At 46.0% G+C, this 57518-nt stretch carries 56 protein-coding genes and 1 tRNA gene (1 of these 57 cut by a window edge); 34 read left to right on the forward strand and 23 right to left on the reverse strand.

All coding sequences use genetic code 11. From position 1 onward, the window contains the following. The first annotated feature begins 117 nt into the window (after positions 1–117). Positions 118–966 carry a D-amino-acid transaminase gene (locus tag PEB0122_RS02270; RefSeq protein ID WP_075915385.1) on the forward strand — a complete coding sequence of 283 codons (849 nt, stop codon included), beginning with the start codon at positions 118–120 and terminating at the stop codon, positions 964–966. Positions 967–988: 22 nt separating this feature from the next. Here PEB0122_RS02270 and holA read toward each other — a convergent pair whose 3' ends face one another. From holA to PEB0122_RS02290, 4 genes are read right to left on the reverse strand one after another with little or no spacing between them, the layout of a single operon-like run. Further along, a complete protein-coding gene (holA, locus tag PEB0122_RS02275) occupies positions 989–2026 on the reverse strand; it encodes a DNA polymerase III subunit delta (protein WP_075915386.1) in 1038 nt (345 codons plus the stop codon). Between the two features lies 1 nt (position 2027). Continuing rightward, positions 2028–2822: an ABC transporter ATP-binding protein gene (locus PEB0122_RS02280; protein ID WP_075915387.1), complete on the reverse strand. Its 795-nt coding sequence runs from the start codon at positions 2820–2822 to the stop codon at positions 2028–2030. Beyond that, on the reverse strand, positions 2815–3711 hold the full coding sequence (locus PEB0122_RS02285; protein ID WP_075869454.1) for an ABC transporter permease: 897 nt from the start codon (positions 3709–3711) through the stop codon (positions 2815–2817). Before PEB0122_RS02285 ends, PEB0122_RS02280 begins: the two co-directional genes overlap by 8 nt. A 59-nt stretch (positions 3712–3770) precedes the next feature. Next, positions 3771–4730: an ABC transporter substrate-binding protein gene (locus PEB0122_RS02290; RefSeq protein WP_083650168.1), complete on the reverse strand. Its 960-nt coding sequence runs from the start codon at positions 4728–4730 to the stop codon at positions 3771–3773. A 181-nt stretch (positions 4731–4911) separates the two neighbouring features. Here PEB0122_RS02290 and PEB0122_RS02295 point away from each other — a divergent pair. The 5 genes from PEB0122_RS02295 (at position 4912) to PEB0122_RS02315 (ending at position 9156) form a co-directional block, all read left to right on the forward strand. Next, positions 4912–4986 (forward strand) — tRNA-Gly (locus tag PEB0122_RS02295). Positions 4987–5612: 626 nt separating this feature from the next. Beyond that, on the forward strand, positions 5613–6317 hold the full coding sequence (budA, locus tag PEB0122_RS02300) for an acetolactate decarboxylase (protein WP_075915388.1): 705 nt from the start codon (positions 5613–5615) through the stop codon (positions 6315–6317). A 400-nt stretch (positions 6318–6717) separates the two neighbouring features. Then, positions 6718–7179, forward strand: a complete 462-nt coding sequence (locus tag PEB0122_RS02305) for a DUF5655 domain-containing protein (protein ID WP_143238782.1) — start codon at positions 6718–6720, stop codon at positions 7177–7179. Between the two features lie 67 nt (positions 7180–7246). Beyond that, a complete protein-coding gene (locus PEB0122_RS11835; RefSeq protein WP_075915390.1) occupies positions 7247–7465 on the forward strand; it encodes a type I restriction-modification system subunit M N-terminal domain-containing protein in 219 nt (72 codons plus the stop codon). A gap of 188 nt (positions 7466–7653) precedes the next feature. After that, the gene (locus tag PEB0122_RS02315) at positions 7654–9156 is read left to right on the forward strand and encodes a DASS family sodium-coupled anion symporter (RefSeq protein ID WP_075869449.1); all 1503 of its coding nucleotides are present in this window, start codon (positions 7654–7656) and stop codon (positions 9154–9156) included. A 196-nt stretch (positions 9157–9352) separates the two neighbouring features. On the opposite strand, the gene PEB0122_RS02320 is transcribed toward PEB0122_RS02315, so the two are convergent. Next, positions 9353–10030 (reverse strand): DJ-1/PfpI family protein, encoded by a 678-nt coding sequence (locus tag PEB0122_RS02320; RefSeq protein WP_075915391.1) that lies wholly within the window; start codon positions 10028–10030, stop codon positions 9353–9355. A gap of 135 nt (positions 10031–10165) precedes the next feature. Between PEB0122_RS02320 and PEB0122_RS02325 the strand changes: the two genes are divergently transcribed. Then, positions 10166–11116, forward strand: a complete 951-nt coding sequence (locus PEB0122_RS02325) for a GlxA family transcriptional regulator (RefSeq protein WP_075915705.1) — start codon at positions 10166–10168, stop codon at positions 11114–11116. A gap of 4 nt (positions 11117–11120) precedes the next feature. Here PEB0122_RS02325 and thiD read toward each other — a convergent pair whose 3' ends face one another. Together thiD and PEB0122_RS02335 are read right to left on the reverse strand one after the other, a co-directional pair. Beyond that, positions 11121–11966 carry a bifunctional hydroxymethylpyrimidine kinase/phosphomethylpyrimidine kinase gene (gene thiD / locus PEB0122_RS02330; protein ID WP_075915392.1) on the reverse strand — a complete coding sequence of 282 codons (846 nt, stop codon included), beginning with the start codon at positions 11964–11966 and terminating at the stop codon, positions 11121–11123. Further along, on the reverse strand, positions 11950–12366 hold the full coding sequence (locus tag PEB0122_RS02335) for a hypothetical protein (protein WP_143238487.1): 417 nt from the start codon (positions 12364–12366) through the stop codon (positions 11950–11952). Before PEB0122_RS02335 ends, thiD begins: the two co-directional genes overlap by 17 nt. A gap of 199 nt (positions 12367–12565) precedes the next feature. Here PEB0122_RS02335 and PEB0122_RS02340 point away from each other — a divergent pair, with 199 nt between their 5' ends. From PEB0122_RS02340 to PEB0122_RS02370, 7 genes are all read left to right on the forward strand, one after another. Further along, on the forward strand, positions 12566–13282 hold the full coding sequence (locus PEB0122_RS02340; protein WP_075869444.1) for a gluconate 2-dehydrogenase subunit 3 family protein: 717 nt from the start codon (positions 12566–12568) through the stop codon (positions 13280–13282). 3 nt (positions 13283–13285) lie between these two features. Continuing rightward, positions 13286–15055, forward strand: coding sequence for a GMC family oxidoreductase (locus tag PEB0122_RS02345; RefSeq protein WP_075915393.1), 1770 nt, complete (start codon positions 13286–13288; stop codon positions 15053–15055). A gap of 12 nt (positions 15056–15067) precedes the next feature. Further along, entirely contained in the window at positions 15068–16363 is a 1296-nt protein-coding gene (locus tag PEB0122_RS02350) for a c-type cytochrome (RefSeq protein ID WP_075869442.1), read from the forward strand. A 123-nt stretch (positions 16364–16486) separates the two neighbouring features. Then, positions 16487–17293 (forward strand): lysophospholipid acyltransferase family protein, encoded by an 807-nt coding sequence (locus PEB0122_RS02355; protein WP_075915394.1) that lies wholly within the window; start codon positions 16487–16489, stop codon positions 17291–17293. Between the two features lie 79 nt (positions 17294–17372). Further along, a complete protein-coding gene (locus PEB0122_RS02360; RefSeq protein ID WP_404801499.1) occupies positions 17373–18053 on the forward strand; it encodes an energy-coupling factor ABC transporter ATP-binding protein in 681 nt (226 codons plus the stop codon). Then, positions 18050–18670 carry an energy-coupling factor transporter transmembrane component T family protein gene (locus tag PEB0122_RS02365; protein WP_075869439.1) on the forward strand — a complete coding sequence of 207 codons (621 nt, stop codon included), beginning with the start codon at positions 18050–18052 and terminating at the stop codon, positions 18668–18670. The genes PEB0122_RS02360 and PEB0122_RS02365 overlap by 4 nt, the downstream gene beginning before the upstream one ends. 12 nt (positions 18671–18682) lie before the next feature. Continuing rightward, the gene (locus PEB0122_RS02370; RefSeq protein WP_075915395.1) at positions 18683–19234 is read left to right on the forward strand and encodes a biotin transporter BioY; all 552 of its coding nucleotides are present in this window, start codon (positions 18683–18685) and stop codon (positions 19232–19234) included. A 65-nt stretch (positions 19235–19299) separates the two neighbouring features. Here PEB0122_RS02370 and PEB0122_RS02375 read toward each other — a convergent pair whose 3' ends face one another. Then, the gene (locus PEB0122_RS02375; RefSeq protein WP_075869437.1) at positions 19300–19749 is read right to left on the reverse strand and encodes a universal stress protein; all 450 of its coding nucleotides are present in this window, start codon (positions 19747–19749) and stop codon (positions 19300–19302) included. Between the two features lie 366 nt (positions 19750–20115). Here PEB0122_RS02375 and PEB0122_RS02380 point away from each other — a divergent pair, with 366 nt between their 5' ends. Both PEB0122_RS02380 and PEB0122_RS02385 read left to right on the forward strand, forming a co-directional pair. Beyond that, positions 20116–21201 carry a D-alanyl-D-alanine carboxypeptidase family protein gene (locus tag PEB0122_RS02380; RefSeq protein WP_075915396.1) on the forward strand — a complete coding sequence of 362 codons (1086 nt, stop codon included), beginning with the start codon at positions 20116–20118 and terminating at the stop codon, positions 21199–21201. Continuing rightward, the gene (locus PEB0122_RS02385; protein ID WP_075915397.1) at positions 21198–22289 is read left to right on the forward strand and encodes a CobW family GTP-binding protein; all 1092 of its coding nucleotides are present in this window, start codon (positions 21198–21200) and stop codon (positions 22287–22289) included. The genes PEB0122_RS02380 and PEB0122_RS02385 overlap by 4 nt, the downstream gene beginning before the upstream one ends. A 460-nt stretch (positions 22290–22749) precedes the next feature. On the opposite strand, the gene PEB0122_RS02390 is transcribed toward PEB0122_RS02385, so the two are convergent. The 7 genes from PEB0122_RS02390 to tsaD form a co-directional block, all read right to left on the reverse strand. Next, the gene (locus PEB0122_RS02390; protein ID WP_075913809.1) at positions 22750–22986 is read right to left on the reverse strand and encodes a sulfurtransferase TusA family protein; all 237 of its coding nucleotides are present in this window, start codon (positions 22984–22986) and stop codon (positions 22750–22752) included. Then, positions 22979–24172, reverse strand: a complete 1194-nt coding sequence (locus PEB0122_RS02395; RefSeq protein ID WP_075869433.1) for a L,D-transpeptidase family protein — start codon at positions 24170–24172, stop codon at positions 22979–22981. Before PEB0122_RS02395 ends, PEB0122_RS02390 begins: the two co-directional genes overlap by 8 nt. Positions 24173–24879: 707 nt before the next feature. Beyond that, the gene (locus PEB0122_RS02405; RefSeq protein ID WP_075915399.1) at positions 24880–25533 is read right to left on the reverse strand and encodes a class I SAM-dependent methyltransferase; all 654 of its coding nucleotides are present in this window, start codon (positions 25531–25533) and stop codon (positions 24880–24882) included. Between the two features lie 52 nt (positions 25534–25585). Continuing rightward, complete coding sequence (locus tag PEB0122_RS02410) at positions 25586–26011, reverse strand: EVE domain-containing protein (protein WP_075869430.1); 426 nt, start codon at positions 26009–26011, stop codon at positions 25586–25588. Between the two features lies 1 nt (position 26012). Further along, the gene (locus PEB0122_RS02415; protein WP_075869429.1) at positions 26013–26303 is read right to left on the reverse strand and encodes a YciI-like protein; all 291 of its coding nucleotides are present in this window, start codon (positions 26301–26303) and stop codon (positions 26013–26015) included. Between the two features lie 3 nt (positions 26304–26306). After that, positions 26307–27296: an NAD(P)H-dependent glycerol-3-phosphate dehydrogenase gene (locus PEB0122_RS02420; protein WP_263969860.1), complete on the reverse strand. Its 990-nt coding sequence runs from the start codon at positions 27294–27296 to the stop codon at positions 26307–26309. Continuing rightward, positions 27293–28369, reverse strand: a complete 1077-nt coding sequence (gene tsaD, locus PEB0122_RS02425) for a tRNA (adenosine(37)-N6)-threonylcarbamoyltransferase complex transferase subunit TsaD (protein WP_075915400.1) — start codon at positions 28367–28369, stop codon at positions 27293–27295. The genes PEB0122_RS02420 and tsaD overlap by 4 nt, the downstream gene beginning before the upstream one ends. Positions 28370–28618: 249 nt before the next feature. Here tsaD and PEB0122_RS02430 point away from each other — a divergent pair, with 249 nt between their 5' ends. The 5 genes from PEB0122_RS02430 (at position 28619) to PEB0122_RS02450 (ending at position 33914) form a co-directional block, all read left to right on the forward strand. After that, positions 28619–29305: a uroporphyrinogen-III synthase gene (locus PEB0122_RS02430; RefSeq protein ID WP_075915401.1), complete on the forward strand. Its 687-nt coding sequence runs from the start codon at positions 28619–28621 to the stop codon at positions 29303–29305. A gap of 88 nt (positions 29306–29393) precedes the next feature. Then, positions 29394–30851 carry a COG4223 family protein gene (locus tag PEB0122_RS02435; protein ID WP_075915402.1) on the forward strand — a complete coding sequence of 486 codons (1458 nt, stop codon included), beginning with the start codon at positions 29394–29396 and terminating at the stop codon, positions 30849–30851. Positions 30852–30867: 16 nt separating this feature from the next. After that, on the forward strand, positions 30868–32433 hold the full coding sequence (locus PEB0122_RS02440; protein ID WP_075915403.1) for a heme biosynthesis protein HemY: 1566 nt from the start codon (positions 30868–30870) through the stop codon (positions 32431–32433). A 246-nt stretch (positions 32434–32679) separates the two neighbouring features. Further along, positions 32680–33168: a tellurite resistance TerB family protein gene (locus PEB0122_RS02445; protein ID WP_075869424.1), complete on the forward strand. Its 489-nt coding sequence runs from the start codon at positions 32680–32682 to the stop codon at positions 33166–33168. Positions 33169–33182: 14 nt separating this feature from the next. After that, complete coding sequence (locus PEB0122_RS02450; protein ID WP_075915404.1) at positions 33183–33914, forward strand: glutamine amidotransferase; 732 nt, start codon at positions 33183–33185, stop codon at positions 33912–33914. A gap of 64 nt (positions 33915–33978) precedes the next feature. Here PEB0122_RS02450 and PEB0122_RS02455 read toward each other — a convergent pair whose 3' ends face one another. Next, a complete protein-coding gene (locus tag PEB0122_RS02455) occupies positions 33979–34497 on the reverse strand; it encodes a gamma-glutamylcyclotransferase (protein WP_075915707.1) in 519 nt (172 codons plus the stop codon). Positions 34498–34639: 142 nt separating this feature from the next. On the opposite strand from PEB0122_RS02455, the gene PEB0122_RS02460 reads away from it, so the two are divergent. The 3 genes from PEB0122_RS02460 to PEB0122_RS02470 all read left to right on the forward strand — a co-directional run bounded on the left by PEB0122_RS02460 (position 34640) and on the right by PEB0122_RS02470 (position 37588). Further along, positions 34640–35677 carry a DUF2125 domain-containing protein gene (locus tag PEB0122_RS02460; protein ID WP_075915405.1) on the forward strand — a complete coding sequence of 346 codons (1038 nt, stop codon included), beginning with the start codon at positions 34640–34642 and terminating at the stop codon, positions 35675–35677. Positions 35678–36037: 360 nt separating this feature from the next. Beyond that, positions 36038–36913, forward strand: coding sequence for a pyridoxal kinase (gene pdxY / locus PEB0122_RS02465; protein WP_075915406.1), 876 nt, complete (start codon positions 36038–36040; stop codon positions 36911–36913). Between the two features lie 36 nt (positions 36914–36949). Then, positions 36950–37588 carry a carbonic anhydrase gene (locus tag PEB0122_RS02470; protein WP_075869420.1) on the forward strand — a complete coding sequence of 213 codons (639 nt, stop codon included), beginning with the start codon at positions 36950–36952 and terminating at the stop codon, positions 37586–37588. 180 nt (positions 37589–37768) lie between these two features. Here PEB0122_RS02470 and PEB0122_RS02475 read toward each other — a convergent pair whose 3' ends face one another. Further along, entirely contained in the window at positions 37769–38587 is an 819-nt protein-coding gene (locus PEB0122_RS02475; RefSeq protein ID WP_075869419.1) for a lytic murein transglycosylase, read from the reverse strand. Between the two features lie 311 nt (positions 38588–38898). Here PEB0122_RS02475 and ffh point away from each other — a divergent pair, with 311 nt between their 5' ends. The 3 genes from ffh to rpsP all read left to right on the forward strand — a co-directional run bounded on the left by ffh (position 38899) and on the right by rpsP (position 41244). Continuing rightward, the gene (ffh, locus tag PEB0122_RS02480) at positions 38899–40443 is read left to right on the forward strand and encodes a signal recognition particle protein (RefSeq protein WP_075869418.1); all 1545 of its coding nucleotides are present in this window, start codon (positions 38899–38901) and stop codon (positions 40441–40443) included. Positions 40444–40466: 23 nt separating this feature from the next. After that, positions 40467–40772, forward strand: a complete 306-nt coding sequence (locus PEB0122_RS02485; protein WP_075869905.1) for a chorismate mutase — start codon at positions 40467–40469, stop codon at positions 40770–40772. A gap of 82 nt (positions 40773–40854) precedes the next feature. After that, positions 40855–41244 carry a 30S ribosomal protein S16 gene (gene rpsP, locus PEB0122_RS02490; RefSeq protein ID WP_075913820.1) on the forward strand — a complete coding sequence of 130 codons (390 nt, stop codon included), beginning with the start codon at positions 40855–40857 and terminating at the stop codon, positions 41242–41244. Positions 41245–41770: 526 nt separating this feature from the next. On the opposite strand, the gene PEB0122_RS02500 is transcribed toward rpsP, so the two are convergent. Next, a complete protein-coding gene (locus tag PEB0122_RS02500; RefSeq protein WP_075869416.1) occupies positions 41771–41983 on the reverse strand; it encodes a DUF1674 domain-containing protein in 213 nt (70 codons plus the stop codon). 83 nt (positions 41984–42066) lie between these two features. On the opposite strand from PEB0122_RS02500, the gene htpX reads away from it, so the two are divergent. From htpX to PEB0122_RS02525, 5 genes are all read left to right on the forward strand, one after another. Continuing rightward, positions 42067–43023 carry a zinc metalloprotease HtpX gene (gene htpX, locus PEB0122_RS02505; RefSeq protein WP_075915408.1) on the forward strand — a complete coding sequence of 319 codons (957 nt, stop codon included), beginning with the start codon at positions 42067–42069 and terminating at the stop codon, positions 43021–43023. Between the two features lie 10 nt (positions 43024–43033). Next, positions 43034–44404, forward strand: a complete 1371-nt coding sequence (locus PEB0122_RS02510; RefSeq protein WP_075915409.1) for an RsmB/NOP family class I SAM-dependent RNA methyltransferase — start codon at positions 43034–43036, stop codon at positions 44402–44404. 382 nt (positions 44405–44786) lie between these two features. After that, positions 44787–46424 (forward strand): heparinase II/III family protein, encoded by a 1638-nt coding sequence (locus tag PEB0122_RS02515; RefSeq protein ID WP_083650207.1) that lies wholly within the window; start codon positions 44787–44789, stop codon positions 46422–46424. 155 nt (positions 46425–46579) lie between these two features. Beyond that, on the forward strand, positions 46580–48196 hold the full coding sequence (purH, locus tag PEB0122_RS02520) for a bifunctional phosphoribosylaminoimidazolecarboxamide formyltransferase/IMP cyclohydrolase (protein ID WP_075915411.1): 1617 nt from the start codon (positions 46580–46582) through the stop codon (positions 48194–48196). A gap of 818 nt (positions 48197–49014) precedes the next feature. Beyond that, positions 49015–49158 (forward strand): DUF1127 domain-containing protein, encoded by a 144-nt coding sequence (locus PEB0122_RS02525; RefSeq protein ID WP_075915412.1) that lies wholly within the window; start codon positions 49015–49017, stop codon positions 49156–49158. A gap of 671 nt (positions 49159–49829) precedes the next feature. On the opposite strand, the gene PEB0122_RS02530 is transcribed toward PEB0122_RS02525, so the two are convergent. The 3 genes from PEB0122_RS02530 to PEB0122_RS02540 all read right to left on the reverse strand — a co-directional run bounded on the left by PEB0122_RS02530 (position 49830) and on the right by PEB0122_RS02540 (position 52895). Beyond that, positions 49830–50714, reverse strand: coding sequence for a DMT family transporter (locus tag PEB0122_RS02530; protein ID WP_083639784.1), 885 nt, complete (start codon positions 50712–50714; stop codon positions 49830–49832). 530 nt (positions 50715–51244) lie between these two features. Continuing rightward, complete coding sequence (gene yddG / locus PEB0122_RS02535; protein WP_075915414.1) at positions 51245–52132, reverse strand: aromatic amino acid exporter YddG; 888 nt, start codon at positions 52130–52132, stop codon at positions 51245–51247. Continuing rightward, a complete protein-coding gene (locus tag PEB0122_RS02540; protein ID WP_075915709.1) occupies positions 52125–52895 on the reverse strand; it encodes an SURF1 family protein in 771 nt (256 codons plus the stop codon). Before PEB0122_RS02540 ends, yddG begins: the two co-directional genes overlap by 8 nt. A gap of 209 nt (positions 52896–53104) precedes the next feature. On the opposite strand from PEB0122_RS02540, the gene rpmB reads away from it, so the two are divergent. Together rpmB and PEB0122_RS02550 are read left to right on the forward strand one after the other, a co-directional pair. Beyond that, a complete protein-coding gene (gene rpmB / locus PEB0122_RS02545) occupies positions 53105–53398 on the forward strand; it encodes a 50S ribosomal protein L28 (RefSeq protein WP_075869408.1) in 294 nt (97 codons plus the stop codon). 76 nt (positions 53399–53474) lie between these two features. Continuing rightward, positions 53475–54125, forward strand: a complete 651-nt coding sequence (locus PEB0122_RS02550; protein ID WP_075869407.1) for a queuosine precursor transporter — start codon at positions 53475–53477, stop codon at positions 54123–54125. Positions 54126–54742: 617 nt separating this feature from the next. Here the strand turns inward: PEB0122_RS02550 and cobT are convergent. Then, entirely contained in the window at positions 54743–56620 is a 1878-nt protein-coding gene (gene cobT / locus PEB0122_RS02555) for a cobaltochelatase subunit CobT (RefSeq protein WP_075915415.1), read from the reverse strand. An 11-nt stretch (positions 56621–56631) separates the two neighbouring features. Beyond that, positions 56632–57518 carry the 3' portion of a cobaltochelatase subunit CobS gene (gene cobS / locus PEB0122_RS02560; protein ID WP_075869903.1) on the reverse strand. Its footprint extends 100 nt past the window's final position, so the window shows 887 of its 987 coding nt (coding positions 101–987); the start codon falls outside the window, past its right edge — the gene reads right to left on this strand; its stop codon occupies positions 56632–56634.

A 57518-nucleotide genomic window follows, 5' to 3' on the forward strand; every position in this document is an offset into this window, starting at 1 on the left:
AAATGATCGTCCGGAAAGAGTTGAAGGCTTCCGGTTTCTAAAATCGGAATATCCGGATTCTCTCCGGCATGATAAATGTTTTTCGCTGGTGAATGATGTTGAAGAGGTAAAAATACAATGACACGCACCGTTTATGTCAACGGCGATTGGTTTGATGAAACAAATGCCCGGATTTCAATTTTTGACAGGTCTGTCATGTTTGCCGATTCCGTTTATGAAGTCACCTCTTTTCTTGACGGAAAGTTTCTCGACTTTGACGGACATATCAAAAGGCTTAAAAATTCTCTGAAAGCGCTGGAGATAGAATTCAACGTGGATAGGGATGAATTTCTCAATATTCATCGCGAGCTTATCAAGCGAAACGGTCTTGATAACGGCACTGTCTATCTTCAGGTTTCGCGTGGCGCCGGTGATCGTAATTTTGTTTACGACAATAGCGAATTGAAGCCCTGCCTTTTCATGTTCACGCAGACAGGCATTGTCAAAAATCTTCAAAAAATGCCGCAGTTGAAAATGATATCGGTGAAAGAGGGCCGCTGGTGCCGCCGCGACATCAAGACGACGCAGCTTCTTTATTCGTCTTTGACCAAGACTCACGCCCATGCCGAAGGCGTTGACGATGCTGTCTATGTCGAGGATGGCTATCTGACCGAAGCAACCTCGTCCAATTTCTTCATTGTCGATCGTCAGGGGACACTTGTCACCCGCCAGTTGGATCACTCCATTTTGCCCGGTATTACCCGCGGTACCATTCTGGAGCTTGCGCGCAAAAATGGCATTAATGTCGAAGAACGGCTTTTTACATTGGAAGAAACCTATGCCGCCAGTGAAGCGTTGATTACTTCGACAACCAATTTTGCAGCTCCTGTTTTGAGCGTAGACGGGCGTAAAATTGGCGATGGTAAGCCCGGAAAAGTAACATTGCGCTTACGCGAACTTTATATCGAACATGTCAAACGCAGTTAAGCTCACTGTTTAAAATCGAAAACTAGTTCTGGCGCTTCGATTGAACAGCAAGCGCCAGAAGTGCCTGTCGGATAATCGGTTCGGCAAGGGCCGTATTTTCGCGGCTTTCAAGAACGGCTTTTTGTAGCCGCTCCATTGCTTCCGCAATTCGCTTCAATGTCCAACGGGTGAGTGCCTGTTCAATGATTTTTTGTCGGCGAAAGAAAATAGGCGGGCGCGCCGAAGAAATGGCAGAAGAGGGCGTTTTCCCATCGATTTCCACTTGCTGGCGCAAAAGTTGCAATTGTTGGAATTGTCTCTCGGCAGCGCTTAATATCAAAAAAAGCGCATTGCCGGTTGCAACCTGACGGTCGAAACGGTTGTTGAAACCGACAAGATCTCCAATGAGAACAGCATCGATAATTTCATCGTAAGTGAGGCCGCTTACATCACTCACAGCAGCTTTTACATCATCAAGTGTGATCTCGTCCTTGCCCATTGCATAAAGGCAAAGCTTGTCCAATTCACTACGCGAGATAAGCCGGTCTCCCCCCAGACTCTCTTTGAGCCATTTTCTTGCTTCAAGCGAAATGGCAAGGTGATATTCACCAAGAACCTGATCAATCAGCCCTTCAAGCGAGTGTGCATCGTCGGCATAACAGGGAAGCGCCATGGCTGACGCTGCCGTTTCCACAGCCGAGCGTAGACCTGCACCTTTTTTAAGGTCTCCGGCTTCTATCATCAGATAAACATTTTCAAGGCCGGTTTTTGCAAGTTTTTTGACGACTTCGGTGAGATTTCGTCCATTGCCGGCGTTTTTTATCGAGATGAGCCGTTTTCCGCCAAACAGCGAGACCGTATGGGCTTCGTCAAGAAGGCGCGTAGGGTCGCGTTCAAGATCGGCCGCTTCAAGCCTGATATTGGAAAACGGGTCATCAAGTTTGACGCCGGTGAGCTTGGCAAATTTCGACGCCCGTTCGGAAACGAGCCCCTTATCGGGACCGTAAATCAGAACAATGGGGTATTGCGCTTGTAAACGTGAAAGGAAACCGTCGACCTCATGTGCTTTTTTCTGCGCCATGTTAATCCATCAGCAGCTTGTCATCGTCGAGCGCTTCACCTCTGACCTTCTGGAACATGCCGACAAGGTCGCTCACATCAAGACCTTTGCGTTCTTCTTCGTGCACATCAAGTATCACCTTTCCACCATGCAGCATAAAGGTACGATCACCATAATCAAGTGCCTGTCGCATAGAATGGGTAACCATCAAAGTGGTCAGATTGTTTTCCTTGATGACTTTTTCAGTCAGTTTCATAACAAATTCGGCCATTCCCGGATCAAGTGCGGCCGTATGTTCGTCAAGCAGCAAAACATCGGCATCCGACAGGGTAGCCATAATCAACGCCAAAGCCTGACGTTGCCCGCCGGAAAGACTGTCCATCCGGTTCTGGATGCGGTCTTCAAGTCCAAGACCGAGAGCGGCAATGCGGGCGCGGAATATTTCGCGATTTTCTTTGGTTAAAGCCGACCGTAACCCCCGCCGTTTTCCGCGACGGGCGGCAAGGGCGAGATTTTCTTCAATAGTGAGTGATCCGCAACTTCCCGCTAGCGGATCCTGAAAAACCCGTGCGATCATGCCTGCCCGTTCGGCTGTCGATTTTCCCGAAACATCAATATTGTTGATAATGACTTTGCCTTCATTGGGCAAAATATCTCCGGCGAGAACCCCAAGCATGGTCGATTTGCCAGCACCGTTGGAACCGATAATGGTTACAAAGCTGCCACGCTCAATTTTTAGGTTGAGATCAATAAGGGCCTGTTTTTCCAAAGGGGTTCCGGCTTTGAATGTAACGCCGATGTGTTGCAGTTCAATCATGCTTTTTTGCCCCCAGATAATGCGGCAAAACAAGAGTCAATACCACAATCAAAGCGGTAATAAGCTGCAAGTCTGTCGATGTATCAATGCCAAGACTGCTGCCTTCAAATGCGAATTGCACAGCAACACGATAGAGGACAGACCCGACAATGCAGCTTATGATAATCAGTAAAAGATTTCGGGTTCTGAACAATGTCTCGCCAATAATAACGGCAGCAAGCCCGAAGACGATGGTTCCTGCACCTCCTGTTATATCGGTGGCAATAGCGGTCTGGATATAAAGTGACCCGCCAAGAGCAACGAGACCATTTGATAATCCCATACCGGCATAGATGAGAAGCGCGGTTTTGATTCCCTGAGCTTTCGCCATACGTTGATTCGTTCCGGTTGCCCGCATGGCAAGGCCGATTTCACTTTCCAGAAAACGCCAGACAAGAAAAGCAACAATGATGACGAGAATACCGACGAAAAGCGGGCGGATAATCATATCGGGCAATCCGAACAGATTATAAAACGGTGTGAGTGCGGTATCTGCCAAACCGAGATTGACATTCGATACCCCCATAATTCCCATAATGCGAAGATTGATGGTGTAGAGCGCCGACATTGTCAAAATGGATGCAAGGAGGTTTAAAATGCCGAATTTCAAATTCAAAAGTGCGGTAACAAGTCCGGCAATCATTCCTGCAATCAAAGCCGAAAACATGCCAAACCACGGATTGAAACCGCATAGAATCATGACACCGCAGACGGTCGAGCCTAACAGAAACGAACCGTCCACCGTCAAATCCGGAAAATCGAGAATCCTGAACGATAAATAGACTCCGATAGCGACAAACGCATAAACAAGCCCGAGCTCGACAGCACCGGTAAAGGCAAACATACTCATGAGGCAATAGCCCCGCTTGCAATTATGTCAGTATCGAAAAATTCCACCGTCAGGATACCTTACTTGTTGATAATTTTTGCCGCCCGACCAAGGACCGGCTGCGGGATCGTAATTCCCATTTTTTCCGCAGCTTGAAGGTCAATCGCCACATTTTTCCCTTCCGGTGTGACAACATCAATGTCTCCGGGTTTTTCACCTTTTAAAATACGAACAACGAGTTTACCGGTCTCGAGCCCCGAATCATAATAATCGATTCCCTGGGCTGCAAAGGCACCATGCCCGATCGAACTCGGATCAGCCGTAAAAAGCGGTGTTTTTGATTCGGCTGCTACTTTCGTTGCACCTTCAAGCACCGAGATAATTGTATTGTCTGTCGGCACATAAATCATATCCACCTTGCCAATAAGGGCGCGGGTTGCTGCCTGTACGTCGGATGATTTCGGTGCAGCCGAGGGGATAATTTCGATGCCGTCTTTTTCTGCAAGCTTTTTCAAAACATTCAAGGTCGAAACCGAATTTGCCTCGGCAGCATTATAAAGGTAGCCGAGTTTTTTCAGATCAGGTTTGATTTCTTTCAAGAGTTTTATGTGTTCTTCAACCGGCGAGCGGTCGGATACGCCGGTAATGTTTCCACCGGGTTTCTTCATATCCGGTACGAGCTTTGCTTCAACAGGGTCTGAAACAGCCGAAAAAACAATCGGTATGTTTTTGGTTGCTGCAAGCATGGTTTGTGCCGAAGGCGTTGCAATGGAAACAATCACATCCGGCTTGTCTCCGACAAATTGGCGGGCAATCTGGGTTGCTGTGGAAATGTTTCCTTGCGCTGATTGGAAGTTGAGAACGAGATTCTCGCCATTCTTGTAACCCTCTTGTGCAAGGACATCCTCTACGCCTTTGCGCACGGCATCCAAAGCCGGATGGGCAACAATCTGTGTAATATCGACTTTCACTTTATCGGCTGCAAAAGAAAAATTTCCCAATGCCAGAATTGCTGCGGCTGCCAGAACCAAACGACGCATAATCACTTCTCCCTCTAAAACCTCTTAAAAGCTTTATTGGAGCCATAGTCGGAAATCAACATTTTCAACGATTTTTAAAGCATGAAAAACGAATATTGAAAGAATTTTATTTTTTATGTTGCAATCGTCGCAAGGTTGGGTCATATAGGCACGACCGAAGCGAAGCGCTTCCGGTTTGTGAGCGGGTGTAGCTCAGGGGTAGAGCACAACCTTGCCAAGGTTGGGGTCGTGGGTTCGAATCCCATCGCCCGCTCCAATTTTCCCGAAATTTGAATATAAAGATATTTTGCTTGCATGGGGCCTTGCCACAAGCTTGAAGAGCCCATTTCAATATGCGCGCTTTCGTGTTTTATCCAAGACAGCGTTTATCGAGATTTTCCGGCTTCCGCTTTAAAGCGTCAGATTGAAGCGGAAATTCGTCAGTCGACGAATCTTCATAGAAATTTTCATGCGAAACCGATCTAAAATGCTTTCCGATTCGATTGACATTGAAAAGACGTTTTATTTCTTGCTTGAATGAGAAATTTTGAAAACGAAATCGTTTTCGTAAAAGATGTAATTTCTCTGAAAAACCTGTTTGCGAATTTCATCCCCTCCTTCGAATTTTTTGTTAAGTGAAAGACGGTAAAACGACTTGTCAATCAATAATCAAGTCTGACAGTCCGATTTTTTCATAATAAACGAACTGTGTCGCACGATTAAAACTGTCGAAGAACACATGTTTTGTCTGACAGATCGCTTCTCTCCGTAAGATATTTGCAACTATCAAAACAACCTATTATTGAACTTTCGAGTGTGATTGCTATGTAGAAAGCAGCTACTTTCAGAGAATAAATTTTGCCGAAATAGCTTTGGCAGGTTGTAGAACAGGAACAATACGTAATGACAAAAAAGATAACCCAATTTTCAGGCGTTAATGCTCTTATGATGGGAGTTTTTGATGGTTTATTTCCGATATCGGAAATTAAAAAACATGGAAATTTCGGTTTGGGATGTTCGGAAGGTTTGACCGGAGAAGCTATTATTGATTGTTGTCATTTTTGGGATGCTAAAGGTAACAGACCATTACGAATAATGGATGACACTGAAAGAATGCCATTCGCGCAAATCACGACATTTGCCCCCGAGGCAAGTTTTGCAATTTCACACGTTTCGAAAGCGACATTATATGATGAACTTTCGAAACATCTGAAATTCGATAATGTGTTTCTTGCAATAAAATTGGAAGGCAAATTCGATCATTTGAAGGTGCGGAGACCGAGGGAACTTGATCAGCGTTTTAAAAACGCAATGGAAGTGGCCGAACACCAAATCGTTGAAGATATCAAAGACATTGAAGGAGAACTTATTGGGTTCTGGACACCGGAATTTTTTCAGAATGTTTCGGTTGCCGGATTTCATGTTCATTTTGTTGACAAAAACCGGACAACGGGTGGCCATGTGATCGATTTTTCGATTGAGAAAGGTACGCTGTCTTATGAAACCAAATATGGTTTGGATATCGAGCTATCCGATAAAAAGGCCTATCTCAATCATGATTTGAAAGTTGCCGATATGGACAAAATCATCAAGCAATTCGAAAATTGAGGCGTGTGCCATTCGTTTTATCAGAATGGTTGGAAAGCCTTAAATTTTGCTATGTGTTTTAATATCGGGTGAGTAAGTTGGAAGATATTTACTTACCCGAATTTTTATCGAAGTTTTCCCCTTCTGTTTTTCTTTGTCTCCAGTCACGACATACTAATAATGAAGTTGCCGAAAGACCGGTCAAGATTGCTTGGCAACTATCAGCATTGCATTCGGAAAACATAGTTACACGCTGCCGGCAATTTGACATGAACCGGATATGATTTTGAATATGGCAACCGTTCATTTGAAGACAAAGGCACTATGCGAAGCAGATTTTTTGAAACACCTCTTCTTATATAGACGGCTTGGTGAACTTTAAGAATGGACAGAAAAAACAATTATAGTGCGGGCGAAAAATTTGGCCGATCAGGCGGTCAATATCTGGTGTGCATCGGATATATCCGAAGAATCGCTTGATCGTTTCAAACCGGAAAAACCGGTTTTGAAATCATATACAATTGCAGATCATGCGTTTTTACGAAGTGGCATTACACGGGAATTGTTTGAGGCCTTTCGCAAAGAGATACTCAACCTTGATGATAATGTGCGAGAAGAATTCTTGAAGCACTATATCGCCTATAAAGCGGAAACGAATTTTGTCGATGTCGTGCCGCAATCAAAACAGTTAATTTTACATCTCAATATCGAGATAAACGAACTTGATGACCCACGTGGTCTTTGCCGTGATATCTCACAGATCGGTCATTTTGGAACCGGTTTTGTCGAAGCCAAATTCAGGTCGCTGGATCAGCTTCCTTATATGGTTGGCCTTGTCCGTCAGGCGCTTGAAAAACAATTGGGCGTTGATGGTTGGATTTGAGCGGGCTTGTTAGCTCCATCTGCTTTGCACTAGATCAAACACAACATTTTCTCGGAAAATTAAGAATATGACTTCAAGCCAACAACAGCGTCAAGCATTGCATCGCGAGATCTATCAAATCGCCAATGATGTGCGTGGTTCGGTTGATGGTTGGAATTTCAAGCTATATGTGCTGTGCACATTGTTTTATCGTTTTATGAGTGAGAATTTTTGCGATTACGTCCAAATGGCTATAAAAGTTTCAATTACGCGAGAATTGCTGATAACGACATTCCTATCGCTATGAGATTTCACCGTTTTTCGTTTCAAACTTGGATAATGTGGCAGGAAATATCATATTGTTGCCAGTTTTACTCGAAGTGATATGAAGAAGTAGCTACTTCGCGGGGGTGACAGTGCTTTTAACTGGTCAACAAACCGGGATATTCTATATAACACCCTTACTGGAGAAGCCTTCATAAAAGGATTATATTGATGCAATCCCTAAGCAAACTGAACCAGAAACTATCGGAATACGTACCTTTTCGTATTATCCCTGGTATTATTTGTGTGCTCATTTATTGGGCTTTATATATGACTCCGAAGCCGGCCGGTCTAACAGCCGAAGCTTGGCATTTTGTGGCCATTTTTGTGGCAGCAATCCTCGGAATTATTCTCAAAGTTATGCCGCTTGGTGTTATGTCGATGATCACAATTGCGGTGGTCATGTTGTCGAAAGTGACATCACCGACATCGCCGAAAGCTGTCGCCGATGCGCTTGGTTCCATGGACAATGCGCTGATCTGGCTTATCGTTATTTCGGTCATCGTTTCACGTGGCCTGATTAAAACAGGTTTGGGCGCGCGAATTGGCTATTATTTCATTCGACTTCTCGGTAAACGGACGATCGGTATCGGTTACGGGCTCGCACTTTGCGAATTATTGCTTGCTCCCTTTACCCCCAGCAACACTGCGCGCTGCGGTGGCATTATCCACCCGATCATGCGCTCGATTGCTCTTGCCTATGATTCTATTCCCCAGAAAGGAACGCAAAGCAAAGTCGGCACTTATCTTGCGCTAGTCAATTATCACGCAAATCCGATTAGTTCGGCAATGTTTATTACAGCGACAGCCCCGAATCCGCTAGTTGTCAATTATATTGCCGAAGCAACCCATCAAGGCTTTACCCTTTCGTGGAGTACCTGGGCACTGTGCATGTTGGTACCGGGCATTGTTGCCATGTTGCTTATGCCGTTTGTCATTTATCTCATCTCCCCGCCAGAACTGAAAATCACTCCGAATGCTGTTACTTTCGCCCATGACGAGTTGCAGAAATTGGGCAAGATCAAAGCCCCGGAAATTATTATGCTGCTCACATTCGTCATTATGCTTTTGTTGTGGGCAGGTCTTCCGGCAGCATTGTTCGGGCCTTCCTTTTCGGTTGATCCGACAGCCGTCGCATTCGTTGGTCTGGTAATTTTGTTGTTGTGCGGAACACTCACCTGGGATGATGTGCTTAAAGAAAAAAGCGCATGGGATACGCTTATCTGGTTCGGTGCTCTCGTTATGCTTGCCGGTCAGCTTAACAAACTTGGCGTTATTGCCTGGTTCTCTGACGGACTGCGCTTTGCTATCGAATCAAGTGGCATGAGCTGGCCCGCAGCGATGGCTATATTGATCCTGACATTCATGTATACCCACTACGTATTTGCAAGTACGACTGCTCACATCAGTGCAATGATGCTGGCTTTCCTGATGGTTGGTGTTCACCTCATTCCCGGTGATTACATTAACCTGTTCATGTTGCTGATGGCTGCTGCCTCGGCAATCATGATGTGCTTGACCCATTATGCCACTGGTACATCGCCGATCATTTTCGGTTCGGGTTACGTTACTCTGGGCCGCTGGTGGGGCGTGGGCTTTGTGATGAGTGTCGTCAATCTTCTGGTCTTCGCAATTGTTGGCGGTATCTGGTGGAAAATATTGGGCTATTGGTAAGCCTGTAAGATGACCGTCTCTCTATGGTTTTGTTGATCAGGGGAGACGACATCTCTTATGAAAAACAACACAATAGTGCAGCACGAAGGCTGTTTATGTTGAAATAAAATGCCGGTTTATACCGGCATTTTTTTTGAAAAAATATCCAAGAAAATCTATCTTACCGCGATTAAAAATTGTGGTTCGCAATAGTTTGTCAGGATTTCTGTTTTGCTTGCCATTCACGGATAAGTTTTCTCCGTTCGTCAGTACTATTTTCCTGTTGAAGTTGCTCTACCAGTGCCTTTGGAGCTTTCTCAGGTGTTCCACAATCAAACGGTGGCTCGGGATCATATTGCATGAGCAATTGCGTTTTTTTTGCGGTGTCCTCGCCTAAAAGTTTTGCAACAATGACCAAGCCGAAATCCATGCCCGCAGTGATTCCTCCGGCTGTTATGATATGACCGTCAACAACCACACGTTCCTCAACAGGAATTGCTCCGAAAAGTGGTAGAAATTCCATAGCGCTCCAATGGGTGGTGGCTTTCCGTCCTTTGAGTAGGCCGGTTGCACCCAGAATAAGCGAACCGGTACAAATCGATGTGAGAAAGCGCACCTCATTTGCTTCTTTACGGATAAAATCGAGAACCGGCTCGTTGTTTAGAAACCGGTTGACGCCATTTCCTCCGGGAATGCACAGGACATCAAGCGGAAGAAGTGTGCCGATATCATAATCGGGTGAAAAGGATAACCCGCCCATCGTCGTAATCGGCTTCAAGCTTTCGCCGATAAGAGATACTTCTATATCAGGAGTTGAACTAAACGCATCATAAGGTGCGGCAAAATCCAATAATTGCATTTCATCAAAAATAAAAAATCCGGCTTTTACAGTCATTGATCATCCCTTTTTTAAAATGTGCTTCAAAAAACTATAGATCACGCTAGATTGGCAGTTATGACAAAGACCCCACATTTGAAGCCAAATAAAAACGGTTCGATTGATTTTCCGGCAGCTATTGCGCCAAAAACTATTGCTATTGTCGGCTTTGACGATGCACAGTTGCTTGATATCACAGGGCCAATGCAGGTTTTTTCCAGCGCCAACGACCTTTATGAAGGTAGTGTGAAGCCTTATCGGCTTTTGACAATTGCCGAAAATGACAAGATCAGAACGACAAGCGGGCTGGAATTGGCAGTAGAACCTTTGTTCCGGGCTCCCGATCACCTCGATACGCTTATCATCAGCGGTGGCCCCGGCATCAACCGCTTTGCCGGAAACAAAGCCATGCTTCAATGGATTGATATGATGAACCGGAAAACGAGGCGCATTGCATCGGTCTGTAGTGGCTCTCTGGCTTTGGCGAAGCTCGGGTTGCTTGACGGGAAAAAAGCGGCAACGCATTGGAGCAGAATAAGCGAGTTCGAAAAAGATTGTCCGAATGTTTCATGGACGAATGATGCAATCTTTATTCGCAATGGCAAAATCTGGACATCTGCCGGTATCACGTCCGGTATAGATATGGCTTTGGCAATGGTAGAAGAAGACTTAGGCTTTGAAATTGCAAAATCCGTTGCTCGTGAACTTGTTGTCTATCTTCGTCGTCCGGGTGGACAAAGCCAGTTCAGCGAACTTCTTGATCTCTATTGCGAGGACGAACGATTCAATGCCCTCAATCAATGGATTATGGAAAATCTTTCCCGCCCCTTGTCGGTTGCCATGCTTGCCGAAAAATGTGGTATGAGTGAACGGAATTTTTCCCGCCTTTATACCCGTGATACCGGATCGTCACCGGGCAAAGCCATAGAGCTTTTACGACTTGAAGCCGCAAGACAATATCTTGAACAGAACTGGTCGATAAAAAAGATAGTTCGCCAATGTGGTTTCGGCAGCGAAGAAACGTTAAGACGCGTTTTTCAACGTCACCTTCATGTATCGCCGCAAAATTATCGTGACCGGTTTTCGAGACTGTCGGAGGAATGACAGTTTAATCGCCGGTCATCCCGTCTCGCCATAATTCATAAAAATGATGAACAGGCCCATGCCCGTGTCCGACTTCGAGTTTATTTGAAGCGGCAAGTGCACCGGTCAGATAGCGTTTTGCAAAACGTACCGCATCAACAAGTGGCGTTGTCGGTAATAAAGCGGCAATGGCTGCCGAAATTGTGCAACCGGTGCCATGGTCATTTTTCGTTGCAATGCGTGATGCTTCAAGTTCGATAACGCCGTGCCGGTCACAAAAAATATCAGGGCTCGTCGGGGTTTTGAGATGCCCACCTTTCAAGAGCACAGAACGACATTTGAGTTCAAGAATATCGGGTGCGCATTTGCGCATTTCTTCGAGTGACCATTCCGGTTTTGTTTTAAGAAGGACCCCTGCTTCCGGTAGATTGGGTGTGATAATGGCAGCCATTGGAACAAGCACATTGCGGATAATTTCTATGGCATCGTTTTCAAGCAATAAATCGCCGCTTTTGGCCACCATGACGGGATCAAGAACAATATTGCTTGCGCCATAATGGATAAGCTTATCGGCAATAACTTCAGCTATTGCAGCATTGGCCACCATGCCGATTTTCACCGCATCGACTTTGATGTCTTCAAAAACAGCATCAATCTGGTCGGCGACAAAATCGGCATCCATGGCTTTGAATGCCCGAACACCTTGCGTATTTTGTGCAACAACAGCTGTGACAACACTCATGGCATAAGTTTTCATAGCCGAAAAAGTTTTGATATCGGCATGCATTCCCGCACCTCCGGAAGGGTCGGTTCCGGCAATTGAAAGAATGCGGGGAATCACAGTTCCGTTTTTCTTAACTGGTGACGTCATTGCAGCGTTTTCCTGTCCAAGTATATCGGGGAACGTTCATACCTGTTCCCCAAAGGCCATCAAATTCATCAAATTTTTCGTCAAATTTCCAGATGGCAAGCCCGGAACCATATTTATCTTTCCATTCGACCGATCGTTCACGACCTTGCTTTTTTACAAGTTCTTCGACAGTTCCCTTGGTGACATTATCGCCATCGCGATAAGTCATGGTGCCGATTAAGCGGCCATCTTCAGTTTTGCCGAGCACAACTTCGGAACGGACAATATAACCGGCATTATAGACGAAACCGCAATAGCGACCTTCGGGTTCGGAGGACAGGGTTCCGGCAGAAGAAAAGACGAGCGAGCATGCCATCCATAAAGGGGCGAGCACGAAAACTATCAAGTGATTCTGTTTCACGAGAATATCCCCCCTTTTTCAAACTTTTAACGAAGCATAAACGAAAACAAAAAAATAGAAAATGGATAAAGATAACAACGTTTAAAAATGTGACAATCAACTGAAGGTTTATCACTTTTTCGGAGCTCACGGTCTTGTTGCTTAAATCTTGCCATAATTCGTGTAACGAGGGCACAGTATTTCGCTCGTGGAGGTATTTATGACACGAAAAAATTTGAACGCAACCAACCTGTCCATTACGAGGCGGGGCCTTCTTATTGGGGCAGCAGCATGTGCAGCTGCCGCATTATCGGCCCGTCACGTTATGGCACAGCCACAGGGGCCAGTTCCTTTGCAAAACTATCAGCGGTCTTTCTTCAACGCTGAAGAATGGGCTTTTGTGATGGCCGCTACTGCCCGAATTATCCCGTCAGACGGGAAAGGACCCGGTGCTTTGGAAGCACGTGTTCCGGTTTTCATTGACAAGCAAATGGCTGATCCCTGGGGGCAAGGGGACCACTGGTATAGACAGGCACCTTTCAATCGTGATGCGCCGCGTTACACAGGTTATCAGGCAGAACCTTCACCTGCCGAAGCCTATCGTATTGCTATTCCGAAGATCAACGAATGGTGCAAAGCACAGTATGGTGCAATTTTCGCAGAGCTTCCCGCTGAAAAACAGGATGAAGCTTTGAAACGTATCGAAAAGGATGAAGTCGAAATTGCTGAATTGCGTTCTGGCGATTTCTTCTCGTTCCTTGTGCAGAATACCAAGGAAGGTTATTTCGCCGATCCTCAATATGGTGGCAATTATGACATGGCTGCATGGGTTTACATCGGGTTCCCCGGTGCACGTGCAAGCTTCCTCGAATGGGTCGAAAAGGATAATGTTCCTTATAAACTCGGGCCCGTTTCACTCTCAGGTCAAAGGGCTTAAATCATGACACAAACAATGAAGAAGAAAGACGTTGTCATCATCGGCCTCGGATGGACCGGCGCAATCAGTGGCATCGAACTTGCAAAAGAAGGTTTGGAAATTGTCGCACTCGAACGTGGTGAAGACCGCGATACAGTTCCGAGTTTTGCTTATCCGAAGCCGGCTGATGAATTGAAATACGGTGTCCGTCTCGGTACCGCTGTTCGTCCGCGCGATCATACGGTAACGATTCGCAGAGGTCTTGACCAGGTTGCTCTCCCCTATCGCCAATTGGGTTCTTTTCTTCCCGGTATCGGCGTTGGTGGAGCCGGTATTCACTGGAACGGCATGACATGGCGTGCACAACCGGAAGAGCTCAGAGCCCGTTCCTATATCGAAGAAACTTTCGGCAATATCATTCCGGAAGATATGACAATTCAGGACTGGGGCGTAACCTATGACGAATTGGAAAAACATTTCGATATGTTTGAAAAGGTCGCAGGTGTTTCAGGTACTGCCGGCAATTTGAACGGCAAGATTCAGGAAGGTGGCGATCCTTTTGAAGGCCCGCGCAAGAACCCCTATCCTATGCCGGCTTTGCCCTATACTTATAATGGGCGGCTCTTTGCAGCAGCTGCAAAGAAAATCGGGCTTCACCCGTTCCCATGCCCGTCGGCTATTGCTTCCGAGGCTTATACAAACCCTTACGGTATGCAAATGGGGCCTTGTAACTATTGCGGTTTCTGCGAACGCTATGGCTGCCTCAATTATTCGAAAGCTTCACCACAAGTCAGCGTTCTGGCTGCCTTGAAGCGTTATAAGAATTTTGAATATCGGGTTAAATCGGAAGTTTTGCGTATTGAAAAATCCAAAGACGGCAAGACTGTAACCGGTGTTACCTATGTCAACGAAAAGAATGAAGAAATCTTCCAGCCGGCAGATCTCGTTATTCTTGGCGGTTTCATGATCAACAACGTTCACCTGTTGCTGCTTTCCGGTCTTGGTCAACCTTATGACCCGATTACCGGTGAAGGTGTTATCGGCCGTAACTACGCCTACCAGACTGCTATTGGCGGTGGCACATTGTTCTTCAAAGACAAAGTGTTCAATCCGTTTGTCGGTACCGGTTGTAACGGTTCTTATCTTGATGATTACAGTTTCAACCAGATTGATATGGCTAAAGAAGGCTTTATCGGTGGCAGCCGTATTTCGTCAGGCCAGACCAACGGCCAACCAATTCGCAATATGCCGTTACCGGGTGGCACACCGGCATGGGGTGCCGAATGGAAAAAGGCTGTTGGTGATTGGTATGGACATGCAATGTCGATCAGCCAGCACGGTTCGGTTATGTCCTATCGTGATGCCTATCTTGATCTTGATCCGACTTATAAAGATAAATTCGGCCGTCCGTTGATGCGTATGACGTTCAACTGGCACAATAATGAAATCAAGATGTCGCAATACATCACAGACAAGATCAACAAGATTGCCGATGCAATCGGTCCTGATAAATATCGTCAGAATCCGGCGATGAAAGAAGGCCAGCAATATGATACCCGCGTCTATCAAACAACCCACACTGTGGGTGGTGCGATTATGGGTACAGATCGCAAACGTTCGGCATTGAACCGTTATCTCCAACACTGGGATTACCACAATCTGTTTGTTCCGGGTGCCAATGCATTCCCGCAGAACATCCAGCATAATCCTACAGGAACGCTTGGTGCTTTGACCTATTGGATGCTTGAAAATATCAAATCCGATTACCTCAAAAACCCGCGGTCTTTGGCATAGGAGAAAAATCCGATGAAACGTTTAGTACAAATTATTATTGGATTGGTAATCCTTGCGATTATTGTCATTTTGGCAATCATGTTTGTGCCAATCAAACGAACCGGCCCGACAGAAGCTCTTTCTCCGGACTTCAAACCGGAACAGGGACGGGGCGAATATCTTGCCAGAATGGCCGATTGTGCAGCCTGCCATACCGCACCCGGTGGTCAACCTTATGCAGGTGGTCGTGAAGTCAAGAGCCCGTTCGGCATTATCTATTCATCCAACATCACGCCGGATGAAAACGGTATAAAGAATATGACACTTGACCAGTTCCGTGATGCTTTGCGTGACGGTATCGGCAAGAATGGCGAGCTTCTTTATCCGGCAATGCCTTACGAAAACTATCGCAAGATCAGCGAGCCCGACATTGTTGCGCTTTATGACTATTTCATGCACGAAGTGAAACCGGTTAGTGCCAAAGTCAAGGAAACCAATCTGTCATTTCCGTTCAACCAGCGTTGGGGAATCCGTCTTTGGAACCTCTTTGCCATTTCCGGCAAAGCTGGTTTCGAGCCGCGCTTCAACGATGCGAAACTTGATCGCGGTGCCTATCTAATCGAAAGCTTCGGCCACTGTGGTGCTTGCCACACGCCGCGCGATTTCATGTTCCGCCAATCGGGAACGAACAGCGATAGCAACAAATTCCTGACCGGTGAAACAATTGACGGCTTCTATGGGCCGAATTTGCGCAGCCCGAATTCGTCCGTTGCAAATTGGACGGCAGATGATTTGAAGGACTATTTGCAGACAGGTCGTAACAGCCATTCGGCTGTTGTCGGTCCGATGAAACTGGTTGTCGAAGAATCAATGCAATTTGCAACCGAAGACGATCTTGATTCAATCGTTGCATATCTTAAACATATTGCACTTCCTGGTGACGCACCAAAACAGGTACGTGATCCGAAAAAGACAACAGATATGCTCACTGAAGCAAAACCGGATATGGCCCTTGGTGCCCGCCTTTACATGGATAACTGCAATGCTTGTCACTTTGTAAATGGTAAAGGTGCGAAAGGCGTCTTCCCGGAGCTTGATGGTGCAAAAATCGTCAATGCGAAGGATGCAGGCGGGTTGCTACGCGTTATCGTTAATGGTTCGCGTATGCCATCGACCGAAAAACGCCCCGCAGATCTTGCAATGCCGGGCTTTGGCTGGCGTATGAATGACGACGAAGTTGCAGCACTTGCCAATTTCTTGCGGTCGAGCTGGACCAATGATGCTCCGGCAGTTACTGCTGCAGATGTCGCAAAGGTTCGCACGAAATAATAAAGTGTGAAAATTACAAACAAATTTGAAAACGGCCTACGGGCCGTTTTTTATTAAGGTGTTTTCTCGAAACATTTTGCTTTATAAGCAGAATTGATTTGAATAGCTTGAAATGGAAACATTATGGTTCTTGCAATCCGGTCAATCCTGTTTACGGCAGCGTTCTATCTGACAACTTTTGTCCAGATGATTCTTTATGCGCCGTTCTATTTTTTTCTTCCGCGCAAAAAAGCATGGATTGTTCCCAAAACATGGGCGCGGGTAAATTTATTTCTGCAAAAACATATAGCTGGAACCGACTTTGAAATCGAAGGGCTCGAGAACTTGCCAAAGGGTGCCTATATCATTGCGCCAAAACACCAATCGGCATGGGAAACGTTCGGTCTTGTTCCTTTTCTTGACGACCCCTCGCTTATTATGAAGCGCGAATTGACGTGGATACCGATTTTTGGCTGGTACATGTTGAAAACCGGCATTATTCCCATTGACCGCGGCTCGCCTTTGAAAGCCATGAAGGTAGTTTTGAACGGCGCCAAAGAAAAAGCGGCAGAAGGTCGCCAGATTCTGATTTTTCCGGAAGGTACGCGCCGTCAACCGGGGGCTGAACCCGCCTATAAACCGGGCATCGTTGCCATTTATAATGAACTCGGTTTGCCGGTTGTGCCCATTGCCCACAATGCAGGGCTTTATTGGCCACGTGGCAATTTTCGCCGTTATCCGGGTAAAATTCGTGTCCGCGTGTTGCCACCTATTGAAGCGCACCTCAATAAACGCGAATTTTTACCACGCCTGATAAAAGATACAGAAAGTGCTTGTGACGAACTGCTTTTAGAGGCTGCGCGTGATCCGAATCCTCCTGCTATGCCTCCGACAGCAGTTAAAAGACTGAAAGAACTGGGGCTTGATTGGAAAGGACCAACCCGCGACTAGACGACTTAGCATATCCGGTGGGTATATCCGGTGGTTCCGGCTCAATCAGCCGGAAAAATCCTCAATAATCGGGAATTCAATTGCAATGATTGAGCTTAAAAATGTTTGTGTCGAGGCGGGCGGCCACAAGATACTCGATAATTTGAATTTGAAACTAGCCGAGAAGCGGATTGCTATTATTGGTGCCAATGGTTCGGGTAAAAGTACCTTTTTGCGATTGCTCAACGGTTTGCGATTGCCAACATCGGGAGAAGTGCTGGTCGATTCACTCGATAGCCGCAAATATGGCAAAGACATCCGTCGCAAAGTGGGTTTTGTCTTTCAAAATCCGGATAACCAGATTGTCATGCCGGTGGTTGAGGAAGATCTTGCTTTCGGCTTGAAGAATATCGGTGTTGAAAAAGCCGAAATTTCAAGACGGATTGATTATGTGCTTGACCGTTTCAACCTTCAGGCGGCGAGGTTGCAATCTGTCCAAAGTTTGAGTGGTGGCCAAAGGCAGCTTGTTGCACTTTGCGGTGTGATTGTCATGGAGCCGGAAGTCATTATTTTTGATGAGCCCACCACGCAGCTTGACCTTTCCAACAAGCGCAAAATGACAGAAACAATTTTTGGCCTTTTCCAGCAGGTCATTGTCGTCTCTCACGATCTTGACATGCTCAAAAATTTTGATCGGGTCATTGTCATTGATCATGGTAAAGTCGTTTACGACGATATACCGGAAAAATCGATCAGCTATTATGTGGAGAAGATGGCATGACCGATCCGAGCTACGGGACAACATTTATTCATCGGCTTCCGGCAGGATTGAAACTTTTTGTTGTTTTTTTCGTAAGCATCGGGCTTTTTTATTTTGCATCGCTTCCACTGGCGATTGTTTCTCTCGTTATCGTCTGGTGTCTTTTTTTTCTTGCCGGCTTTTCATTTTTTAAACCCGTTTTCGAACTTAAGAAAATTTCGTGGCTTCTAGTAGCTTTATTCATCATCCAGTATTTTTCGGATAACTTTGAAAGTGCTCTGCTTATAGTCATAAGGTTATCAAGTCTTCTTCTTCTTGCAACGCTGGTAACCTTGACGACGCCATTTTCCAAAATGATGGCCTGTTTTGAAAGACTGTTTTCATTTACGCGGCTTTTTGGCGTAAATCCCGCAAAAATATCGCTCGGGCTATCACTGACTTTGCGGTTTATTGCGATCTTTTCCGATATTACTAAAGACGTGCGCGAGGCACAAAAAGCACGGGGATTGGAAAACAGTGTATTTGCTGTCATTATGCCGGTTCTGATAAGAAGTCTTAAAGTTCAGGCTGATGTGGCAGCCGCAATCGAGGCGCGTTGTTTCGATGAAGATGTGAACAATAAAAACGGGAAAAATTAAGCGGGGGAGAGAATGTCTATTCGTGATATTGTAGCGGTTGCTCTTTTTGCGGCCTTTATAGCTGTTTTGGGATTATTTCCGGCCATACCTGTGCCCGTCATACCGGTACCCATTACTGCCCAGCTTTTAGGAATTATTCTTTCCGGTGCAATTCTGGGTGCTAAAAAAGGTTTTGCCGCCTGTCTTCTGTTCCTGATACTGGTTGCAGCGGGATTGCCACTTTTATCCGGCGGGCGTGGCGGTATATCGGTATTTTTTGCGCCCACAAGCGGCTATCTCATCAGTTTTCCTTTTACAGCAGCCTTTATCGGCTATTTCTTTCATGTCTTTCGCAAACAACTGACACCTGCCAAACAGATATTGATTATGATGGCGGGCGTTTTTTGTATCGATCATTTGTTTGGCATTGTCTGGCTCGCTTTGATGAGCGGTCTTGATTTTTCAAAAGCTTTTATAGGTGATCTTATTTTTATTCCCGGAGATATGGTAAAAATTGTTCTTGCCTATTTGATTGCGAGCAGGCTACGCAAAGCTTTGCCGGATTTGATGGACGGAAATAGATAAAACAATGTAGAATAACAAAAAGCGAGCATAACGCCCGCTTTTTAACGAAAATTAATTTTTGATCCTTATTTGATAACCATAACCGGACGTTCACTCATTGCCAGAACTTCCGAAGCCTGACTGCCAAGAATGAGCCGGTTAACGCCCCGACGACCATGCGAGGCAATAATAATAAGGTCGGCATTATGCTCGTTTGCCGCATCGACAATGCCGGCAGCAGCAAGCTGGTTTTCCGCATGAACGCCTTTTGCTTTAACACCCTGTTTTTCAGCTTTGTTAAGTGCACCCTCTAGAATCTTGCGTGCGCCGTCATCCATTTCTTTGCGGAATTCATCGAAAGCTCCGGGGCTTGAAGCCCATTCGGCACCCACAACAATGCCGTAAGACGGCATCAGGCTTGTGACGGTAACAACGAAAAGCTCGCCACCCGTCTTTTTTGCAAGTTCGACAGCTGCATCAACGCCACGGCCAGCAAGCTCGGAACCGTCCGTTGCTACAAGAATACGTTCATACATATTTGTTTCCTTCCCTCTTCAACGCGGACTTATGCCCTAATATGCAAATAAGAACTATCTCGCTCCGCTTCAATATTTTTAGAGCCAAACTTTTCCAAAGTATACTATATTTTGTCAGTCTATTGTACTCCAATTGTAGAAACCGGTTTATTCACAGGCAAATGACTGGTTACCGCCTGTCCGAAAGGGAAAAAATCCTATCAACTTCTGTGTTATCGGCCATATTTTTATGCGATTTTGAATTTTATGAGCTATAGAGTTAATAAGCACTATCGGTAAAGAAAAAGCTTTCATTCTTCTCCGGTAAGAGACCGGTTCGAAGAGAACCGGAAATGATAAAGATACGTCCAATTTGGATCACATGATATGCGTAAGATAACGGGTGTCATTGCCCTTTTTTTATTGTTTTTTATGAGTCTGGCTGTGGCAAGAGCCAACCCATATCTATCCGTCGATGTCGCAACCGGCCGTATTCTTGCCCATAACGATGCATTCGACCGATGGTATCCGGCCTCATTAACAAAAATGATGACAGCCTACGTTACTTTTCGCGCTCTCCATAATGGAGAGGTGACGCCACAAACAAGGGTAACCGTGAGTGCTGCTGCAGCAAAACTTCCGCCTAGTCATTCAGGGTATAAACCGGGTTCCGTTCTTGATCTTGATACAGCATTGTCGATCACTTTGGTAAAATCCACCAATGATCTTGCAACAGCAATTGCCGAAACCGTTGGTGGCTCGGAGCCAGCTTTCGTTGTTCGTATGAATGAAGAGGCACAGCGCCTTGGCATGTTCGGAACACATTTTGCCAATGCCAATGGCCTTCCTAATCCCGACAATTATTCGACAGCCCGCGACCTTGCCGTTCTGGCAGTACAGATCCGTCGGGAATTTCCGCAATATGCCCATTATTTTTCAATTCCTGCAATCGATTTCGGGGGAGGGCGCAAAGTCGAACAGAATTCGAATAATCTGATAGGGCGTTTTTCCGGTGCTGACGGCATGAAAACCGGTTTTATCTGTGCATCAGGATTTAATCTTGTTGCATCGGCGACCCGCAACAAGCGCACGATTATAGCCGTTGTTCTTGGTGCTGATCGTATTGATCAACGTGAAGCTTTGGCAGCCAAACTGTTAAATGATGGTTTTTCCAATCAGGGCTCATCACAGACAACTCTTGCAACGTTGCAGCCTTACGGAACAAAACTCACACAGGTAAGCGATATCAAGGACAGAATATGCAATGACGATGCCTGGAAAGCACGTATGCAACATCGTGATGAAAAAGGGAAAGTCATTTTTGATTCACCTTATATTTCTGCGCGGCCACTTGATGTAACGCCGTTGCAAGTGCGGCTGATTTCGGCTCCGGCTGCTGTTAAACCGGGTGAAATACCGGCGTGGAAAATTCCGGTTCCGACACCTCGTCCACAGACAATGGATGCACAATGACTGATTTTAAAAACCGTATAGCTGTTACAATTTTTACCGGTTTTCTGGGATCGGGCAAAACCACCTTGCTTAATTGGGTTCTAAAAGACCCGCTGCTTGCCGATACAGCTGTTATTGTCAACGAATTCGGTGAGGTAGGAATCGATAATCTTCTCGTTGAACAAGCTGATGATGGCGTTATCGAATTATCCAATGGCTGCCTTTGCTGTACAATGCGCGGTCAGCTTGTCGATAGCCTTGCAAGTCTTGTCGACAGGCTGCAAACGGGCCGTATCAAACGCTTGAATCATGTGGTTATTGAAACCACCGGTCTTGCCGATCCGGCACCTATTCTGCAAGCTCTGCTAGGCCATCCGGCAATGGTTCAATCTTTTGTCATAGACGGGGTTATTACCACTGTTGATGCGATAAACGGATTGGAAACTCTGGCAAGGCATAAAGAGGCACGAAATCAGGTTGCATTTGCCGATCGGATTGTTCTTACCAAAACCGATCTTGTTGCTGATAAAAAAACTCTTGAACCATTGATGAGCGAGCTTGGCAAACTTAATTCCACAGCCGAAATTCTTTATTCCGATGCTGCCCATTGTCCGCCATCGGCACTCGTCAATATCGGTGTTTTCGATTTGAATAAAAAAGCGCCGGATATCAAAAACTGGCTCGGTCAAGAAGAACACGAGCATCATCATCACCATCATGATGTCAATCGGCATTCCGACACGATTCATGCTTTTTCTCTCACCCATGACAGGCCTGTTCCCTATTTTGCGCTGGAAGCTTTTATAGACCTTTTGCGAGCCAATCATGGGGCACAAATGTTGCGCATGAAGGGGATTGTCGAACTTGAGGAAGATCCGTCACGTCCGGTTGTCATCCACGGTGTCCAGACATTGTTTCATCCTCCGGTCCGGCTGTCCGGATGGCCGAATGACCGTCATGAAACCCGCCTTGTTATGATTACCGACGGGATAGATGAAACGACAGTGCGTGAAATGTTCGATGCTTTTTTGGGAAAACCTGTACTCGATAAGGCTGATCGGGCAGCAATGATAGATAACCCGCTCGCAATACCGGGGTTGAAATTCTAGTTTAACAGTTTTTTCGCCCCCGAAGATTTCTGGTTTCGTTTAGCCGGTTCGCCGGTTTTTGCTATCTATTTTTTTATGTTGTTTGTCATGATACGGGACTGTGAGTGGGAACCCTCGGGGAGAAGATAATAATGTAAAATAGCGCGGTTCATGTTGTTATAGACGTTGTAAGTTTTTGACAGGAAACTTCAAGCAAGCAAAACATTGCTGGTTCCGAAGAGATTTTGCGTGAAGTAAAGAGCTTGAAAAGCAAGGGAAAGTGCCTGCAATTCCGGTAAAAAGCGGAAAAGCACGTTCCCGCGCATAACCGGAAATATTTTTCTGGCCAAATGCAAAAAAAATTATCCACCGCTTGCTAAATCCGGATTTCAGCAAGGCTATCGAAATGACCGGAAGCACATGCCCTTAGACAAGGGGCAAGGAAATTTGTTTTTTATTCTTTTGAATAGGTGTCATTTTTTCAGGATTTTCCGTGTGGTATGATGGCAAGGTGATGAATGCCGTTTTCGAGGCTTTTTTCAAAGCCGTAATGATACTGGCGGCAATAATTGGCAATATCCAAAGGTGCCAACGGGTCATCGCTCAATATAACAAGCGTCACACCCTCCGGCAGTGTGGTGCGCTTTTTTCTTGTCTTTAAAAGAACAAGCGGGCATTTGAGCCCGCGCAAGTCATATGTGAAACTTTTTTCAACCACCGAATAATTTCCAGAACGGTTTCTTGGTCGGTGTCTCACTTGCCGCGGGAGTAACCGGAGCACCGGAATTTTGTGCTTCTTCTTCGGCAAGCGATTGGCCACCGGTTTCCGGTTTCGGAGTCGGCACTACAGTGCTTGCCGATTTCCCGGTCGGGTTGGTAGCCTTGGATGCAACTGCGTTTGCAGGTGCTATATCCGGCGCGTTGGGGGTTTCTTTCGATGCCGGCGTTAATGACGGCGGTTCACGCGAAACCTGTACCCCCGAAGCACGTTTACGGCTCCAATCGGCAACGAGAGATGCTTCCTCTACCCCTTGGATTGTTGGAGCCGGTGCTTTCATTTTCTTTTCACGGGCTGAAGAAAATGCATCGTCATATTTCTTTTGGTATGACGCAAAAGCTGTTTCTAATGATGAATCTGGAATTGCAGCAGGACATACGCCAGCCGGTGTCAAAGCCTTACCGTCGGTATTGCGATTGAAAACATAGCGTTTTTCACAAACGTCGACCTTTGGCGGGCGTTTTGTTACTTCAAAAATGTCATAGCCTTCTTTGAGCATTGTCCAGAATTTATAATTCGGGTCATTGCGATAACGAGCCATATTTTCGGCTGTCATGCGGAACGGAAAAGCTTCTAACTGGAATTCGCGTTGCCCACCTTTGAAAGAGTCGCGCCCGAAAGCGTAGATCTGTGCAATGTTTTCGTCGCTCATCGAATAGCAGCCGGATGAGGAACAGGCCCCGTGCACCATCAGATGTTGGCCGGTGCGCCCGTTGACCTGATCGTAAGCATTAGGAAAGCCGATATTGAAAGCGAGATAATAGTTTGAATTCGGATTCATCTGGCTTGGACGGATTGTATAGAAGCCCTCCGGTGCCTGCCTGTCGCCTTCCATATATTTGGGTCCGAGTTTTCCCGACCATTTACATATGTTATAAGTAGAAATCAGGTCATATTTTCCGGTTCGTGTCTGCTTCCAAATCTCGACGACACTTTCTTCCTTGAAAACCCGCACAACGATAGGCGAATATTTTTCCATATTCTTGGCGGCCATCTTGTCTTGGAGCTTTTTAGGCAATTCCTGGGTAGCTTTGCCGATTTGCGGCAAATTGGATGACTGCTGGCAACCACTCAAAAAAGTCGCAGTCAGAAAGAAAGAAGCAAGAAGTGCGGTTCCAAATTTCATTCACAAAGCTCCGGATGAGCAGGTTCACGAAGGTTAAAGTTTTGTCAAGTGACGGGATTTCGTCAGTTGAAAAGTTGAACTTGAACCAATTCTATTTACCATACCATAATAGCAAAAAAATTAAACTTCCCCTAAAAAGGTGCGGTTCACCTGAGTCAAAAATGGTTGAAACGATTTTTTTCCATTAACCATCTCCGCTTGGCAGTTCTCCTGCAGATTTCCATCGGCATGAATGTTGCTTTTATGTTGTCTTTCATCTTCGGCTTCATATTTGGCCGAAATTGATATCTTCGGCAAAGCCTCACTTGAATTCGTCATGTCCTACTACAGCTTTTCAACAGCTGGAAATCGCAGGAAACGAAAAACAAGACATCAATCGCTTGCTTCGTTCTTGTTGTGTTACTGATAAAAATATCGCCCTACACACATGCGAAAAAAGCGAAAATGCGAACCATAAGTACTCCCGTCTACCCGTTTATATCCTTTAGGGGCGGTTTCCCTTCAACAATTTCACGGTAACTTTTTTGAAAAAAAGCCCGCATGATCAATCACCAACGATCATGTCCTACCACTTCCTATAATATAATGATTGGCTAAACGACTTCTAAGGGGGGGCTAAACAATTTGTTTGGCGCTCACTGAATAATGGTGGACGAGTGTCTCATACCGACCTTTTTAGGCAATGTTGCAAAGGCCAGTATTAATTTTCAGATTTTTACTTGCCAGATTGTTACGTCTTTTGAACTTTTATCTTCTATTGCTTTTGAAACACGAAGATTGAATGTTGCTTTTCTTTCCAGCAATTTTTCGGGAAGGTAAGCGCGGGCGGGGTCACCAACGAATATAGCGGTCCTCGACCGGTCAAAACATTGAAACCACTTGATGACGGTTTCACTCATTATTTTGTCATAAAAGACATCGCCGGCAAGGATAACATCGAAAGCGTTTTGTAACGCCTCGCCTTTATTGATAAGATTGTCGTTTTCGATCGTCACGGACACATTATTGAGGCAGGCATTAAGCTGGATTGCTTCACATGCAAAAGCATCAATATCATTGGAAAGAACCGATAAAGCGCCCGCCTGTTTTGCAGCAATGCCGACAAGGCCCGAACCGGAAGCGAAATCGAGCACTTTTTTGCCCTTCACTATTTCGGGGTTTTCCAGAATGTAAAGCGCTAATGCCTCGCCACCTGCCCATGGAAAAGCCCAATAAGGCGGCGGAAGATCTATTTTTCCCATCTCGGCTTCAGTCATATGCCAGAGTTTGTGGACTTCATCGGCCTGATAAAGTATTATCGAGGGGATGTTGAGACAAGCAAGCGGAGAGGTGTTTTCGAGAATGAATGTTTTTTTGTCCATCGCGGTGGCGAATTAAATATTTTGCCGAAATTATCAACTCCTGCCGAAATTTTCAGGGAGCCGGTGAAAGCCCTCCCATCCGGCAGACTTCTTGCCACTCATCATCGCGCACCGGCTGCACCGAAAGGCGCATGGACGTTACCAAGGACATATTGGCAAGTTTCGGGTTGGCTTTAACGGCTTTCAAAGTGACGGGCTTCGGCATATCGCAAACAGCGCGGATATCGACACATTCCCAACGCGGATCATCAGTCGTCGAATCGTGGTGGGCAGTTTTGCAAACTTCAACAATTCCAACGATTTCCAGTCCTTCATTGGAATGGTAAAAGAAACCCTTGTCACCAATTTTCATAGCACGCATATTGTTACGAGCCTGATAATTGCGCACGCCGTCCCACTGTTCGCCTTGGGCACCTTTATTTTTTTGCATATCCCACGACCATTTGAATGGTTCGGATTTGAATAACCAGTAAGCCATTCTACATTTCCTCGGGATTGTTAACGCTCCAGCGCCATGGACGGATTTTGACCTCACTGAACAGTCCTGCTTGTGCATAAGGATCGTTTTTTGCAAAGCCCTCAGCTTCTTCTGCCGATTTTGCTTCCACGACCATCAAAGTGCCGTTAGGCTTGTCATTACCATCAAGAAACGGGCCGGCGAATTTAACCGTTTTGCCGAGACTTTTCAGATAGTCGAGATGTTTGGGACGTATGTCGAGACGAACATGCAAATGGTCTTTTTTGTCATTGCTGATAACGGCGTAAAGCATTGTCTAGTCCTCCGATTTCAAGGGGCGGGTAATAAGCATGGTGACAGCTTGGTCAATGGTAATGCGTCTGTCAAGCAGAGCGGCGACGGCATCAATCACCGGTGCAACGATATTTTTTCTGCGACAGAGCCCGGCTGCCCCGGGGGCAGTGGCAACACCTTCGGCAAGTTTCAAACCGTCTGTCGATTTGCCTTGTCCGAGTGCAAAGCCATAAGAAAAATTACGTGATTTTGCTGATGAACAGGTAAGGATAAGATCTCCCAATACCGAAAGGCCGGTCATGGTTTCAGCTTTCGCACCCATGGCCTTTCCGATGCGACGCAACTCGGCAAAACCGCGGGTTACAAGAGCTGCTTGTGCACTTGCACCAAGGCCACGTCCGGCAGCAGCACCGGCCGCAATTGCAAGCACATTTTTTAACGAACCACCAATTTCCACGCCGACAATATCGTCGCTCGCGTAGCACCGGAAAACAGGTCCCGAAAACAGATGTGCAATCTCTTTGGATAATTCGATGTTTTTTGCGGCAATTGTTACAGCCGTTGGCAGACCACGGGCGACATCTTCGGCAAAGCTCGGGCCGGAAAGTGTCGCCATTTTATGATTGGGCAAAATATCCGAAACAATGTCGGACATGAAGCGTCCGGTTTTTTGTTCTATGCCTTTGGCGCAAAGAATAATCGGGGCTTTTTCAGGAATAAAGCGGGCAAAACTATTCAAGGCAGAGGAAAAAACCTGTGCTGGAATGACAGCAAGAACAAAATCGGCAGAAGCGAGTGCATAAGCCACATCAGTCGTGGCGGAAAATCCCGAGGGTAAAATCACATCCGGCAGATAATACGGGTTGATATGATGATTGTTTATTTTTTCGACAGTTTCGGGATTGCGCCCGTAAAGCGCTACATTGTGCCCGAGATTATGAGAGAGAACGGCAAGCGCTGTCCCCCATGCACCGCTTCCCATCACGGCAATTTTTTTGCCCGTTTTGTTCACGCTTTGGCTCCCCGACGTCCGGCACCGATCAATGGTGATGAGTGTTCATCAAGCGGCCAGCGCGAACGCGGAGCAATATTGAAGGACGAGCGGTCACCATGAATAAAATGTTGAAGTCCTGCATATGCGATCATCGCGGCATTGTCTGTGCAAAGACTGATTGGCGGTGCGATAAATCTGAATCCATGTGTGTCACACAATTTTTGCAATGAATTGCGAATGGCTTTGTTGGAGGCAACACCGCCAGCAACCACAAGGCATGCCTCTTTATCAGGATAATCGTTTTTGAAAACAGCAAGCGAACGTTCGACGCGGTCGCTCAATGTGTCGGTCACGGCAAGTTCGAAAGAAGCTGCAATGTCGGCGATATCTTTGTCACTCAAAGGTGCCATTTCCATAGCGATTTGCCGCACCGCAGTTTTAAGGCCGGAAAACGAGAAATCGAGCCGTTTTTCACCTTTCAACGGTCTTGGCAGTTCAATTCTTTGATTATCACCTTGAGCGGCCAGTTTTTCGATAATCGGTCCACCGGGATAGGCAAGTCCAAGCAGTTTTGCCGTTTTGTCAAAAGCTTCGCCCAGAGCATCGTCAATTGTTGTGCCAAGGCGTTTGTAATCCCCCAATCCTTTGACCAGAATAACCTGTGTGTGACCACCTGAAACAAGAAGCAGAAGATAGGGATAGTCAAGATTATTGGTGAGTTTTGCTGTCAGTGCATGGCCTTCCAGATGATTGATGGCAATAAAGGGCTTGTTTGCGGCAAGCGCCAGTGCTTTTGCCGTCATCAAACCGACAATTAATCCGCCGATCAGTCCGGGGCCACCTGTTGCGGCAATGGCATCAATATCCTTGAGTTCCAGTTTTGCTTCTTCAAGGGCGCGTTTGACGAGCCTGTCCAGAATTTCAACATGGGCACGTGCGGCAATTTCAGGAACAACACCACCATAAGGAACGTGGTCTTCAATCTGGCTCCAAACGATATTGCTTACGATATGGGCTTTATCACCCTCGTCGCGTTCGACGATAGCGGTAGCCGTTTCATCACAACTCGTTTCAATTCCCAAAACACGCATTTTGCGCCTCAAGTTCCTTTCTATAAGCCATTTCAGGCAAGGTTCGATCTGTTGCCAAGAGCCTTTACGCTTATTGTCGGCAAGGCCTTTTATTGTCAGTTTTAACTTTTTTCGCTATTATTGAAAGAGCAACTTTAAAACCGGTTTTACCAAATAGCCAGTTCTATCAAATAGAATCTGTGAAGTCTTGAAGAAAAGCGATAAAGCTTGGGTTCAACCGTTCGTTTTAAAGAGAGGGAGTTTTCCTTTATGGTCATTCTGGTGACGCGCCCTGAACCCGGAGCAACGCGAACCGCGGAGCATTTGCGTCATTTGAAGTTATCTCCGTATATTTTGTCTTTGTCGAAAACCGTTCAATTACCGGTTCTCCGGCAGGATTTTTCCTGTGACGCCGTTATTGCAACAAGTGAATCGGCATTTTTATATGGAAACCCACACCTTATTGAAAAATTGCGTGGGAAGCCGCTCTATGTCGTTGGAAAACATACAGCAGAGGCAGCAAAAAAAGCCGGTTTTTCCGATGTCGTCCTTGCCGCACCCGATGCGAAAACACTTGGACACAAAATCGAAAGAGCGCCGAGCGATCGCATTCTTTATCTTGCCGGTCATGTACGTCGGCCGGATCTTGAGGATGATTTGCGCCAGAAATACAAATATTTCGAGACAATTGAACTATATGATACAATACCGATAAAGCTTGACGACGAACAAAAACTGAAGATTCCGCAAAAAATCGATATCGTTATGCTCTATTCAGCTATGGCTGCCGCTGGTCTTAAACAAATTAGCGGCTATATTAATCAGTCAACAGTACTTTTATGTCTTTCCGTGCGCATAGCAAATGCTGTTCCAAAAACGTTTTTGAATGCGCCGGTTATAGCATATGAACCGAATGAAGATGCGATGTTGGATGGGGTGAAGGCAATATTGGCTTAAAGTATTTTTCCTATTTTAATGATATAAACCATTCTTTCATTTCACGCCGGTATTCTGGTCACGGACTAAACAAGGAAAGCGAGGAGCTATGGCAGAGCCTCAAAAACCAAAGGCTAAACTTCAACATTCGGGTAAAACCCGTAAGCCCCCATTGGTCGATCTTCATGCAGAAAAAACCGAGATTCCGGAAGCCGAACCTGTTGTTATTGACGCCAATCAGGAAAGCTTTCTAACAGAAGCCCAACGGCAAAGTGATAAAACTTCCGGTGCTAAAATATCCGCTGAGCCTAAGACCGAAACCAAAAAGTCTGCTAATCAGGATGCAACATTAAAGCCCGCCGACACGAAAACGGCCTATGGAACCGATAGAGAGAAAAGTGGGGTAAAAATGGCAAGTGACCAGATCTCCCATAAAGGTGGAAAGAATAATAATGGCTCACCATCTTTCGGACAAGAAAGCGTGAGTGGAACAAAAGGGGGGAGCAGCCTCAGCCACTTTGCTTCGGGTGTCGCCGGAGGTGTCATCGCTCTTATCGTCGGAGCAGGCCTGCAATGGAGCGGTTTATTGCCAGGTTTTTCAGAGCAGGATAGGTCTGCGCAAACCAAATTGGCAAATCTTGAAAACGAAATTGTAAGTCTCAAACAGAATGCGGTGGATGGTGCAACTGTAACAGCAGAGCTTTCTTCTGCCGATCGGCAGGCGCTTGATAAAGTTGTGGCTCATGTCAGTGAACTCGACAGTAAAACAAATGCTATGGGCGAACAATTGTCGGGCGTGATTGATAATGTTGAGACATTGAACAATGTTGTCAATTCTTCCGTCCGCGATAACACCAATCCGCAGGCAGCCGAAATTCTGACAAACAAATTTACCGACATTCAAAACCGGTTGCAAACTCTGCCCGCGATTTCGGAAAAATCGGTTAAGGCTCTCGATCTAGCTCAAGAGAATGCTCAAAATATAGATCAATTGCAGAAGCAGGTAGAAGAGATAAAAAGCGAGATCAAGACGCCCATTCAAGGTAAAGATGTCGCGGCAATAACAGCGGCAAATGCGCTTAAGAATGCTATTGATCGCGGTGGTTCCTATGCGAACGAACTTGGCACACTTGAAAACACTGCTCCAGATATGACTGTGCTTGATAATCTCAAGCAATATGCCGACAAAGGTGTACCCAATCAGGCCGAACTTTCAAATGACTTTGCACGTGTTGCCGATCGGATTGCGAAAACAGACGATAAACCGGCAGATGATGCAGGGTTTGGTGAAAAATTATGGGCTAGCGCGAAAAGCCTCGTCACTTCTCGCCCTGTCGGCAATGTCGAGGGAAATAGTGCCGGTGCGATTGCTGCAAGAATGGAAGTGGCAATCAAGAAAGGTGACAATGAACGTGCCTTGAGCGAATGGCAAAATCTGCCACAAAGTGCCAAGGATGTTTCATCCGATTTTGTCTCGAAGTTGAAAATACGGCGTGATGCCGATGCGGTTTTATCGGAGATATTGAATAGCCTTATGTCTTCGTCTACGCCGCAAAACTTGAATTAGAGGGGTATGAAGAAAAATGGTTCGCGTACTCTTTTACGTTCTTGTAATAGCAATTCTTGGAGCCGGTTTTGCCTGGCTTGCCAATAATCCCGGCAATCTGGTGATGGACTTCGGTTCAAGCCGGGTCACTGTTTCTGTTTTGACAGCAGTGATTGCTTTCGTTCTGCTGGTTGTTGTCGTTTTGTTTTTGCTCTTCATCCTGAAATCGGTTTTTTCAGCACCTTATAAACTCTCCCGTCACCTTGAGGAACAACGGCAGAAAAAAGGTCGTGAAGCATTGTCAAGCGGACTTCTTGCAGCTTTATCGGGCGATGTCGATACGGCCAAACGCATGAACAAGCGTGTTGCCCGTTATCTTGATAGCGAAAATGAACCTCTTGCCAAATTTCTGGACGCAAAAACATTACTTATTGCAAATGATGTTCCCGGTGCACTTCGCGTTTACGAGGAGATGAGCAAATCTCCGAAAACACAGCTTGCGGGTTTTTATGGGCTTTATCGTGAAGCAATGAGATCGGGTGCCTATGAAGCCGCCGGTCAATATGCTGAAAAAGCAAGTTCGATAGCCCCATCGCTAACATGGGCCAATCAGGCAATGCTCGACCGGTTATGCGCTGAAGGTTCGTGGGAAAAAGCGCTTGAGCTTTTTGATCGGGAAGTTAAATCTCTGCCGCGGGCTGAACGGTCTGATAAAAAACTCATACATAAGCGTGTGGTTCTTTTGACCGGTCAGGCCAGAGATATGTTCGAATATTACCCTGATGAAGCAAGGAAAACTGCGCTGAAAGCCCAAAAACTCGACCCGTCATTTGTGCCTGCAACACTTGTGGCAACCGATATTCTCTATCGTCAACATGAAATCGGCAAAGCCGACAGGCTCATTGAGAATTTATGGAAAAAGTCACCCCATGCCGATCTGGCAACTCTTTATCTCAATGGTGAAGAACGTGCTGTTGACCGCTTGAAAAAAGCAAAAGCTCTTGCCCAAAAAAATCCGCAAGCCTTTGAATCATGCTTCATTGTTGCCCGCTCGGCTTTCGATGCAGGCGAACTTGGGCTTGCCCGTGATCAGGCGGAAAAGGCGGTAAAGATTGCACCCCGCGAGAGTGCCTATCTTTTGCTTGCCGATATTGAAGAAGCGCAAAGCGGAGATCAGGGGCGGGTACGTCAATGGTTGTCTCTGGCAGTGCGTGCTGATCGTGATCCGGTTTGGATGGCAGATGGCAAAACTTTTGACAAGTGGCAACCTGTCTCGCCCATCAGCGGCAAATTGGATGCATTTCGGTGGCAGGCTCCTTCACGCACTCCGGGATTGACCTTAAATCCTGATGAAGTCATTCCCGCTACAATCGAACAAGCACCGGTCAAAATTAAAAAAACTGCTAGTACGGATCGTGGCAACACGATGAATGCCAACGTTAGGTCAACAAATTTAAAAGACAGGGAAGACAAAAATAAGGGAACACAGACATTCCATACCAAACCGGTTATGATTGTCGATGCTGTTGACCCGTCAAAACCGGAAACTCCTGTCGATGCGACCCGCATCAATGTTGATGATCCCGGTGTGCATAAGAAATAATGCGTCCGTAAGAAATGATATGTGCGCAAAAAAGTATTTGGGAAAATTTGATCGTCGATCATATCTTCCGTTGTAACTCGTTTTATAACTTCTACGAGAGCGGGAATGATCTGTTAAGCGGCATGTCGGAACATATGCCAAGCCTATTGAGAAATCCGCATGAACACAAAACTTGAATAGTGAAGTTTTTTAAAGAAAATTTATGCAAAGTAACATGCATGACAACTCTAGAAGCGAGGACAGGGATTGATATTAAAGCATCTGGAAGACTTTATAAGATCGCTTGGGAAAGGTGGTCCCGAATTTGGCAACGATGATCCGCGGGTAGCAGCGGTTGCTCTGGCTTTTCACATTGTTGATGCCGATGGTCAGGAACAGGGTGTCGAGAAAAAAGTCCTCTATGACATCGTCTCCCACGAATTCGAACTCGCTGAACCGGATGTGAAAGCCTTGATTGAAGCTGGTAAGGCAGCCAATCGTGACAGTCTCGACATCTTCAACTTTACCTCGACATTAAAACGCCATCTTACAAAAGAAGAATGCATCAAATTTATCGGCGTGCTGTGGGAAATTGCTTATGCTGATGGTTATATTTACGAGTTGGAAGATACGCTGATCTGGCGGATTGCGGAAATGATTGGCGTTGACCGTAAGGATCGACTGGAATTGAAGAAAATGGTGGGCCAAAGGAAACAACTTCCGGAAAAACCGAAAGGCCTGCCAGAAACTAAATAGGTTATTGGGATAGAATGTCATTGGCGGATGAAAAAATTTCCCCGAAAGAGGAAAAGCAAAAAATAGCGGTTGTTTTGCATCAGGCCTCTTCAAGTACCGGACGCATCGGCCAAATCTTGCAGAAGAACGGCTTCGAGTTGAGCATTTACCGGCCGGTGTTAGGAGATTGTCTTCCAACAACATTGAAAGATTATGCAGGAGCAATCATTTTTGGTGGCCCGATGAGTGCTAATGACAATGAGCCGTTTATCAATCGCGAAATGGATTGGATATCGGTTGCGCTTAAAGAAAATAAACCGTTTCTCGGTATTTGTCTCGGGGCACAATTGCTTGCACGGAATCTTGGTGGAACAGTCAAACCACGTAGCGATGGTGAAGTCGAAATCGGCTGGTATCCGATTGAAGCGACTGGAAGTGGCAAACGCGTCATGGACTGGCCAAAAATGGTTTATCATTTCCATAGCGAAGGCATTTATGATTTGCCACAAGGTGCGGAGCTTCTGGCCAAGGGGAATACTTATCCTACACAAGCTTTCCGCTATGGTGAAAATGCGTGGGGTTTGCAATTCCATTCCGAATTGACGCGTGCCATGATGCAGCGTTGGGTGGTGCACGGTGCCGAACGTTTAGAGTTGAAGGGCGCCCAATGCGCAAAGTCGCAACTGGAAGGACGTTTCATCTATGATCCGGCGTTACGTCGCTGGATCGAACAAGCACTTGTCAAAATGTTCGGCAAGCCGAAGTAAAACATTCAATCCTGACCTGTAATATCGAATGCGGTTTTAAAGGTTGTAGATTGTTTCAAGTCGATCAGTCTTGGAGAAGTTTTGCAAGCTTTTCCAGGGACTTGTCGGGAATGCCCATTTTCCTTAAACTTGCGGCAGTATTAACCACGTAATCAACGTTGGAACCGGCAAATCCATGACTTTGGCGGATAATGAGCGCCATATTTTCCCGATCAAGCTTTTTGGCATATTGTTCGTGCGAGTGATCTGCAACAAAAAACAATCCGTTGACTATGCGGCCGTCTTTCAGGTGGATCGGCTTCAACTTTTCTATATAGACACTGTTTACCTGTTCGCGCCTGATCAGATAATCATAGGTTTTTTTTGTGTCTTCCACCGGAACGTGAAAAGCGAGCCCGTCGCAACATCCGCCGCGATCAAGCCCCAGAACGAGACCCGGATTTTCGACAGTTCCGCGATAATGGTTGGAATAGATACATAAGGAACGATGATAGCCGTAAAGTCGGGCAGGCGACATAAAATCATAGGTAAAACCCGGATTCCACATCAAAGAGCCATAGCCGAAAACCCAAAAATCGTGCATTTGTTGCTCATCCTCATCACATGCACTTTTACATGGTTTTGATATATGCACTAAAAAAAACATAAATGTCTATGGAGATATAAAGACTTATTCTCTATGATCGGCAAAAATTTTTCATGGAAATTGCGAGTAAAAACTTCAGATGTCTTCATTCGACTTCGAGCCTCAACGCAAATCGGTCAATCACAGATATATTGTTCGGGGTGTATTTGCCGTTGTGGTAATTGTTATACTCTACACAATCGTCTGGTATTTTCTGGCAAATAAAGTCGAAGAAAAAGTTGCCAATCAATTGGCCACCTATAATGAAAGCGGCTTTGTCGTTTTATGCGAGAATATGCATAAAACCGGCTATCCGCTCAGAATTGGTGTTTCCTGTGACACAGTCAATTTGCAACAATTGATGAAAGGTTTTGCCTTTTCGGGTGAAAAAATAATTGCCGGTGCACCTGTTTATGCACCGCGTTGGCTCGAACTGTCATTGACAGCACCCATCTCTCTCGAATTTCCGGGACTCGTTCCACTTTCGGCAAAATGGAGCCAAATGGCGATTGAAACCGATATGAGCGGGAAAATCCCCGATGCAGTCAGTTTGCGCACAGACAATTTAGAAATCGGCTCGAAAGCGGAAGCCGGCCAATTGATCGATAGAACAACAGCAAAGTTTTTGCGTTTTGATGCGCATGGATTGAATACCAATCTTGATGCCAGATTAACGTTTGAAAATCTGGTTCTGCCCTTGATAATTCCGCACGAAAATACACCTGTTCCGGAAATGAGCGGAGATATCAGATGGTCAATCGACCAAGCTTTTTCGCTTTTTGAAGTGAGTGAAGACGAAATCGATCCGCTTCAACGCATGCGGGGTCATAAGGGCTTTTTGAAATCGTCGACAGTCCGTTTTGAAAGCGGTGGTTCGATAACCGTTTCGGGGCCTTTTTCATTCAACGATGAAGGGTATCTCAATGCAAAATTCGATATAGCCATTAGTGACCAGAACAAGCTGTTGCAAACAGCACGTAATGCATTTCCCTCTCAGGCTGACAATCTTAAAACAATCTTTTTTGCGTTAAATGCCATGCAGAAGAATGACAAAGGCGATCCGGTTTTGCAGCTTTCGATAAAAAATGGCGAGGTCCGTTTGGCCTTTTTCAAAATCGGGCATATCGACCCGATTTGATATTTTAAGTTTCCGCACGGGCGTAAAAGGATAGATAATTTGCCATCATTGATGACGCGTTTCCTTCATGCCTTTCGCGTTATAAGTTGTACTATAAGCCGGAATTATTTCATTTAAAATGAGCACGAAAATTTTATTCTAGATTATTTTTATGTAAATAAATCAATGCTTTATAAAAAGCAATGGATAAGTCGGACAACGGTTCACTAAAACTACCTGGGATATACGTTTGCGCGCTCGCGAATTTTAATTCCGGTTCTAGCGGGCTCGATATTCTTGGCACCAATCATCACTTTCGCACTTGTGACAGGGGGCAACAGGTTTTAAATAAAAGCTTGTTTTATAAAGAAGGCATTGTTGATGAGCAATTCTGGAAAATCTGTTCTTGTTATTTCAAGCCACGTTATTCGCGGTTCGGTTGGAACGCGTGTGAGTGTCAACGCTCTTGAACAAATGGGGTATGCTGTCTGGGATATGTTGACCGTCAGCATGACATGGCAACCGCGTCATGGTCCATCCCATCGTCTCGTTGTGCCGGTTGCAGATTTCAAGGCATGGGCTGATGATATCATCCGCTCGAAATGGGTAGGAGAAATTGCAGCGGTTATGACCGGCTATTTCGGAAGTGCCGAACAGATCAAGATTACAGCCGATCTTATCAAAACGCTCAAACAGAAAAATCCGCATCTTGTCTATTTTTGTGATCCGGTTCTGGGCGATGAAGGTGGGCTTTATGTCGGAGAAGACATTGCCAAAGAAACAGTCGAACAACTGTTGCCACTTGCCGATATTTTGAAACCCAATCGCTCGGAACTTGAGTGGATTGTGTCAAAAAAACTTGAGACCAATCACGAGATTATCGCCGCTGCACGAAAAGTGGGGTGCAAAACAACTCTTGTTACTTCTGCCTGGCCACTTTTAAAAAATGCTACCGGCAATCTGCTTGTAACAGATAAATCAATTCTGCTCGCCGAACATCCGTTGGTGAAAGATCCGGTCAATGGTCTGGGCGATCTCACAGCTGCACTTTTCCTTGCCCGCATTCTTGATGGTGACAATGAAGAAGATGCTCTCCGTTTTGCTACGGCTTCTGTTTACACATTGCTTATGGAAACAACGAGGCACAATGCTTACGAGCTGATGCTTGAAAGCGGGCTTCATCGTTTAGGAACACTCGCCGAGCGCGTTACGTTGCGTTATCTCAAAGATACGGCGGACATGTCCAAGAATAAGTAACAGGCGAAGAACGCAGATACCGCCAAGTGATGATTTATGTTTGATTTTCCCGAAAAGCTTTTAAATGGCTATCATACGTTCATGAACACACGGCTTGTTCATGAACGTGAGCGCTATAAACAATTGGCTTATGAAGGGCAAAAACCCGAGACAATGGTTATAGCCTGCTGCGATTCACGCACTGCGCCCGAGACAATTTTCGATACCGATCCCGGTGAAATATTTGTTATGCGCAATGTGGCCAATCTGGTTCCACCTTTTCATCCCGATAAAGAATATCATGCGACGTCGGCCGCGTTGGAATTTGCGGTCCAGTCATTGAAGGTCAAAAACATTGTTGTACTTGGACATGCACGCTGTGGCGGTATACGTAGTGCACTTGACCTTGAGGGAAAGCCGCTTTCTTCTGTCGATTTTATCGGCAAGTGGATGGGGCTTTTGACACCGGCTGCCGAAGCTGTTGCAACCAATACATTGATGACTTCAAGTGAACGTCAAACAGCACTCGAGCGGATTTCCATCCGCTATTCGATAAATAATCTGCGTACGTTTCCGTGGATAAAACAGCGTGAAGAACAGGGAAAGCTTACGCTTCATGGTGCATGGTTCGATATTGCAACAGGTGAATTATGGATTATGGACCGGCGTAGCGGTGACTTTACCCGTGCCGAATAATGATTTTCGTTTTTTGAACCGGCTAGCCGGTTGAACAGACTATTAAATATGATAAAGCCTGCCGATCAGGCAGGCTTTTTCCATTTTTTAAAATATTGAAGCAATAACGGGTCAATAACTTCTACTTGTCATCGGCAGAAAACAATTCCGACCGCTGCTATTTCACGGTAGGCCGTTTTATCAATTGCCGTCTATCTGTTTACCCATGATAGCAATTGATTGTTGGTAAACGCTTGCATCATTCCAACCTTGGATGGCCGCAAAATTGGGTTCTCCAGGTTGATAACCCTGTCCTGGTTTCCAACCATGGGCGCGCAAGAAATTGAATGTCGAAGCAAGGGCGTCGGCCTTCGAATTGATCATGTCGATATGACCGTTACCATCACCATCGACGCCATAAAGCAGAACGTTTTTTGGCAAGAATTGTGTTTGCCCGATCTCGCCATGCATAGCACCGATAGAATTCGGATCGAAATCTCCGCGGTCAATCAGCTTCAAAGCTGCATAGAGCTGGTCGGTAAAAAAGGCGCTACGCCGACAATCATAAGCCAATGTTGCAACGGCTGACAGCGTATGTTGTTTTCCCATAAAGGAACCGAAGCTCGTTTCCATACCCCAAATGGCAATGACCGGGCCGGATGCAACACCGTATTTTTTCTCAAGCCGGTCAAACAGTGCCGCATTTTGCTTTTTCATCACTCTGCCACGGGCAACAATGGTTGATGAACCACGCTTCTTCATGAATTGATCAAGGCTTAGTTTGAAACTTTTCTGGCCGCGGTCTGCATTGATGGTTGCTTGGGCATAGTGCACATTATCCAAGGCGGCTATACCACGCTTGCCAATTCCGTTTGCTGCGGCTTCCTGCTTGGTTGCCTCTACCCAGTTTTCAAAACCGGCCGAAGTACTTCCGCATTTTGGAGCTGCAAGGGCAACTCCGGTGGTTGCGGCAAATGCCAAGCCGATAAAACCGGCCTTTATCGCGCTTTTACAAAACATTCGAGCTGTTCCTTCTTAAAAAACCTAACCTTTGTGCAGGTAAAATGTTGTTTATCGCTTATAACAAGTTGGTTCTGAAACCAAGTAGGATTACACTTTATCAAATACATTATGCATAAACCTTGACAAGATGCTCCTTTTGCTGTTTTAAGACGCTTTAAATCTGCGACAAGCTTATCAGACTTGGAGCCACCGACCGGGACCCGTAATGGTATAAAGAGATCCCGGAGGTCAACATCCGACAGCGCGATGCGCCCTCGGGTGCGTGTTTCGTTTGGTTCGGGTTTGTTGGCTTATTAAAGAGGTAGACAATGTTTGATTCCTTACAGGAACGTCTGGGCACCATTCTGAACAATCTGACAGGGCGGGGAAGCCTGTCGGAGCAGGATGTTGCAACCGCTCTGCGTGAGGTCCGTCGTGCGCTGATTGAAGCCGATGTTGCACTTGATGTTGTGCGCTCCTTTACCGACCGTGTCCGTGAAAAGGCGGTTGGTGCCAATCTCTTGAAATCAATCAAACCGGGGCAAATGGTTGTCAAACTCGTTCATGACGAGTTGGTGGAAATGCTTGGCACGGAAGGCATTTCAATAGACCTTAATGCACCTTCACCGGTTGTTATCATGATGGTCGGCCTGCAAGGTTCAGGTAAAACCACAACTTCGGCAAAAATTGCCAAACGTCTTACTGAAAAACAGAACAAGAAAGTCTTGATGGCTTCTCTTGATACGCGTCGTCCGGCAGCTCAGGAACAATTGCGCCAGCTCGGCGAACAGATTCATGTGCCGACATTGCCGATCATCGCCGGCCAGACACCGGTGGAAATAGCTGCCCGTGCTGTTCAGGCGGCCAAACTTGGCGGTCAGGATGTTGTTATTCTCGACACTGCCGGTCGCACCCATATTGATGAGCCGCTCATGGTCGAAATGGCCGACATTAAGGCCAAATCCGCACCACATGAAATATTGCTCGTTGCCGATAGTCTGACCGGTCAGGATGCTGTCAACCTTGCCCGTTCGTTTGACGAGCGTGTGGGCATTACCGGTATCATATTGACACGTATGGATGGTGACGGGCGCGGTGGTGCTGCTCTTTCCATGCGCGCTGTGACCGGCAAACCGATCAAGGCCATTGCAACCGGCGAAAAAATGGAAGCGCTGGAAGAATTCCATCCTCGTCGCATTGCCGATCGTATTCTAGGTATGGGCGACATTGTTTCGCTGGTTGAAAAAGCTGCCGAAACAATAGATCAGGAAAAAGCCGCCGCACTTGCCAAAAAAATGCAAAAGGGCAAATTCGACCTGAGCGATTTGGCCGAACAGCTCAAGCAAATGAAAAAATTGGGTGGCATGGGCGGCATTCTCGGTATGATGCCAGGTATCGGAAAAATGAAAGACCAGATTGCGGCTGCCGGTCTTGACGACAATCTTTTTAACCGCCAATTGGCCATTATTTCTTCCATGACCAAAGAAGAACGTGCCAATCCGGATCTTTTGAAACATAGCCGCAAACAGCGCATTGCCAAAGGGTCGGGTACCAATGCGGCCGACATCAACAAACTTCTTAAAATGCATCGCCAGATGGCCGACATGATGAAAATGATGGGCGGCAAAGGCAAAGGCGGTCTGATGCAGAAGATGATGGGCGGCATTGGCGCCAAATTGGGATTTGGCGGTTTGGGTGGTGGTCTTCCCGATCTTTCGTCAATGGATCCCAAGCAATTGGAAAAAATTCAGAAACAGGCTGAAAGTGCAGGCCTTGGAAACAAACTTCCCGGTCTTGGTGGCGGGACATTACCCGGACTGCCTTCAAGCGGAACAAAATTCCAAGGGCTTCCCGGCCTGCCGAAAAAGCATTGAAAAACGAAGAAACGTTGAAGATTATGAGTGATACGAAAATTCCTGAAGAGCTTTTGCAACTTCGTGAGTCGATTGACAATTTTGATGCCGCACTTGTGCATATCCTTGCCGAACGGTTCCGCTGCACCAAAGCTGTCGGAGTATTAAAGGCAAAATACGGCCTTCCGCCCGCCGATCCGTCACGTGAAAAACGTCAGGTAGCTCGTCTGCGCAAGCTTGCAGAAGAAAGCCATCTTGATCCTGATTTTGCAGAGAAATTCTTAAGTTTTATTGTCAAAGAAGTTATTCGTCACCATGAAGCGACAGCTTTGAAACTTAATTCGAAATAAGAAAACAATTCTGCCGGAACACGAAAAGGCCGGCGGCAACCCGATTGGTTAAAAAACCAAAACCGACAATAGGAGATAAAACATGTCGTTGAAAATTCGTCTGTCACGCGCAGGTTCAAAAAAGCGTCCTTACTACCATATCGTTATCGCCGATATCCGCAGCCCGCGTGATGGCCGGTTTATCGAACGTGTCGGTTTCTGGAATCCGATGCTTGCCGACGAGAATGATCGCATAAAGATGGATAACGAGCGCATTCAATATTGGCTTAGTCATGGTGCTTTGCCGACAGATCGTGTTGCACGTTTCCTTGATGCCGCCGGTCTTTTCAAACGCAAACCACGCAACAATCCGAATAAAGCGCTTCCGGGCAAAAAAGCTCAGGAACGTATTGCTGCTGCCAAACAGGCTGAAGAAGAAGCCAAAGCTGCCGCAGCTGCTCCTGCCGAGGAAGCAGCCCAGCCAACCGAATAAGATTTTAAAATTGAAGTTTTCGAGACTTTTGATAAGTCAGGAAAAGAAATTAAAAAACGGGCGCTTGAGGCCCGTTTTTTGTTGGAATCCTGTGTGACTCATAAATGAAGAATTGAATGATTTTTTTGCGTTCTTCATTTTATCTCGCGGTGTAAGTTTATAACCGGAATGGATTGCAGCAACGGCTCTAAACCGGCAGAAAAGCGGTTGATGATCAATCATTTGCGGCAAGCAATGAACAAAGCTTTTTAAAAAAAATGCCAAAACCTGTCTGATCAAGCCGGAAAGGCGCGAAAGCTTTCTGTATTGTCCATTACCGAATGGAAAGAACGACGAAAAAGTTCAGGCTCAAAATAAAAATTGATGGAACCCGAAACAACAGCTTGTAAAAGCCGGTTTTGAAAATTTGTGTAACAAATTGTTTTAAGAATATTAAAAGAGCAGTATTACGCCAAGCGAGCCAATATCGCTTGAAACGAACTGAGTTGTTCAATGAAGTCAGGTTAACTGGATCAACTTTCAAAAATTAGAAGTCGATAGCCCGTCCCTTTATTTCCCAATCTCCATAGCGTGAAGGATCGTTGCCACCACGGCCACCAATTTCCTTGGGCGCGTCGGTTTTTTTGGCTTTTTTACGCCGTTCTTCAGCCTCTTTCAGTGCTCTTTGTGCAGCAGGCGGAAGTTCTTTTTTTTCAGATTGTTCGTTATTCGCCGTTTGTTCTTGTTGCTTGTCAGTCATTTTTAATATGTCTTCCATTGAAGAAAATGGAGATATTCACCATCATATAAGGACGAATATGCTTTATATCGGAGTTGTTGACAATGAATTTTATGCGTACCGCCATGCTTCTTGCTTTCATGACGGCACTATTGATGGGCGTCGGTTACCTGATTGGCGGCGGTAATGGTGCAATGATCGCATTTCTCATTTCAGCCGGAATGAATCTGTTTTCCTATTGGAATTCGGATAAAATGGTTTTGAGTATGTATGGTGCACGTCAGGTTGATGAGCGCAGTTCCCCCCAATATTACCGGATTGTCAGCGACCTTGCCAGAAAAGCCGGTCTCCCCCAGCCGAAAGTCTTTGTGATTGATGATGCCCAGCCCAATGCTTTTGCAACAGGACGCAATCCTGAACATGCTTCTGTCGCGGCCACAGCGGGTCTGTTGAACGCCCTTAGTCCGGAAGAACTGGCCGGTGTCATGGCGCACGAGCTGTCACATGTGCAAAACCATGACACACTGACAATGACGATAACGGCATCGATTGCCGGTGCCATTTCTATGCTTGGCAATTTTGCATTGTTTTTCGGCAGTAGTAACCGCGATTCCAATGGCAACTCCAATTCATCCGGTATTATCGGTACGATTATCGCGATGCTTGTCGCGCCTTTTGCTGCTATGCTTGTGCAAATGGCGATCAGCAGAACACGCGAATATGCGGCCGACAAACGTGGCGGGCAGATATGCGGAAATCCGCTATGGCTTGCTTCGGCTTTGAACAAAATTGCCCGTGGTGTTGAAACTATTCCCAATGAGGAAGCAGAGCATAATCCGGCAACGGCACATTTGTTTATCATCAATCCCCTGAATGGCAGCGGAGCGGATAATCTTTTTTCGACCCACCCCTCGACAGAAAATCGTATTGCAGCTTTGCGTAAACAGGCCGAGGAAATGAATATTACGACAACAAGCGGTTCCCCATGGGAAAATATGCGCCGCACTGTTGAACGCCCGTCATGGATGCGCAATAACACACCAAAAGGTCCATGGTCATAATGAGTCGATATTGGCAAATAAACGTAAAATAGATCAATCCGGTTTGTCAGAGAAAAAATCTGTTTCCGCTGTTCCGGGACTTCCGGCAAGACAGGCAGCAGCCCGCCTTCTTTCGGCAGTGATTGACAAAAAGACTTCGCTTGATGGCCTCACTGATAATGAGCACGGACATCCCCAATATTTGGCACTTGAAATGCGCGATCGTATGCTGGTGCGCGCTATTTTGGGGGCAGCACTTCGCCATCGTGCCGATATTGAAAGAATCTTTAAGTCTTATCTTGATCGGCCTTTGCCGCAAAATGCCCTGTCCTTAAGGCATCTTCTCCATGTCGCGGCTGCACAAGTGCTCTATCTTGACGTTCCTGACCATGCGGCAATTGATCTTGCTGTCACGGCCGCTAAAAGCGACCCGCGCAATCAGCGTTTTTCAGGACTTGTCAATGCGATTTTGCGAAAACTTGCCCGCAATGCCGATAAGGAACGGACGCAAAGTTCAGCAACGGAAAATATTCCGGCATGGTTTTCGGAAATGCTTGTTGAAAACTATGGTCGTGAAAAGGCAGCGAAAATTCTTGCCGCACAGGCAAATGAACCACCAATCGATATTTCAGTCAAAAGCAACCCTGAAATATGGGCGGAAAAACTCGGCGGGCATGTTCTCTTCAATGGCACAGTCCGGCTTGAACATGTCGAAGGGGCGGTAAGCGATCTTGAAGGTTATCAGCAAGGGGAATGGTGGGTGCAAGATGCGGCCGCCTCTCTTCCCGCCCGTTTGCTCGGTGATATCAAAGATAAAACTGTTGCAGATTTATGTGCAGCACCCGGCGGAAAAACGGCAGAACTTGCCATTCAGGGAGCCCGTGTAACGGCAATCGATCTTTCTGAAAACCGCCTGAAGCGTTTACAACGCAATATGGAAAGGCTCGATTTGAAGGTTGCAACATGGGCTGGCAACCTTAAAGACTTCCAACCGCAAGAGCTTTTCGATGCTGTTTTGCTTGACGCGCCCTGTTCTTCGACCGGAACGATCAGAAGACACCCTGATATTTTATGGACAAAAGATATTAGTGACGTTGAAAAACTTGCAAAATTACAGCGTGAACTTCTTGTCGCTTCCATTTCGCTTGTCAAAATTGGCGGCTTGATTGTTTTTGCAAATTGTTCAATTGCCCGACAGGAAGGTGAAGAGCTCGTCAATAACGTCCTTTCAAGCCGCAATGACATCAAGCTCGTGCCAATCCGTGATGAGGAAGTGGCGGGAAGAAAAGAGCTTTTATCAAACGGTGTTTTGCGTACAACCCCCGCCGATCTTGAAGGACAAACACCATCATTATCAGGGATGGATGGCTTTTTTGCTGCCAGATTCCAACGTATTTCCTGAATTTTCCGTTACGACGCTATTATTTTCAATTTTTGTGCCGCTTTGTCCTGACAAAAGAGAAATCGGCAAGTGTAAATTCTTGAAGCCTTTAATTTATTCTATTTGCGAAGTTAAAATAGCAAGTACAAAATTTGCAATTTTTATCGCTGACATTTCAAGGCTGAACGCATGGAAACCGGCATAAGACCTATGCTTTTTTGCGGGAAATTGATGATAAGATTTTCCATCCTTTGAAGAGGGGGGATCAGCAGTTTTTTATTAAAATTAACCAATCATTCACCTTAATCAAAGAAAATACCCTCAAATTTGTTTTCTTGGAGTTCCGATCGTGTCCACTACAGTTGATCAGCAATATAAAACGTCGCCGGCGCTCTATGCTGCGATGCGTTTGTTGCGGCGTCTGTGCGTCGGACCATTATTTCGTTGGCGTTTTTCGGGCTTTCGCCCGCAGCGCATTCTTGCCGAACCGGTCGATCTTCATTTGGCCGATCCGGAAATGGCGCATGAATTCTATCATGGCCGATTCGCACTTGCCGGACGGATTGTGCAAACAGGGTCAATCTCGCCTTTTGCAATCGAACCGCCAACACCGGCTTGGGAAGCGGCACTTAACGATTTCAGTTGGCTCCGGCATCTTGATGCGGCACGCACTCCTCTTGCCAATGCCCATGCCCGTTCTTTGCTCAATGATTGGCTTGAACAATCCGGAAAACATGTCAAAGGACCTGCTTGGTATCCCGATGTTGCGGCACGAAGACTGATTTCCTGGCTTTGCCATGCACGAATGTTGCTTGATGGAGCAAATGAAAATTTCGAACGCCGGTTTTTGCGTGCATTAGGTTTTCATGCACGGTTTTTAAGAACAGCTATCCGCAATATGGACGAGGATGAAAACCGTCTTGAGGCGGCAGTTGCTTTATGTTTTGCGTCCATTTGTTTGCCAGTGTCTCCTTCAATGAAGAAGGCAGCACAGGCGCAGCTTACCCGCTCGTTGACCCGACAAATATTGCCGGATGGCGGGCATATTTCGCGCAATCCCGCAACATTGCTTTCGCTTTTGACCGATCTTATCGCACTGCGTCACCTTTATGCCCACAGCAAAGAGACGGCACCGAGAATATTGGTTGATTCGGTTGAACGCATGTTACCGGCTTTGCGGTTTTTTGTTCATCAAGATCAGACACTTGCCCATTTCAACGGTGTCGGACCGGTTTTGCCGGAACGTTTGGCGGTCGTTTTGAAACTCGACGAGACAGCCGGTATGCCTTTTTCACATGCTCCCTATTCCGGCTATCAAAGACTTTATGCCAATAACACAACGATCATTGCCGATACCGGAACCATACCGCCGCGTCAGGTTTCCTATCAGGCGGCCGCAGGTTGCCTTTCCTTTGAAATGTCCTCAGGTGCCGACCGTTTTATTATCAATGCGGGAATCGACCCTTATGGACCGGCCGATTATGCTTTGATGGCGCGGGCGACTGCAGCCCATTCGACGGCAACATTGAATGATACATCGTCCGGTAAATTCCATAAGCGCAAAGGTAACAGCCCTGCGGCGCTCATAAGCGGCCCGACTATTGTCAATATAAAGCGCGTTGAAGAACCCGACCGTGTCGGTTTTGTAGCAAGTCATAACGGTTATCTCGGATCATTCAACATGATCCACGAGCGTGGATTGCTGCTAATGTCCAATGGCAATATTATCGACGGTTATGACCACTTTTTTGCGCCTGCCGGCAAATCCATCAAAAGCGATGGCCGTGATAATGTAGCGGTGCGTTTCCATCTTCATCCGCATGTCGAGGTGAGCCATGATGGTAGCAGCTTGCGTCTGGAAGTTGTGGGAGGAGATGCGTGGAATTTTATGTCGCCCGATGCCGATATTCAACTTGAAGATTCAATAGATTTTGCAGATGTGAATGGCCCTAAACGGACACGTCAGATTGTCTTGAATTTTCGACCGGTTTTAACCGAAAAAATCCGTTGGCGGTTTACACGTATTACCGGAGCAAGCTAAGTATTTGGCTCGAAAATGAAGGTATTTTGAAAAAAGCTTATCTAAAAGTTCCAAGTCAAAACCGTTCACTTTTCTATTCACAGAGTGTTTTTTCCAACTTCCTGTGCTATGGCAGTCAAGGTTATTTCTTCTGCGTAATTATCAGGAACAATACTATGACTGTGACATCGAAACACATTCCCGCGCCCGATTTGCTTCGGGTGCGTCGGGCACTTATTTCCGTATCGGATAAAACCGGTCTTATCGAATTTGCAACGCGACTCCACGAATATGGTGTCGAGCTTATTTCGACAGGTGGTACTGCAAAGGCTCTGGCTGAAGCCGGCTTGCCTGTCAAAGATGTTTCCGAAGTAACCGGTTTTCCGGAAATTATGGATGGTCGGGTCAAAACTTTGCATCCGGCAATTCATGGAGGCATACTTGCAATCCGTGATGATCCCGAACATCAGGCCGCGATGAAAAAACACGGAATTGTCGGCATTGATCTTGTTGCTGTCAATCTTTATCCATTCGAGGAAACAAGACTTTCCGGTGCCGATAATGAAACTATTGTCGAAAACATCGACATTGGTGGTCCGGCAATGATTCGTGCGGCGGCAAAAAACCATGCCTATGTTACGGTTGTAACAGATTCGGATGATTATAATCTGGTATTGGCTGAACTTGATAAAAATGAAGGCAGTCTGAAGCTTTCCTTCCGTCGCATGCTGGCTGCCCGTGCTTTTGCCCGTACAGCTTCATATGATGCAGCAATATCGAACTGGTTTGCCGAAAAGCTTGAAATTGATACGCCGAAATGGCGTGCAATCGGCGGCGAACTTGAAACGATTATGCGCTATGGCGAAAATCCGCATCAAAAGGCCGGCTTTTATCTTACTGGTGAAAAACGTTTTGGTGTATCAACAGCACAGGTTTTACAGGGAAAACAGCTTTCCTATAACAATATCAATGATACCGACGCAGCCTTTGAAACCGTTGCCGAATTCGATCCGGAAAAGAGTGCAGCGGTCGCCATTATCAAACATGCCAATCCTTGCGGGGTTGCCAAAGGCAAAACGTTGAAAGAAGCTTATCTCAAAGCTTTGGCTTGCGATTCTGTTTCGGCTTTCGGTGGTATTATTGCGCTGAACCGTCCGCTTGACGAAGATTGTGCTACGGAAATTACCAAAATTTTTACCGAAGTTATTATCGCACCGGATGCTACAGAAACGGCCCGCGAGATCATTGCTAAGAAGAAGAATCTGCGTCTTCTGATTACCGGTGGTCTGCCTGATCCGCGTGCTCCCGGTTTGACAATGAGAACCGTATCTGGCGGCATGTTGGTTCAGACGCGCGACAACGGTGTGATTGACGATCTCGAATTAAAGGTAGTCACAAAACGCCAACCGACCGAAGCTGAAATGCGCGATCTCAAATTTGCTTTCCAGGTCGCCAAACACGTCAAATCGAATGCCATTGTCTATGTGAAGGATAATGCAACAGTCGGTATAGGTGCCGGTCAGATGAGCCGTGTGGATTCCGCCCGTATTGCCGCTCATAAGGCTCTCGATGCAGCTAAAATCGCCGGCAGGAGTGAACCTTTAACCAAAGGTTCGGTCGTTGCCTCCGACGCTTTCTTCCCGTTTGCCGATGGATTGTTGTCGGCTGTTGAAGCGGGTGCAACAGCAGTTATCCAGCCCGGCGGTTCTATCCGCGACGACGAGGTGATTGCAGCCGCCGACGAAAACAATATTGCAATGGTCTTTACCGGTATGCGGCATTTCCGTCACTGAATGGATGGAAAGAACAAAGATTTCATACAAGGAAAAGCTGCCGGATCAATTCCGGCAGTTTTTTAATGCTACGACTGTTTCTGATACTTGCCGGAATTGAACAGAAACTACGTTGGCCAAGCTTCAAAACGGAAGCATCGGAGAAAAATAGCGATTATTTGGGTGAAAATATTTTTAAAGCAGGTTATGCGTTGTTTTGATGGATTCACCTGATGTTTTTATAAAATTGGCTACTTTTCTTGAATAGGCGGTGTAAATATGACGCATGTCGCATTGGAAATGTGGCAGGAATAATTGCAATGCATATAAGCCTCGATTGAATGAAACGGATACAGCGTTCCTTGCTTGAGATAGTATCGAGACTTTAGACGATAGCCGGATTAGTCAATTCTCATATCAACAAATTATTTGCCATCGACAACAATATATTCATGTCCGTGGAGCTGGTTGCAATTAACGAAAAATTAACCATGATTTAAGAGTTTTGTTAGAAAATATCTTCATCCTGCAAGTTGTTTTGAAAAGGAAACTAGAATTTCTTTCGTTCAAATTTGTAATTTGGCTTAATTTAAAACAATTCTCATGAAATTTTTGATAAGAATTATGGCAAGAGCCAGCGTTTTATTGCTTAAATAAGGCCGGATGTCGCGAAATGAGGCAAAAAGCTGACAATTCTTAACGAATTGTGACTAAAAAATATGCAAAATGCTTAAACGTTGCACAGCAGCTATGCAATCTTGTCACTCCTCAATTCAGAAAGGCAAGACTATATACGCCTCAACAAATTCCAACATAGTAGTATTAATCAGGTGAGTGTCATGAACCTCCTTCGTAGTTTTAATAAATGGCTCCGTTATCGCACGACCTATAATGAATTGAGTCGTCTTTCTGCTCATGAATTGAACGATCTCGGCATTACCCGTTCCGAGATTGCGGAGATAGCTCGCCGTACAGCACGCTAAAAGCTCACAGAGCCTTTTCCCCTCGGGCTCTGTGTGGAAAGCCTTTCCTTCCCTTGAGGCTTTCCCTTCGTAACGTCTGCTGCCTCCTCCCGCAGCAGGCGTTTTTTTGATCGTAAACACTAGTTTGGCGCTTTAGGTAAAATCAGCTCCGTTCTCACATCCTGTGGGCCAAGCGTTTTTTGTTTCCGAATTTTATTTTAGTCTTTGTAATCAATACATCAGTATGGTTTATAGCTTGTCTATATTAGAGGGTCTCTCGGCATGGGGTCACTGATTGCAGAGATTATTCTCTCCGTAGAGAAGGCTAAAAGCTCGCGAGCTATTTCCCTCGGGCTCTATCGTGGGAACTTTTTTACAAATTTGGTTCATGGCTCTCCCGCACTATTAAAGAGTTTTCAGGATTGAATGAGAAAATCAGGATCACAAAAGGAAGAAAACGCCTGATTTAAAAGTGTGCACTTTGAAAGCACAATGATATCTCGGTGTAGATAGCGCCAAAAACCTACAAAACCATTGAATCAACAGCACCTTTCCCGATGAACATGGTCTGGCAAGTCTGCCCTAAGATGCGGGCATTATAATATTGTACATTCTCCCGATTACATGCATTTTCAACTTTCACTTTTCATTTCAAGCGAAGAATTCTTAAACGGGATGAGGGGTGGATTTCATCATTTTTGTGGTGTGGCGTTTTGTGGCGTTGTTTGAGTGTGCTGATGCTTTTCGCGCATGAAAGTTAACAGGCTTGAAGCCATGATAAGGATAATGCCAATGATCATAGGAAGATCAAGATGGTCGTTGAAAATGAAGTAGCCGAATAATATCGCCCAGATCATCTGGCTATATTGAGGGGTGGCAATAGCTATGGCGGGAACACGACGAGCCGCAGCCATAAGGAAAAGCGCGCCAAGAGCGGCAAATAATCCATAACCGGCAAGGTAAATCCATTCGAAGTTATGAGGTTCGATATAACCGGGGAGGCTCAATAAACCACAAATGACAATCGAACCGATAATTCCGCTGGAATAGAGAGTGATGCGTTTTTCACGTCCCCCCATATGGCGGACAATAATAATGGAAATAGCACCGCTCAAACCGGCAAAGACAGCTCCCACATGTCCGATATTGAGTTCACGAAAGCCCGGTCGCAAAACGACAAGCACACCGATAAAGCCGATGATGATAGCCGACCAACGTCGCCACCCGATGGCTTCTTTTAAAAATACCATGGAAAGGATGCTGACGAAGAGGGGTTGCAAAAATATAAGTGTAAATGCCTCGGCCATTGATAAATGTGTAAAAGCTGTAACACTGCCAATAACGCCGAATGCACCCGAGATTGTTCGCAAAAACCACATTGGCCAGTTTTGTGAACGCACAATGTCTATCCATTTATTATCTCGATTTTTTAAAAATGGAATAACAATGATACCAATGAGCGCGCCATAAAAGGCTGTTTCATAAGGCGGGAGCGCACCGTCAATAAATTTGACGCAGGCGTCGCTCATTGCATAGGCGGCATAAGATGCAAAGGAAAGAAAAACTCCATAAAACATGCTTGATCCTTCCTTCGGCATTTACCTGTTTTGCCTGCTTGTTCGCATTCGCCTATCCGCACCCGTATCCGAATGAGCCCGACTGGATTCCCCTTAATCGAATTCACTTGTTAAAAAATGATCGGCACATCCAGATTATCAGCACCTATTTACGAGTTTTAATTCAGTAGTTGCGCGAAGTTGCGGGTCTGTCGGTTCAAAAATATCAATATGATAAAAGATGAGAAAAAGAAAAGGGGCAGAAAAACAGTTTGTTCGTGAAATGTATTTATAAATCTTCAGGATAAAAGACTACGAATAGCGCCGGTATTTTATGTGCATTATTATTTTATTTATTTAAATCCGGAAGGCTTTCATCGAAAATGATTTTTTCGGAATATTTCTGCATCAAAAAAGTATTTTCATTAAGTTTGATAGATCGAATCTTTATCAAATATGCAAGTCCCTTGAAGGACTATAAAATTTGATTCCGATGACAGGAAAATGTTTTTATCGAAAGAAGAATGATTGTGATTGATCACCGTTGTTTTCTATTCGGGGATTGATTGTAGTTTCGATTTGAAAATTAGCTTCTTGGAAGCAAGGACAGCACCGCCTGTAATGAGAAGACATGCTGCCAATAAACGCCATGACGGCTCTGCAAGTCCCGTCGCCACCATGATAAGTGTCGAAAGCAAAGGTGCGCTATAACTTGCGACGCCTAAAAGCTGGATATTGCCCTTTTTGATACCAAAATCCCAACAGTAAAAAGCAAGCCCGACAGGGAAGAGTCCTAACAACAAAACGGACAGCCATTGTCCGCCGGTTTCAGGCAGAATGAACGGTTCGGAAAAAATGAAGTGACAAAGGAACGCCAAAATAGACGTTATAATGCAAAAGGCTGCGACGACAGTTGTTGGAACTTTTGACAATCGACGGGAAAGAAGCGAATAGGCCGCCCATGCAAAAGCGCTTCCCAATGCAACGAGATAGCCAAAGATGTTTTTTTCATCAATAACAAACCCACCTTTTCCGGCGATGACCAGTACCATTCCGGAAAACCCCAATAATGCACCGAGAACATGGAACCAGCGCAGTTTTTCCCCCGGCATAAGTGCAGAACCAAGCACAATCAACAACGGCCATAAATAATTGATCAATGCTGCGTCAACAGGCGGTGCATTCCGCAATGCTGTAAAATAAAGGAAGTGGTAGCCGAATAGGCCACCAATGCCCACGACCCAGACGATGAGGGGTTGTTTCAGATCTTTTAGTGTTTGAGGATGTCTGATCCAGATTACCACCCCCGGTATTGTGCCGATGAGAAATGTCATAGAAGTCAACAGGAGAGAAGGAACCTTTCCGGAAAATGCCGTCAATGTCGCCAAAAGCGACCACATAAGGATTGCCAGAAAACCAATTCCTGTTGCTTTATTCATAAACGATACCGCGCCGACGCCGTTTTTCAGAAATAATTAAAAATATAGATGCTGCAAATACACCGGCAGCCAAAGTAAACCAGGTAATAGCATAGCTCAAGTGATTATTAGGAAAGCTTACCACAGTTAAACCACCAATCGGTAAACCGCCTGTATTTGGTGTTTTATCGGCATCTATAAAATATGGGGCAACGTTATCCAAGCCGACTTTCTTTGCCATAGCAGGCAATTGCCTCGTATACCACAAATTACTATCCGGATTATTTTTACGCGGGAAAAAACCGCCACCTTCGCTCATACGCAAAAGACCGGTAACTGTCGTTTTACCTTCGACAAGTCCGGCTGCCCGTGTTTTCTGGTCGCGCTTATCCATGGGGACAAATCCCCGATTGATGAATGTGATTGACCCGTCTTCTGTTTCCATTGGTGTTAGCACCCAATAACCTGTGTCTTCATCGGCAACAGCCGTTACCAGAACTTCTTTGTCATTCAAAAAACGGCCAGTCAGCGTGACAGGGCGATACTCGTCATTATCATATGTTACCTTTCCCCATTCACTTCTTGTTGGTGCAGCAATTGGCGCAAGGTGGATGCGTTCGTTGGCATTTTTAATCAGATTTTCTTTCCAGCCAAGCCTTTCGACTTGCCAGACTCCCAATGCCGAAAAGGCACAAAAAAAGAAAAGACACAGGAAGCCGAAAATGCCCAAAAATATCGGGGAACGGCCGCGAGAACGGGGTGTATCTGTTTTCATATCACTCATCATGGCAATTCTTTTATCATATCCTTTTCAAAAAAACAGATTTGTTACGTTTTAACCTTCATCTATCATATGAAAACTCTTGACCTTTTCGTCTAGGCCCCCTATAGAAACGCAACTTACCAATTTTTGGGAAGCCAATCTATACGCGTGTTCATTGGAAATTTAACATGCTTGTCGGTTGCTTCTATTAGAATTTAAAGGTGAAACCTATGTCCCGCGCCTGCGAATTGACTGGAAAAACAGTCCAATATGGCAACAATGTCAGCCACGCAAATAACAAATCGCGTCGCCGTTTTTTGCCAAATCTCTGCAATGTTACATTGATCTCGGATGCTCTCGAGCAAAGCTATCGTTTGCGCATTTCAGCAAATGCTTTGCGTTCAGTTGAACATCGCGGTGGTCTTGATGCTTTTCTTTTGAAGTCCGGTGACAAGGAATTGTCGCAACGGGCCCGCTTGTTGAAGCGTCAGATTGAAAAGAAGCTCGCTGAAGCAGCAGCCTGATCTTTTTCAATATACGATTCGTCTTGAGGGCCGATTTTCGGCCCTTTTTTCTGGTTCCATCACCCAGGTTAAAAAAATGAAACAGACCCGACATCTTATTTTTGCGGTTTTTGCAATGTGCGTCGCGGTGACGGCATCCAATGTTCTGGTGCAATATCCGTTTCACTGGTTCGGATTGGAACATCTTCTGACCTACGGTGCATTTACCTATCCGTTTGCTTTTCTCATCAACGATCTGACAAATCGTCGCTACGGCCCCCACGCTGCACGACGTATCGTTTATGCTGGTTTTATTGCCGGTCTTCTTGTTTCCTGGATTCTTGCAAGCCCCCGATTGGCAATTGCCTCGGGAACAGCTTTTCTTTTTGCGCAGTTGTTGGATATTCTGGTGTTCAATCCATTGCGACGCAAAACCTGGTGGATCGCGCCGCTGGCGGCTGCAATTACCGGTTCGGCACTTGATACCGTATGGTTTTTCGCTGTTGCTTTTTCCAGCCATTTTTCGTTTATCGACAAACTCACCGGTTATAGCGATAGCTCGATTCCTACCATGACAAATCTGATGGGGCTTGAGGTGCCTGTCTGGCTCTCATTATCTTGCGGCGATTTCGGCGTAAAACTATTCATGGGGCTATTTATGCTTTTGCCTTATGGTGCCATTCTGGCCATTTTCATGCCGGATATTTATCACGGAAAAATTCACGAAAATGGCGATTCGGCTGTCTGACGAATGTCGACATTGATGTTGGGCGTAGATAGCTTTTTGGCAGCCTATTTCTGAAGACAAGGTTTTTGAAGACCGGTGTTCTCAATCGGATTCGAGCGGCTGGATGTGACAGAACCGGTTCTTGAAGAATGCCGATTTGATGATTGCATCACCCGGTGAAAGGAACTCATGCTTAAAAAGCATGGTCATGGATTGCCACTGGAGGGGCATTCTTGTGTAGTGGTTCGGGGGCAAAAAGAATCGTCAGGATAAAGCCTTCAGAATATTTCGTCGCTTAAGCCTGAGAAATGTCAGGTCCGGATAGAGCGGCAGTGCAAATTCCGATGTTACTTTTGTTTCGATAAATTTTTGAGGTAATGAGTGGAAACAGGATTGAAAGTTTTCGGTCTTTCTGCGGTTAACCGGTTGTTTTTCAAAAGCCAAAAAATAAAGAAAAATGAACCGGATCATTGGAACAAAGCAGTTTTGGAAAAAGTCGAATGAACGCAAATTTCCGAAAACGCATTAACGTTTAAACAAAGATATTGGAAAACGTTGTGATAGCGTGATTATTTGTCATGAAATTCTGATTGAAAAATAAAAATCGAAAAACCGCAGCGTGTAAAAGATAGCACCTGTTAGCGAGTTTTACGGGATTCATCTTCGTCAAACAGGCTTGCAAGTTGTTCCGTCATGGCGCCAGCAAGTTCTTCTGCATCGACAATTGTCACAGCGCGCTGATAATAGCGAGTAACATCGTGACCGATACCGATTGCTATGAGTTCAACCGGAGAATGTGTCTCGATTTCGTCAATGACAGCGCGCAGATGTTTTTCAAGATAATTACCGGGATTGACGGAAAGTGTGGAATCATCAACCGGAGCACCGTCAGAAATCATCATCAGAATGCGACGGTATTCACGCCGGCCAAGTAACCGCTGGTGAGCCCATATCAAAGCTTCTCCGTCGATATTTTCTTTAAGGAGCCCTTCGCGCATCATCAGTCCGAGATTGCGTTTTGCACGCCGCCAAGGCGTATCGGCGCTTTTATAAATAATGTGGCGCAAATCGTTAAGCCGTCCGGGATTGGCCGGTTTGCCGTTGGCAAGCCATTTTTCACGTGATTGGCCACCTTTCCATGCTTTTGTGGTAAAGCCCAGAATTTCAACCTTCACGCCGCAGCGTTCGAGCGTCCTTGCCAGAATATCGACGCAGGTTGCAGCAACAGTAATGGGGCGCCCTCTCATAGAGCCGGAATTATCAATAACCAGCGAGACGACGGTATCACGAAAATCGGTATCGCGTTCCTGTTTGAAAGAAAGTGGTTGCGTCGGGTCGATTACGACACGCGGCAATCTTGCAGAATCGAGATAACCTTCTTCAAGGTCAAAATTCCACGATCTGTTCTGTTGAGCCATCAAGCGCCGTTGCAAGCGGTTGGCGAGCTTGCCGACAGCGCCTTGCAAATTGGTAAGCTGCTTATCAAGAAAGGCACGTAATTTCGTGAGTTCTTCAATGTCGCAAAGTTCGGAAGCTTCGACTTCCTCGTCAAATTCGCGCGTATAGACTTTATAATCGCCAAGCTCGTCCATATCGGAAAATGGTGGTTGCGGGCGCTTTGTTTGTCCGGGAGTCTCCTCGGTGTCTATCTCTTCTGAATCGCTACCATCTTCTTCCGAAGAATCGGACGCTTCCATATCGCCGTCTTCGGCATCTTCATCAACATCATCAGAAGGTTCGCTTTCCGTCTTGTCGGAGCCTTCCTGTTCTTTCGAATCGTCGTCCTCGTTTTCCTGAGGCTCGTTGTTTTCATCCTCGTTTTCGCCATCGCTATCAGTCTCGTTCTCTTCGAGACTTTCAGCAAGTTGCATGGATGCCAACATATTACGCACAATGCGGGCAAATTTGTCCTGATCATTGATATTTTTTGCCAGATTATTGAGGTCTTTTCCGGCTTTTTCTTCAATCCACTCACGCCATAGATCGACGACCGGCCCGGCTTCTTCGGGTGGTTTCCGTCCGGTAATCTTCTCGCGCACCATCAGCGCAAGTGCTTCTTCAAGGGGAGCTTCTTCCTTTGTGGTGATTGCCTGATAGTTTGCCCTTTTATATTTGTCGGCAAGCATTGCATCAAGGTTTTCTGCCATGCCTTCCATAGCAAGTGTGCCGATTGCTTCAACACGTGCCTGCTCGACAGCATCATAAACAGCACGTGCTTCGGGGACTTGCGGAGCGAGATTGGAATGGATTTCACTATCATGCCATGCTTGACGCAAAGCCATTGAATCGGCAAGTCCGCGCGTAACAGCATAATCATTATATGTCGGGTGGCGGGGAATATCGGGAAGCCGTGCATGACCCGCCACTATAGCGGGGCGGTCTTCACCGAAAACTACATCAAGCTCATGATCGCCAGAGACCGCACGCATGCAAACAGTTGTCGCCCGTTTGAAAGGTTCACTGTCAATCAGTCCCGAAGGACGTTCTCGCGTGTTGTCTCCTGCTTGTGCGGTCATAAATGTTTTCCTTACGACAGAACCGCATGGGCCAGTGATTCAGGCAATTCCTTACCAAAAGCCCGTTGATAGAATTCAGCAACAGTCGGGCGTTCCAGTTCGTCGCACTTGTTTAAAAATGTAAGGCGGAATGCAAATCCCAGATCTTTGAAGATTTCGGTATTTTCAGCCCATGTAATGACAGTACGCGGGCTCATAACTGTCGATAGATCGCCATTGATAAAAGCTTGTCTGGTCATGTCGGCAACATGAACCATTTGTGAAACAGTCTCGCGGCCTTCTTTAGTACGGAAACTCTTGGCTTTGGCAAGGACAATATTGACTTCGTTGTCATGCGGCAAATAGTTCAAAGTCGTCACAATCGACCAGCGGTCCATTTGCGCCTGATTGATCTGCTGTGTGCCATGATAAAGTCCGGTTGTATCACCAAGACCGATTGTGTTTGCTGTGGCAAACAGGCGAAAGGCAGGATGTGGCGCAATAACACGGCTCTGATCAAGCAAGGTCAAACGTCCGGATGATTCCAGTACGCGCTGGATAACAAACATCACGTCAGGACGACCGGCATCATATTCATCAAAAACCAGAGCAACATTTCTTTGATAAGCCCAAGGCAGGATGCCATCCTGAAACTCTGTCACCTGCATGCCGTCTTTGATAACAATCGCATCCTTTCCGACAAGGTCGATACGACTGACGTGGCTATCAAGATTGACGCGGATACAAGGCCAGTTCAAACGCGCCGCAATCTGCTCGATATGGGTGGATTTTCCGGTGCCGTGATAGCCTGAAACCATCACACGGCGATTGTAAGCAAAGCCGGCAAGAATTGCCAAAGTCGTTTCCCGATCGAACAGGTAATCCGGATCAAGCTCGGGCACATTGGGATCTGTTTCGC

The organism is Ditibartonella apis (genome assembly GCF_001952075.1).
GTDB lineage: Bacteria > Pseudomonadota > Alphaproteobacteria > Rhizobiales > Rhizobiaceae > Bartonella > Bartonella apis.

Excerpts from the sequence above, each read along its gene's own strand:
- PEB0122_RS02270 (WP_075915385.1), top strand. The coding sequence starts at position 118 with ATGACACGCACCGTTTATGTCAACGGCGATTGGTTTGATGAAACAAAT.
- holA (WP_075915386.1), bottom strand. The coding sequence starts at position 2,026 with ATGGCGCAGAAAAAAGCACATGAGGTCGACGGTTTCCTTTCACGTTTA.
- PEB0122_RS02280 (WP_075915387.1), bottom strand. The coding sequence starts at position 2,822 with ATGATTGAACTGCAACACATCGGCGTTACATTCAAAGCCGGAACCCCT.
- PEB0122_RS02285 (WP_075869454.1), bottom strand. The coding sequence starts at position 3,711 with ATGAGTATGTTTGCCTTTACCGGTGCTGTCGAGCTCGGGCTTGTTTAT.
- PEB0122_RS02290 (WP_083650168.1), bottom strand. The coding sequence starts at position 4,730 with ATGCGTCGTTTGGTTCTGGCAGCCGCAGCAATTCTGGCATTGGGAAAT.
- budA (WP_075915388.1), top strand. The coding sequence starts at position 5,613 with ATGACAAAAAAGATAACCCAATTTTCAGGCGTTAATGCTCTTATGATG.
- PEB0122_RS11835 (WP_075915390.1), top strand. The coding sequence starts at position 7,247 with ATGACTTCAAGCCAACAACAGCGTCAAGCATTGCATCGCGAGATCTAT.
- PEB0122_RS02315 (WP_075869449.1), top strand. The coding sequence starts at position 7,654 with ATGCAATCCCTAAGCAAACTGAACCAGAAACTATCGGAATACGTACCT.
- PEB0122_RS02320 (WP_075915391.1), bottom strand. The coding sequence starts at position 10,030 with ATGACTGTAAAAGCCGGATTTTTTATTTTTGATGAAATGCAATTATTG.
- thiD (WP_075915392.1), bottom strand. The coding sequence starts at position 11,966 with ATGACGTCACCAGTTAAGAAAAACGGAACTGTGATTCCCCGCATTCTT.
- PEB0122_RS02340 (WP_075869444.1), top strand. The coding sequence starts at position 12,566 with ATGACACGAAAAAATTTGAACGCAACCAACCTGTCCATTACGAGGCGG.
- PEB0122_RS02345 (WP_075915393.1), top strand. The coding sequence starts at position 13,286 with ATGACACAAACAATGAAGAAGAAAGACGTTGTCATCATCGGCCTCGGA.
- PEB0122_RS02350 (WP_075869442.1), top strand. The coding sequence starts at position 15,068 with ATGAAACGTTTAGTACAAATTATTATTGGATTGGTAATCCTTGCGATT.
- PEB0122_RS02355 (WP_075915394.1), top strand. The coding sequence starts at position 16,487 with ATGGTTCTTGCAATCCGGTCAATCCTGTTTACGGCAGCGTTCTATCTG.
- PEB0122_RS02365 (WP_075869439.1), top strand. The coding sequence starts at position 18,050 with ATGACCGATCCGAGCTACGGGACAACATTTATTCATCGGCTTCCGGCA.
- PEB0122_RS02370 (WP_075915395.1), top strand. The coding sequence starts at position 18,683 with ATGTCTATTCGTGATATTGTAGCGGTTGCTCTTTTTGCGGCCTTTATA.
- PEB0122_RS02375 (WP_075869437.1), bottom strand. The coding sequence starts at position 19,749 with ATGTATGAACGTATTCTTGTAGCAACGGACGGTTCCGAGCTTGCTGGC.
- PEB0122_RS02380 (WP_075915396.1), top strand. The coding sequence starts at position 20,116 with ATGCGTAAGATAACGGGTGTCATTGCCCTTTTTTTATTGTTTTTTATG.
- PEB0122_RS02385 (WP_075915397.1), top strand. The coding sequence starts at position 21,198 with ATGACTGATTTTAAAAACCGTATAGCTGTTACAATTTTTACCGGTTTT.
- PEB0122_RS02395 (WP_075869433.1), bottom strand. The coding sequence starts at position 24,172 with ATGAAATTTGGAACCGCACTTCTTGCTTCTTTCTTTCTGACTGCGACT.
- PEB0122_RS02405 (WP_075915399.1), bottom strand. The coding sequence starts at position 25,533 with ATGGACAAAAAAACATTCATTCTCGAAAACACCTCTCCGCTTGCTTGT.
- PEB0122_RS02410 (WP_075869430.1), bottom strand. The coding sequence starts at position 26,011 with ATGGCTTACTGGTTATTCAAATCCGAACCATTCAAATGGTCGTGGGAT.
- PEB0122_RS02415 (WP_075869429.1), bottom strand. The coding sequence starts at position 26,303 with ATGCTTTACGCCGTTATCAGCAATGACAAAAAAGACCATTTGCATGTT.
- tsaD (WP_075915400.1), bottom strand. The coding sequence starts at position 28,369 with ATGCGTGTTTTGGGAATTGAAACGAGTTGTGATGAAACGGCTACCGCT.
- PEB0122_RS02430 (WP_075915401.1), top strand. The coding sequence starts at position 28,619 with ATGGTCATTCTGGTGACGCGCCCTGAACCCGGAGCAACGCGAACCGCG.
- PEB0122_RS02435 (WP_075915402.1), top strand. The coding sequence starts at position 29,394 with ATGGCAGAGCCTCAAAAACCAAAGGCTAAACTTCAACATTCGGGTAAA.
- PEB0122_RS02440 (WP_075915403.1), top strand. The coding sequence starts at position 30,868 with ATGGTTCGCGTACTCTTTTACGTTCTTGTAATAGCAATTCTTGGAGCC.
- PEB0122_RS02450 (WP_075915404.1), top strand. The coding sequence starts at position 33,183 with ATGTCATTGGCGGATGAAAAAATTTCCCCGAAAGAGGAAAAGCAAAAA.
- PEB0122_RS02455 (WP_075915707.1), bottom strand. The coding sequence starts at position 34,497 with ATGCACGATTTTTGGGTTTTCGGCTATGGCTCTTTGATGTGGAATCCG.
- PEB0122_RS02460 (WP_075915405.1), top strand. The coding sequence starts at position 34,640 with ATGTCTTCATTCGACTTCGAGCCTCAACGCAAATCGGTCAATCACAGA.
- pdxY (WP_075915406.1), top strand. The coding sequence starts at position 36,038 with ATGAGCAATTCTGGAAAATCTGTTCTTGTTATTTCAAGCCACGTTATT.
- PEB0122_RS02470 (WP_075869420.1), top strand. The coding sequence starts at position 36,950 with ATGTTTGATTTTCCCGAAAAGCTTTTAAATGGCTATCATACGTTCATG.
- PEB0122_RS02475 (WP_075869419.1), bottom strand. The coding sequence starts at position 38,587 with ATGTTTTGTAAAAGCGCGATAAAGGCCGGTTTTATCGGCTTGGCATTT.
- ffh (WP_075869418.1), top strand. The coding sequence starts at position 38,899 with ATGTTTGATTCCTTACAGGAACGTCTGGGCACCATTCTGAACAATCTG.
- PEB0122_RS02485 (WP_075869905.1), top strand. The coding sequence starts at position 40,467 with ATGAGTGATACGAAAATTCCTGAAGAGCTTTTGCAACTTCGTGAGTCG.
- rpsP (WP_075913820.1), top strand. The coding sequence starts at position 40,855 with ATGTCGTTGAAAATTCGTCTGTCACGCGCAGGTTCAAAAAAGCGTCCT.
- PEB0122_RS02500 (WP_075869416.1), bottom strand. The coding sequence starts at position 41,983 with ATGACTGACAAGCAACAAGAACAAACGGCGAATAACGAACAATCTGAA.
- htpX (WP_075915408.1), top strand. The coding sequence starts at position 42,067 with ATGAATTTTATGCGTACCGCCATGCTTCTTGCTTTCATGACGGCACTA.
- PEB0122_RS02515 (WP_083650207.1), top strand. The coding sequence starts at position 44,787 with ATGCGTTTGTTGCGGCGTCTGTGCGTCGGACCATTATTTCGTTGGCGT.
- purH (WP_075915411.1), top strand. The coding sequence starts at position 46,580 with ATGACTGTGACATCGAAACACATTCCCGCGCCCGATTTGCTTCGGGTG.
- PEB0122_RS02525 (WP_075915412.1), top strand. The coding sequence starts at position 49,015 with ATGAACCTCCTTCGTAGTTTTAATAAATGGCTCCGTTATCGCACGACC.
- PEB0122_RS02530 (WP_083639784.1), bottom strand. The coding sequence starts at position 50,714 with ATGTTTTATGGAGTTTTTCTTTCCTTTGCATCTTATGCCGCCTATGCA.
- yddG (WP_075915414.1), bottom strand. The coding sequence starts at position 52,132 with ATGAATAAAGCAACAGGAATTGGTTTTCTGGCAATCCTTATGTGGTCG.
- PEB0122_RS02540 (WP_075915709.1), bottom strand. The coding sequence starts at position 52,895 with ATGAGTGATATGAAAACAGATACACCCCGTTCTCGCGGCCGTTCCCCG.
- rpmB (WP_075869408.1), top strand. The coding sequence starts at position 53,105 with ATGTCCCGCGCCTGCGAATTGACTGGAAAAACAGTCCAATATGGCAAC.
- PEB0122_RS02550 (WP_075869407.1), top strand. The coding sequence starts at position 53,475 with ATGAAACAGACCCGACATCTTATTTTTGCGGTTTTTGCAATGTGCGTC.
- cobT (WP_075915415.1), bottom strand. The coding sequence starts at position 56,620 with ATGACCGCACAAGCAGGAGACAACACGCGAGAACGTCCTTCGGGACTG.